This window comes from Novosphingobium sp. 18050 (assembly GCF_902706195.1).
Classification (GTDB): domain Bacteria; phylum Pseudomonadota; class Alphaproteobacteria; order Sphingomonadales; family Sphingomonadaceae; genus Novosphingobium.
Genome location: NZ_CACSJO010000003.1, coordinates 111552 through 169222 on the forward strand (window position 1 = coordinate 111552; position 57671 = coordinate 169222).

The window sequence follows — 57671 nt, forward strand, 5'->3', positions numbered from 1 at the left end:
ATCGCGATGATGTTGATGCCGCGGTCGGCCAACGTCTTGAACATCGTGCTGGCAACGCCTGCATGGCTGCGCATGCCGACACCGACGACGCTGATCTTCGCGACGTTGCCGTCGGCGATCAGGCGGTAGTAACCGATCGAATCCTTGCGCTCTTCCAGCATCGCCTGCGCGCGGGCCAGGTCGGACTGCGGCACCGTGAAGGTGACGTCGGTCTCGCCCTTATCCTTGGCGACATTCTGGATAATCATGTCGACGTTGATGTTCGATTCCGCAAGCGGAGCGAAGATCGAAGCCACCGCGCCGGGACGATCCGGCACGCGGGTAAGAGTGAGCTTCGCCTCGTTCTTGTCGGCGGCGATACCGGTGATCAGCTGGCGTTCCATGTCGCTTCCTTCAAGTTCCTCGTCGCTGACGATCAGGGTGCCGGGGATGGTGTCGGCGGCAGGAGCACTCTCGTCGATGAACGAGGACAGCACCTGAACGCGCACGTTTTCCTTCATGGCAAGGCTGACCGAGCGGGTCTGCAATACCTTCGAGCCGACCGATGCCAGTTCGAGCATTTCCTCATACGTCACCAGTGGCAGCTTGCGTGCCTTGGCGACGATGCGCGGGTCGGTGGTGTAGACGCCGTCGACATCGGTGTAGATGTCGCAGCGGTCGGCCTTGACCGCCGCTGCCACCGCCACTGCCGACGTGTCGGAGCCGCCGCGGCCCAGCGTGGTCACGCGGCCTTCGGGCGACACGCCCTGGAAGCCGGGGATCACGGCGATCTCGCCCGCTACCATCGAGGCGATCAGGGCGTCCGCATCGATATCCTCAATGCGGGCCTTGGCATGGGCGTCGTCGGTCTTGATCGGCACCTGCCAGCCCTGCCACGAGCGCGCCTTGCAGCCGATTGCCTGCAGCGTAAGCGCCAACAGGCCGGACGTGACCTGCTCGCCCGAGGCGACGACAACGTCGTATTCGGCGGGATCGTAGAGGGCATTCGCCTCGCGGCAGAAGTTGACGAGGCGGTCGGTCTCGCCAGACATGGCCGAAACCACGACGGCAACCTCGTGCCCTGCTTCCTGCTGGCGTTTGACGATACCCGCCACGCGCCGGATGCGCTCGGATCCGGCCATCGAAGTGCCGCCGAATTTCATCACGATACGTGCCAAGGCGCCAGTGCCTCCCTATTGTGAGTGGTTGCGATTATGTCCGCATGACGCGGACAATGTGGATAACAGTCGGGCGCGCTGTTAGGAGGGACTCATGGACAATGCAACTGCAACAAGCACCCTCCCGCACGCAACAATCGATCCGAAGGAAGCCGCGCACTTCGGTGCACTGGCGGCCGAGTGGTGGGATCCGAAGGGTTCCTCGGCCATGCTTCACCGGCTGAACCCGGTGCGACTGGCCTTCGTGCGTGAGGCCATCGACGCACATTTCCGCGGCGATTCGCGCAGCGTTCGCCCGCTTTCCGGCAAGCGCGCGCTCGATGCCGGCTGCGGCGCTGGCCTGCTGTGCGAGCCGCTGGCCCGCATGGGCGCATCCGTTACCGGCGTGGATGCTGCGCCTGAAAACATCGCCGCCGCCAGCGCTCATGCCGAAGCCATGGGTCTCGCCATCGACTACCGCGCGGGAGAGCTGGGCTCGCTGGGACTGACCGGCTTCGACCTCATCTGTTCGCTGGAAGTGATCGAGCATGTCACCGACAAAGCCCTGTTCCTGGGCCAACTCGCCTCGGCGCTCGCACCTGACGGGCTGATGATCCTCTCCTGCCCCAACCGCACCGTGCCCTCGCGCCTGCTGCTGGTCGAAGCGGCAGAGCGCCTCGGGCAAGTCCCGCGCGGCACCCATGACTGGAGCCAGTTCCCCACACCCGAGGAACTACGTGATCTGGCGCAAGGTGCCGGTCTGGTGCTGGGCGAACCACGCGGGATCGCATGGTCGCCGCTCAAAGGCCTTCACTTGTCGGAAGACCTCTCGCTCAACTATATCGTGACGGCACGGCTGGCCTAACCCGCAGCCGCTAGTTCCTCGATGGCCTGCTTCGCCAGCAGCACGCGCTCTTCCCAGGAACCGGAAATGCGCTTGTAGGGGACGCCGGTGCGCACCAGCAGCTCCTCGGCCAGTCCGGCGAAGCGGGCCCGCGCATCGTCCTCGCCGAAGAAGCGGGTGCCGTCTTCGCGCCAGGGCACGTCGGGCTCGAACAGCAGGTAGAGGTCCGCCTTGGGGTAGGCGAGCAGCTGCTCGGGCACTTCGTCGAAAAGCATCTGGGCCCAGGCGGCGGTCATCAGCTGGTCGGTGTCGAACAACAGCACCGGCGGCGCGGCTTCCAGCGCATGGCGGTTCATCCGCGCCTGCCCCTGGGCGATGACCAGCAGGTCCGCCATGGTCAGGTCGATACCGTGTTCCTCGCAGTAGAGGCGGCCATATTCGGGCACGTAGGGCCAGCCGCGGGTAACCAGAAGCCGTTCGCACAGCACCGACTTGCCGGTGCTTTCCGCACCGTGAAAGCACACCGTCTTGGTGGAGGTTACCGGCGTCATGCCTGCTTCCTGTACGCGGCGATCCATTCACGAAGACCCAGGACCGACATCGCGAGGAACACTACGTAAAGCCCGGCCGTGGGCCACAGGCCCTTGGTCACGTAGACCGCGACGGAGGCGACATCGATCGCGATCCACAGCACCCAATTCTCTATCCGGCGGAACGCCAGCAGAATCTGCGCGGCGATGCTGGCACCCGCAATCGCGGCGTCGGCATAGGGCAGCGAGGCGTCGGTGAAGCGGTGCATGACCCAGCCCAGGTTCAGCGCCAGCGCCGCCGTGGCAGTGAGCCAGATCACGCGGCTGAAATTGCCCAGCCAGCGCACCGGCACCTGGCTATCGCCGTGGCCGGCGCGGACCCAGAGCACCCAGCCCCAGGCCTGAGCGAAAAAGAAGAACAGCTGCAGGCCCGATTCGCCGTAGAGCCGCGCCTCGAAGAAGACGACGGCGTAAAGCGCCACCATCGCCATGCCGAACGGGTAGTTCCACACGCTGCGCCGCACCAGCAGCGCGATATTCGCAAGGCCAAGCGCGGCTGCGGTCCATTCAACCGGGTTCATGGCTTTCGCTCAGCCGAACGCCGCCGCCCATTCCGGCTCCTTGAAGCCGACGAGAATGCCGCCCGGATGGGTAACCACGGGGCGCTTGATCGTGCTGGGATTTGCAGCCATCAGCGCGATAGCCTTTGCTGCATCGAGGTCTGCCTTGTCCGCATCGGGCAGCTTGCGGAAGGTGGTGCCGGCGCGGTTAAGCACTTTGTCCAGCCCGGCCGCATCTATCCACGCCGCCAGTTTCTCAGGGTCAGCGCCTTCCTTCTTGTAGTCGTGGAAGGTGAAGGCGATGCCCTTTGCATCGAGCCAGGTGCGCGCTTTTTTGACTGTGTCGCAGTTGGGGATACCGTAGAACTCGATCGACATGAGGTGGCGTGCCTTTTCGCGTATCGTGCTGGTTTGCGAGCACAATTCACGAAGCGCCCGCCTGATCGGATACGGCGATACACCAAGGATGCGCGGTTGGGTATGGTGAAGAGCGGGCAACCCTTCGCCCACGCTCAGGGCTGCTGCACCCCGTCGATTGCGAAGCGGTGCACGCGCGGCGAGGGGCAGGCATAGAGGGTATACCGCTCATAATATTCATCGCGGCCGCGCAGCTGGACGATCATATGCTCGGCATTGTGGGACCATGCCCTCGCGGAGGCCTCATCCTCCCACTCCGACATCGAAAGCACTTCGCCGTCGTCCCCCGTGTAGCTTTTGAACATAAGAAAGCCCGGTTGCTCCCGGGCCAGTGCCTCCATGGCGAAAGAGTCGTTGATATAAGCGTCGGCATCGATATCGGCGCGCTTGTGATTGCGGAAAACGACCAAGAACATGGTTCTCTTCTGCAAAGATGCAAAGCGCTTAACAAGAGGGTAATACGTTCAATCCGAGCGCAAAGTGCCCCTTAATGGGAACGGTTACATCCATAGCGAGAGGAACTACGCTCCCCGGCCCGCGATGTGTGTACCAGGCACGTTTCAAACATACTTCCGGCAGCGCTCCACTGGACAAACCGCACATTTGCCGACAAGGCCCAACGCCATGAGCGTGAACAGCTTCGGCCGCCTTTTCCGTTTCACCACCTGGGGCGAAAGCCACGGGCCTGCCATCGGCGCCGTCGTCGACGGGTGCCCGCCGGGCCTCGCCATCGACGAGAGTGTGATCCAGCCCTTCCTCGACGCACGCCGTCCGGGGCAGTCGAAGTATACCACCCAGCGCCAGGAACCCGACCAGGTGCGCATCCTCTCGGGTGTATTCGAGGGCCGGACCACCGGCACTCCGATCAGCCTGATGATCGACAACGTGGATCAGCGCTCCAAGGACTATTCCGAGGTCGCGCAGGCCTATCGCCCCGGCCATGCCGACTACGCCTACGACGCCAAGTACGGTTTCCGCGATTATCGCGGCGGCGGACGTTCCTCGGCGCGCGAGACTGCAAGCCGGGTGGCGGCAGGCGCGGTGGCACGGTTGGTGATCCCCGAGGTCAAGATCCTCGCCTACGTCTCCGAGATCGGCGGCGACATGATCGATCCGGGCAATTTCGACGAGCACGAGATCACCGAAAACCCCTTCTTCTGCCCCGATGCGGCAGCGGCGAAGCGCTGGGAAGCAATCGTCGACGATGCCCGCAAAAGCGGTTCGTCCGTGGGCGCGGTGGTAGAATGCTATGCCAGCGGCGTGCCCGCCGGGTGGGGCGCACCGCTCTACGGCAAGCTCGACGCGGACCTTGCGGCGGCGATGATGGGCATCAATGCGGTCAAGGGCTTCGAGATTGGTGACGGCTTTGCCGCCGCCCGCCTCTCAGGCGAGCAGAACGCCGATCCGATGCGCCCGAACCCAACCGGCCCCGACGGCGCGCCTGAATTCTTGGCGAATCACGCTGGCGGCATTGCCGGCGGCATCTCCACCGGCCAGCCGGTGACCTGCCGCGTCGCCTTCAAGCCCACCAGTTCGATCCTGACCCCGCAGCAGACCATCACCCGCGGCGGTGAGGCGACGGAAATGTTCACGAAGGGCCGCCACGACCCGTGCGTCGGCATTCGCGGAGTGCCCGTCGTCGAGGCGATGATGGCGCTGGTGCTGGCCGACCACAAGCTGCTCCACCGGGGCCAGTGCGGCTGAGCTGACCGCTTACTCCTGTCACCCAAAAGCTGGCAGGTTTAGGGACGCATGCGCCCTCTCCGACCTGGAGAGTGTCACCTTACGGCTTCATTAGCGATGCCGCGGCAGATAGGCGCGCGAAAGCGGAGGCGGCGAAGCAATGCCAACGCCCAACCCGCTCGCCTTTTCCTCCCGGGCGAACGGTGGAACTATTGCACCCGAGGCACATCTTCGTGCGGCGATTCTTCGACATCTCCACGATGGGGTGTATGGGAAACGCAAACCTCCCTTCCTCACGTGAGACCTCATGATCCGCATCCTGATCGACGCCGACGCCTGCCCGGTCAAGGACGAGACTTACAAGGTCGCCGCTCGCCACAAGGTGCCGGTAGTGGTCGTCAGCAACAGCCCGATCCGGGTGCCGCAAAGCACACTGATCTCGCGCAAGGTGGTGAGCGACGCTTTCGATGCCGCCGACGACTGGATCGTCGAAACGCTGGAGGCGTCCGGAGAGGCCCGCAACGTCGTCATCACCGCCGACATCCTGCTGGCCGACCGCTGCCTGAAGCTGGGCGCGAGCGTGGTGGCGCCCAACGGCAAACCTTTCACCAGTTCCTCTATCGGCGGCGCCATCGCCACGCGCGCGATCATGGCGGACCTGCGCGCGGGCGGCGACGTGGTCGGCGGGCCGCCACCGTTCTCAAAGCAGGACAGATCGCGGTTCCTCTCCGCCCTGGACGAAGTGCTGGTGCGGTTGCTTCGGTCCGGGAAGTACTGAACGAGCAGGAGCGCGGCGGGGCCGGAGCTTCGCCTCGCCTCGCGCTTCATCGGCGCAGGCGCACAATCTCCCATTCACTCATCGCCTTAAGCGATGAAGCCAATCGGATCATCACGTTACAAATCGTGATGATCCCGGCCTATCTCACACTCGTCAGTTTCAACCACCCCACGAAGGAATATACATCCATGGGTATCGTCGGCAGCACCATCAAGCCGTTCAACAACACCGCCTTCCAGTCCGGTAAGGGCTTCTTCGACGTCACCGAAGGCGACATCGCCGGCAAGTGGGCCGTCTTCTTCTTCTATCCCGCAGACTTCACCTTCGTGTGCCCGACCGAGCTGGAAGACCTGGGCGAGCAGTACGCCACCCTGCAGGGCATGGGCGTGGAAGTGTTCGGCGTTTCGACCGACACGCACTTCAGCCACAAGGCATGGCACGACACCTCGGAAAAGATCGGCAAGATCACCTACGCGTTCCTTGGTGACCAGAACCACAACCTGACCAACAACTTCGGCGTTCTGCGCGAAGGCGTTGGCCTGGCCGACCGCGCTACCTTCGTCGTCGATCCCGATGGCGTGATCCAGCTGGTCGAAATCACCCCCGAGGGCGTGGGCCGCAACGCGGTTGAACTGGTCCGCAAGATCAAGGCCGCCAAGTACTGGCGCGAGAACCCCGGCCAGGTCTGCCCCGCCAAGTGGGAAGAAGGCAGCGAGACCCTCGCTCCCTCGCTCGACCTCGTCGGCAAGCTCTAAGACCAACGCGACACCTTAGGGTCGCGTGCTGAAGGTGCGCGGCCCGGGGTCCCCCTCCCCCGAGCCGCGCCCTGATGCCCCGCGCATCGACGCGGCCGGGCGGACCGGTGCCCCGGACCGCCCCTTTTCTCCGAACGCAAATTCCAAAGGACCCAAGACCATGCTCGACCCCGCCCTGAAGCAACAGCTCTCGCAATATCTCGCCATGCTGCGCGAGCCGATCGAGCTGGTCGCCTCGCTGGGCGACGATGCAAAGTCGACCGAGACGCGCGAGCTGCTGACCACCATCGCCTCCCTCTCGGACAAGGTCACCGCCACTTTCGACGGCGACGATGCGCGCCGTCCCAGCTTCATCATCCGCCGCGCTTCCGACGCCAGCGCCTGGGTGCGCTTCGCCGGCCTGCCGCTCGGCCATGAATTCACCTCGCTGGTCCTCGCATTGCTGTGGACCGGCGGCCATCCGCCCAAGGTTTCCGACGAAGTCCTCGAACAGATCCGCCTGCTGGAAGGCAGCACCGATTTCGAGATGTACTTCTCGCTCTCGTGCCACAACTGCCCCGACGTTGTGCAGGCGCTGACGCTGATCTCGCTGAACAACCCCCACGTGAATGCCACCCTGATCGAGGGCGGCTCGTTCCAGGCGGAAGTCGAGGAGCGCGGCGTCATGGCCGTCCCCGCCGTCTTCCTGAACGGCAAGATGTGGGGTTCGGGCAAGATGAGCGTGGAGGAAATCCTCACCAAGCTCGACTCCGGCGCCGACGCCAAGGCGGCCGCGAAGCTGGCCGAGAAGAAGCCTTTCGAAGTTCTCGTCGTCGGCGGCGGGCCTGCCGGCGCCGCAGCATCGGTCTACACCGCACGCAAGGGCTTCTCGACCGGTATCGCCGCCGAACGCTTTGGCGGGCAGGTGCAGGACACCATGGGTATCGAGAATTTCATCTCGGTTCCCTACACCGAAGGCCCGAAACTGGCCGCCGCTCTGGAAGCCCACGTCGCGGAATACGACATCGACGTTATGAACCTCCAGCGGGCCGAGAAGCTGATCCCGGCCACCGAGGTAGGCGGCTATCACGAGGTAGTCTTCGCCAACGGCGCTTCGCTGAAGGCCCGCAGCCTCGTACTGACCACCGGCGCGCGCTGGAGGAACCTCGGCGTTCCCGGTGAGGAGCAGTACAAGAACAAGGGCGTGGCCTATTGCCCGCACTGCGACGGCCCGCTGTTCAAGGGCAAGCGCGTGGCGGTTATCGGCGGCGGTAATTCCGGCGTCGAGGCGGCGATCGACCTCGCCAACATCGTCGGTCATGTCACGCTGATCGAATTCGACGCCAAGCTGCGCGCCGACCAGGTCCTGGTCGACAAGCTGGCCTCGATGAAGAATGTCGACATCTTCACCTCCGCCCAGACCACCGAGGTCGAAGGCGACGGCGAGAAAGTCAACGCGCTGGTCTACAAGAACCGCGAAACGGGCGCGGAGCACAAGGTCGCGCTGGAAGGCGTTTTCGTCCAGATCGGACTGGTGCCCAATACCGAGTGGCTCAAGGACAGCGGCGTGGAACTCACGGCGCGCGGCGAGATCGTCATCGACGAAAAGGCCGCGACCAACCTGCCCGGCATCTTCGCGGCAGGCGACGTGACCACTGTGCCTTACAAGCAGATCATCATCGCCATGGGCGAAGGCTCGAAGGCAGCGCTCTCTGCATTCGACTACCTGATCCGCAACGAGGCACCCGAGGAAATCGCTCAGGCCGCCCTGCAGGCCGCCTGAACCTTAAGATCCCAACGAGAGGCGGGCGGGGGTCGAAAGACTCCCGCCCGTTTCGTTAGTGCTTCTCCTCCCCGCATAGGGGAGGGGTAGACTCAAAAAGCCACGCTGAGCGACGCCCGCAAAGACTTGTCGTTGCTGGTGCTGGTCTTCTCCATCCTGGCCCCGATCTTCCACGTGAAGTCGTAGCCGCCCGCAAGCATGCTCACCTCCCCGACCCATGCGCCCTTGAGACTGTCGCCGGTGATCGAGAAGGCCTCGCCCGCGTCATAGCTGTCGCCGCCGTTGAAGTAAGCGGTGGTGGTGCCCAGCTTGCCGGACAGCACCTCGCGGCGGCCCGCCTCGACCGCGAAGGTCAACGGGCGCCAGTCGGGCGAAATCGTGCCGAGCGAATAGGCGGCGGTCACCGTCGGCGTCGCCGTCAGAGCCCTGCTGGTACGGCTGGCCACCGAGAGGGCAACGGCGTCGCTGTCGGCGGTTTCATCGTAGCCGCTTTCCTTCAGCCACATCTGTTCCAGCTCCAGCTTCGGTTTGAGGCTGAAGCGGCGCGACATGTCGAACTTGTACGAAGCGCCCAGCAGGCCGGAGAACAGCCATCCCTTCCAGCTGCCATCCGCGTCATAGGTGAAGTCGGTATCGTCTATGGTGCCGGTGTAGGTGCGGGTCGAATCAATCGAAATGCGCGACGCGCCCAGGCGAGCCCAGGCCATCAGCGGGCCCTTGGCGGTGCGCCAGAACGCGCCGAAATCGTGCTGGCCGATATCGAGGTCGCCGGTGCCGCCGTTGTCCTTCACACTCGACTTGAGCCACGCATAGGAGACGCCGAAGTACCCCAGATCGGTGTGCCGCTCTAAGCCCGCCGAGAGACCCCAGCCGCTGGCCTTGTAGCTGGCGGTGCCGGTGGCCTCCTTGCTGGCGCGCCAGTAGACCGGCTCAAGCCAGCCGCCCACGTCCGATATCTCGAACATCGAGGTTTCATCGCTGATGTGGCGCGCGGCCAAACGGTCGCCCATCGTCACCGCCTTGAACACGCCGCCGGCATGGTCTGGCAGCAGCGAAGCGGTCTGGGTGCGCAGGGTCGCCGAATCCTCGACCTGGAGCAGGCTCTCGGTGATGTAGTCGTCGTTCTGCGCGGTGGAATAGATCGCGTCCCAGCCGGCTGCCTGCGACTTGGTCAGACCCAGTTCGCCGGCCGTCTTGCGATCCAGCGTAAGGTAGATGTTGCTGTCGTCGCTGCTAACGCTGCCGTTGTAGAGGAACGGCGTATCGACCGATGCGTTGAGCGCGCCGTTGACGGTGAGGCTGTCCGAGGACAGAACCGTGTAAGTGCCCTCGGCCGTCGCCAGGCTGTTCACCGTAGCAACGACGCTGGCGCCGTCTTCCAGCACCGCGCTGTCCACGACGATGGTCGAGCTTTCCGCTCCATCGACATAGACGCCGATCGTGCCAGCCGAAGCGACATGAAGGCTGCCGAAGTTGATCGTCACCGCCTCGTCCGGGATCAGCGTACCGCCGTTCACGGTAACCGCCACATTAGCCGCATTGGCGAACTGCCCGGAATAGGTCGCCGTGTCATTGATAGTAACGGTGCCCGCCTCGCCCGCAAAATCCATCGTGCCTGCGAACGTCGAGGCGCCCGAAAGGCTGGCCGCGCCGGTGCCGGTGTCGAAGTAGACGTCGCCGGTATAGGCGGCATCGTCCGAGAGCGTGAGGGTATCGTCGCCGGCCCCGAACCGGGTGTCGCCAACGATCTGGCCGGTCGAGGCGGTGATCGTGTCATTGCCCGAACCCGTCAGGATATCGCCATAGATACGGGCGTAGACGGTGGGGTCGGCCTCGTCGTTGTCCTCCACGTATTCGGCGCGGGTCTCGGCGTCGGCATCGTTGAGGTACTGGGTGATGGTGACGCCGGAGGTGTTGGCCGAAAGGTCGATCGCAGTACGGCTGTCGGTGCTGGAGCCGTTGGCGCTGATGTAGCCGGTGTTGACCAGCGAAGTGAGGCTGCCGGACAGGTCCTGGATGCCCACCGTCGTGCCCTCTCCGGCAGAGGTGAGCGAGGCCGTGATGTTGCCGCTGTTGTAGAGGCTGGTGACCGTGCTGCCCTCGTTGATGAGGAGCGCGGTGGCGGCAGTGTCGTAGGAAGTCGCCGAGAGCGTGCCGGAAACGCCGATGCCATCGGTCAGCGTTACATCGCCGCCCTGCCCGCCTATGACGACGCCGTAAGCTGCGGTATTACTGTAATAGGAATTCGCGGTGATCGAACCTTCGAGCGCCAGCGAATACGTGCCGACATTCGCGGCCACCGATCCGATGGTGATATCGCTGCTGCCGCCGATCTGCAGCGCTGCGCCATTGCCGTAAGCGGTGATGACGCCGGTGCCCTCGTCGCTGTCGTCCACCCCATCGCCGTCGATGTCGTCGGAACCCGAATCGTCATCGACTGGCGGCGCGGCGATGTAGATTCCGCCCGCGACATTGCCGGTGACCGAGACCGCCGCCGTGCCCGTGCGCAGCGCGGCGCGGGACAGGACCATCGTGTCGCCATCGTCGTTGGTATAGGAATAGCCTTTCGTCACCGTGCCCTGGATGGTGAGCGCCCCGGTGACGTCGCCATTGATAGCCACCGCGCTCGAGCCATAGCCTACCGCCGACACAACACCTTCGACGGTGACGTTGCCATCCACGCCCTGAGTCGAGAGGCCAAACGAATTGTCCCCGATGACGCTGATCGTCCCGGTATTGGTGACATTGCCAGTCCAGTCCCCGCCCAGCACGATGCCGCCCGAGTTCTGGCCCTCTACCTTGATCGCGCCGTCGTTGAGGATCGTGCCTGCCGCATCGCCCGCGGAATGGATGCCGTAGCGATTGCTGGCCGAGGCGATACCCCTGGTGACGATGCCGTCCGAATCGTCATCATCAAGGACGTAATCCTCCAGAACCGAAATGGTCGCATCGTCACCTACGGTAACGGTAGAGGTGGTCCCGGAGACGATGCTGATACCCGAGGTATTGCTGCTCCCGCCCATCTCGATCGTGCCGTTCATCGCCGCGGTCGAATTGCTGTCCAGGGTTATGCCGCTGCCGCTCGCCAGCGCGATCGAACCGGCGGTCTTGACCGTGATATTGCCCGCGCTCGAGGTCGAGAGCGGGGTGACCGTGTCGCCCGACACCGTGGTATCGGCCAGCGCCGGCGCGGAGACGAGAGCGAGCACGAGCGCGCCCAGGCTGGAGGTGGTGTGCAGCGAAGCCATGTTTTTTTGCGTCCCGGAAGGGTTGGTGGCGGAGATTTCAGGTGAGATGCGCGGCGAGCGCCCGGATCGGGCGCTCGCGTCCGACGCTTTGGTCAGATGCGCGGATCAGATGGACCGGATCAGGTAGCGATGCCGATCAGGGCGCTGCCGGTGTATCCGGCCGACACGCTGCCGCTGAGCGTCGGTGTCATCTGCGCCAGCTGGGCCGAGGTATTGTCGCCGAAGACATTGTCCGACGAAAGCGAGATCGCGTTGTAGTTGGCGATGCTGGCCGTGTAGGTAGAATTGCCCGTGAAGACGGCCGTATTGGTCGCCGCCGGCATCGCCAGCTGCGAGATCAGCGCGGCAGTGCGTCCAGTGCTGGCGGAGGTCAGCCCCCCTGTGAAAATCTCGAAGTGGATGTGCGGCCAGCGGCCCGAATAGCAGGCAGGGTAGATCGTGGTGAAAGTCACCTTGCCCTCGGCATCGGTCACCTGCACGCCGCGCAGATAGCTTTCTGTCGTTACCCCGCTCGAATAAAGCGAGTAGCGGCCATAGGCATCGCAGTGCCAGACATAGATCGCCGCGCCCGAAATCGCCGCGCAGCCGTTGCTGACGTCGACCAGTTGCAGTTCGAGTTCGAGGGGAACCCCGGTCGCCGTAGTGGTCGAGCCGATGAAGCTGGAGCGGATGTCCGACCGCACGATGCCGCTCTGGGTCAGAACGTTCGATGTCGCGCCGCTGGCGGTATTGGTGCCGTCCGCAGGGTAAGGCCCGTTGGTTTCAGTCGGATCGGCAACGCATGAAGCACCCGAAGTCCCGCCGGAAGTCGACGACGAGGTCGAGGTCGACGAGGACGAACTGGAGGTCGAGCTGGAACTGGAGGTCGAGGACGACGACGTCGCAGTGTCGGAACCAGAGGAGGAAGAACTGCTGTCGTCTCCGCCGCAGGCTGCCAGTGCGGCCGTAGCGCCTGTGCCCGCCAGGAAGGCCAGTGCCCGGCGCCGGGCGAACATCTCGCGCCCTATCGCGGCCAGATCTTCTGCCAGACCGTGGCCGTGGCGCGGTTCGCCTTGTCCTTCATGCTCCCGATTACCCATCTCGTCCTCCTTGCGCCCGGCCCCTCTGCCGGCCGAGCCTCGCGAAGGACTGTGCGCCGGGGGTTGCCGACAGATTTCAGGAGAATTGCGTCACGTTTGCGCTACTTTTCGCCCGGGCTGAGCACGGAAGGCACGAAGAGATAGCCTTCGTTGCGCACGGTACGGATGATGTCGCTGCCGCCCTGGCCTTCGGACAGCTTGCGGCGCAGGCGCGAAAGCTGGACGTCGATGGCGCGGTCGTAATGATCCGAATCCTCGCCGCGCGACCAGTCCAGCAGCTGGTCCCGGGTCAGTACCCGGCGCGGATGCTGGGCGAAGGCCCGCAGCAGGCGAAACTCCCCGTCCGAAAGCGATATCACCGCATTGGTGGGGTCGAACAGCAGGCGCAGGCCCAGGTCCATGCGCCATCCCGCGAAGTTCAGGCAGTCTCCCGAATCGATCTCTGCGGCGCGGGGACGCGGCGTTTCCGCGCCGGACACAGGCGGAGCCACCGCACGGCGGCGCAGAACGGTGCGGATGCGCGCCAGCAGTTCGCGCGGGTTGCAGGGCTTGGCCAGATAATCGTCGGCGCCCATCTCAAGGCCGACGATGCGGTCCACGTCGCTGCCTACGGCCGAAAGCATGATGACCGGCGGCGCGTCCGCGCCCAGCGCCCTGAGTGCCGTGAGCCCGTCTTCACGTGGCATCATCACATCCAGAACGATGAGGTCGAAATTCTCTGCCGCCAGCATGACGCGCATTTCCAGCGGATCGGCAGCTGTCGCCGTCTCATAGCCGTGCTTGGCAAGAAACTCGCCGATCAGCGAGCGGATGCCCTCGTCGTCGTCGACGATGAGAATGCGGGTCTGGAGGTCCATTGCACGTGGTTCTAGGATCATTCGCCCGTCATGGATAGTATCTGTTCCGCGCGGATTTCAGCTGCCGTCGCAGGTTGCAGACCGTCTGAAATGTCCCTGCAAAGCGGTGAAATCCGGCGGCAACCTGAGCCTCCCAGAAAACCGGTCATGGACAGTCGAGCCAGCCACGACACGTTTCGGGCAGCCGGCTTCACGAGCCTGACAGCGCCCCCCGCGCCCATTCTCGTGAAGCCGGCCCCGGCCGTGTCAATGGCCACCGTCCCGGGCCACCCCGCCAGGATGCCCGGCGGTGCCGGGATCGTCGTCCGAGCAGGTTCTGTAGTCGCACCCGTCCTGCTCGGCGACGGTCCCGGAACACCTTTCGCGATGGGACGCGATTGTTCAGTAACGGGCAAAACGCAGAGTCCACAAACTGACACAGGTGTGGGCTACCTGCCGCCCAGCCGGTCCCACCGGGGCAACGACGGCGCAAGAGTTTTCACCCGGATGCCCGTCGCCAGCGGCGCTGCATCCGGCTCGGTCCGAGGTGACTGTTCCCTCCATCGGCCTTTCAGGCCACCGGAGGGAACGCGGAGCGGGGACAGGAGGGACGTGTCCCTCTCTCCTGTCCCTGCTTCGCATATCGCGCGCTTCGCACCTTGCCGTCATCAACCTCCTCGAATTCGCCGCAGCGTCGTGGCAAAGCAGCATCCATGAACGTTCCCAGCCTTCCGCGCCGGCTCGGCATGCCGCTCGCCATGCAAATGGTCGCCATCCTGGTGTGCGTACTGCTGGCCGCGCAGGCAGTGACGCTTGCGCTCACCGTGCTGCTGCCGCCGCGCCCCACCGCGCGCTGGAACATGGACGAAGTCGCCGCCGCGCTGACCGGCGCCGCCCCGCCGGAACGGCTCGAACGCAAGGCGATGAGCGGCCCGCCCGACGTGCGCGGCCAGGGCTGGCTGGTCTCCGAATCCTCGCGTGAGGCTCTGGCGCAGCGGCTTGGCCGGTCCTCGCGCGATATCGTCCTCGCATTCTACACCCAGCTGCCGGTGGGCGGCGTCGCCGTCCCCAGCGAAGCGCGCTCGCCGCTCGCGGTCGAAGTGAAGAAGAGCAGCGGCGGGCTCGGCTCGCTATTGGTCGAGGAAGCCCATGCCCAGGCGATCCCCGGTGGCCCACCCGCAGGCGGCAGTCCCGGCTCCGGCGGCATGCCCTCCGGAGGCTTCCCCGGCGGCCGCATGCCCGGAGGCGGCTTCCCTGGCGGCAGTTCCGGCCCCGGAGGCCGTCCCGGCGGCGGCTTCCCCGGATCGTCGACACCCCGCCCCGGCCTCCCCCAGGGCGGCGTCGGCAGACCCACGAGCGGCCAGCCCGGCGGCGGCCCGCACAGGCCCGGCTCCCCCACTAACGGCGCCTCCACAACCGGCAATCCGGCTACCGGCAACCCCGCGCAGACCCAGCCCGGAGGCGCCGGTGGCAACGCCGGCACGGGCATCCAGCCCGGCACCGGAGTTGGTGGCCGCGGCGAATTCGGCGGTATCGGCGGCGCAAATCCCGGCATGATCGGCCCCGGCGGCGCCATGGGGCCCGGCATGAACGCAGGCCCATCGGTGCCGGTGATGACCGCACCTGTCCAGATCGTCCCGCCCCGTACCGCTCAGCCTGCCGAACCTGCACGCGCGCCTTCCAGGACAGTTCGAATTCTCGCCCCAACGGTGCAGCCGCAGGCAGTTGCCGCACCGCTGGTCCAGTCTTCCGCCCCGGCGACGCAGACACGGACGGTTTCCCCCGAGCCCGCCCGCGCCGCCGAAGTCACCGCCAAGCCCCAGCCGATCCCGTTCCGCAGAACCCGCGATTCGCTATTCGACATGGCATCGCCCCCGTTCATCGAAGGCGACTTCGTGGCCGCAGCGCGTCAGAGCGACGGCACCTGGATCGCCGTCGCTCCGCGCGCCGAGCCATTCCCCAACGCCTGGCAGAGCCGCGTGATGCTGTGGTTCGCGCTCTCGCTGGCGATCGTCAGCCCGCTTGCCTGGCTGTTCGTGCGGCGCATTGTCCTGCCCTTGCGCGATTTCGCCGCGGCCGCCGAGCAGCTCGGCCGCGATCCTTCGGCGACCATCCTCCCCCTCTCCGGCCCCGCCGAGATCGGGCGTGCCGCCAATGCCTTCAACCAGATGCGCAACCGCCTGCGCGCTTTCGTCGACGACCGCACGGCGATGGTCGGCGCGATCAGCCATGACCTGCGCACTCCTCTCACCCGCCTGCGCTTCCGCATCGAGGACGTACCCGACGACCAGCGCGAGGGCCTGCTTCGCGAAGTGACCGAGATGGAAGCGATGATCAGCCAGGTTATCGCCTTCATCCGCGACGCCTCCACCCCCGGCCCTCGCGAGCGCGTGGACTTCGCCGAACTGATCGCCGGCAGCGTCGCGGATGCACAGATGGTCGGCGGCAAGGTCGAGATCGAACGCAATGCCAATATCCCGGTCGACGTAGACCCCGTCGGTATTCGCCGCCTGCTCGGCAATCTGCTCGAAAACGCAGTGAAGTACGGCGATACGGTGCGCGTGCGTGTCTCGCTGTCCGGCGGCGAGGCCGTGGCCGAGATCGTCGACGCCGGCCCCGGCATCCCGGAGGACGAGTTCGACCGCGCCTTCGAACCCTTCTACCGCACCGACGAGGCGCGCAAGTCGGGTCGCAAGGGCAGCGGCCTGGGCCTTGCCGTATGCCGCTCGATCGCCCGCGCCCATGGCGGCGACGTGTCGTTCGCCCACGCGCAGGATGGCTTCATCGCCCGCGTTGCCGTGCCGGCCGCGTTCGACCCGACCCTGCGCAAGGTAGCCTGACAGGCATGAGGGTTCACGCCTGGGTTCTTGCCCTGCTCGCCCTGACGCCCGGTCATGCGAAAGCGCAGGAGAGCGCCGACACGATCACCCCTGTCGCGGCCGAGACTCCGGCCGCCGAAGCACCATCGGCAACCGCCGCACCGATTGAGGTCCAGCCACTCTGGACTGCGGCCGCCTCCGCCGGGATCAGCAACCGCGACGGCGGCCCGGACGGCAGTTGGCAATCGCTCAGCCTCACCCGCCGCTTGGGCCGCGGTTATGTGCGCGGCAGCCTGATGCGCTACAGCGGCACCTTGCTGCAGGCCGATGTTGCCCTTCCCTCCGACTATTACGTCGGCACGATCGGCGCGGGCGGCAATTTCGACAACTGGGTGGTGGACGGCTGGGCCAGTTACGGCCGGCAGGACTACGGCCGCATCAGCACGGCAGCAGGTAGCCGATCCAGCACCGGCGCCAAGGGCAGCGACTACTACGCGGTCGGCGGCGATTTCGGCCGCGTGGTGCCGCTGGGGTCCAATTTCTACATGACACCCACCGTGGCCGCCTCCTTCGCCAACGGCCGCCTGCTGCGCCCCGCCCCGACCGGCTCCGGCCTGACTGACCTGGAGACCGGGGAACCCACCTGGTCCGCCAATGCCGCCGTGCGTCTGGACCACGCCTTCGGCCCCTCGGGTATCCACTATGCCGGCCTGTCGATCTCGCGCAACTGGACCAGCAACGGCATCTCGGCCCTGCGCCTGCGCCGTTCCGAAGAGGTGAACCAAGACGGCAGCCAACGCTTCACCCTTGACAGCAAGCATTACGCGGACAGCTGGTTCGAAGCGGGCGCCACCGCCAGCATGAAGCTGGGCCACGGCCTCTACCTCGACCTCTTCGCGACGCGCAGCTTCGGGGTGGAGGCCGGCAACGTCACCTCGGCAGGGGCGACCTTGCGCAAGTCTTTCTGAAATATCGCTTCCCCAGCACCTTGAAGAACCGCCGCGCGCGGATCGGTTATCATCTGGTCCATCTTTTTGCGTTAGGGCTGCGCCGTAACGATGATGAAATGTGAAAGCGGCAAGGCGAGCGACATGAAGGAAACGACGGTACTGGTAACAGGCGCAGCCGGCTTCATCGGCGCGGCCGTGGCCGAGGCGCTGATGGCACGCGGGCAGACGGTGGTCGGCATCGACAACCTCAACAATTATTACGCCGTCTCGCTCAAGCAGGCCCGCCTGGGCAGGTTGGCCGCAAACCACGCCAGCCGCTTCCATTTCCATGCCCTCGATTTTTCCGACATGGCGGCGCTGACCGCCACTCTGGCCCCCTACCGGTTCGACAGAATCGTACACCTGGGCGCTCAGGCCGGCGTGCGTTACTCGCTTGAAAATCCGCAGGCCTACGTCGCCTCGAATCTCGCCGGTCACGTTAACATGCTCGAACTGGCCCGCGCGCGGCAGGTCGCGCACATGGTCTATGCCAGCTCCAGTTCGGTCTACGGCGGCAATACCAAGATGCCTTTCGCGGTGGAGGACCGCACCGACCACCCGGTATCGCTCTACGCCGCCACCAAGAAGGCGGACGAACTGATGAGCGAAACTTACGCCCATCTGTTCCGCCTGCCCCTGACGGGCCTGCGCTTCTTCACCGTCTATGGCCCCTGGGGCCGTCCGGACATGGCGATGTGGAAGTTTGCCGAGCGCATCCTCACGGATCGCCCTATCGACGTCTACAACCAGGGCGAGATGCACCGCGATTTCACGTATATCGATGATATCGTCGGCGGCGTGCTCGCCTGCCTGGACCGCCCCCCTGCTGACGATGATACACCCAAGGCCGGCGGCAGCGTCAAGCCGCATGCGCTCTACAACATCGGCAACAACTGTTCCGAACACCTGCTGCGCCTGATCGAAGTGCTGGAGGACGCCCTTGGCCGCAAGGCACAGCGCAACCTCCTGCCAATGCAGCCCGGCGACGTTCCTGCGACCTATGCCGACATCACCGCCCTCACCCGCGACACCGGCTACGCGCCCAGCACACCGATCGAAATCGGCGTACCGCGCTTCGCAGACTGGTTCCGCGACTATACCAGGCTTTAGGTGGCTCTGCGGGAGCGAAAGCTCCCATCAGCACAAACAAAAAGAGCGGCCTCGCGGCCGCTCTTTTTGTTTGCTTTCCCCTGCCATGCAAAGGAAAATGGTGCCCAGAAGAGGACTCGAACCTCCACGCCCTTGCGAGCGCCAGCACCTGAAGCTGGTGCGTCTACCAATTCCGCCATCTGGGCACTTTTTAGCAGGTCCGGATCACCGTTCCTGCCGGGTAGGAGGGCGCCTCTACGCAGCACTCGCAGGCTTGTCAACACCGGGAAGTGCAACAATTTTCATTCGTGCGGATTGCCGTGGTTCAAGGGGCCGGACCAACTGCCCGGTTGCCCCTGTCCCGGCCTTGTGGCAGGGGCGCTTGGATATGCTGCGGCGCGGGAAAGTGGCCCCGCGCGGCGATGGAAGGACCCTACCTGACCATGAGCCTCACAGATTCCCTTTCCGGCAAGATCATCACCGTCCTCGGCGGCAGTGGCTTCGTCGGCCATCACCTCGCACAGGAACTGCTTGCACGCGGGGCTCGCCTGCGCATTGCCAGCCGCCACCCCAAGAAAGCCTTCGCGATCAAGCCGCTCGGCAACCTGGGCCAGGTCCAGTTCGCCGGCGTCGACGTAACCAAGCCCGCATCGCTTGCCGCCGTGCTGGCAGGTTCGGACGCGGTCGTTAACCTCGTGGGCGCGTTTGGCGGCAATCTCGATGCGCTTCAAGGCAAGGGCGCGGGCGCCATCGCCGCCGCCGCCAAGGCCGCAGGCGTCGCCGCCTTCGTTCATGTCTCGGCGATCGGCGCGGATGCCAGCTCGGACGTCGGCTATGCGCGCACCAAGGGCGAAGGCGAAGCGGCCGTTCGCACCGCCTTTGCAGAGGCGACCATCGTGCGCCCCTCGCTGATGTTCGGTCCCGACGACAAGTTCGTGATGATGTTCGGCGAACTGATTTCGCGCCTGCCCGCCCTGCCCGTGTTCGCTCCCGAGGCGAAGCTGCAGCCGGTCTTCGTGGACGACGTGGCCGAGGCGATCGCCAACATCCTCGCCGATCCGGCAGCGCATGGCGGCAAGACTTTCGAACTCGCCGGACCAGAGGTCATCACCATGCTGGACTTCAACCAGCGCCTCGCCGCCGCGCAGGCCCGCTCGCGCACCTTCATCGAGCTTCCCGACGGCCTCTCCGGCCTGATCGCCAGCGCCACCGGCTGGCTACCCGGCGCGCCGATCAGTTCCGACCAGTTCAAGCTGCTCAAGGCCGGCAGCGTCGCCAGCGGCTCCGAGCCGGGCATCGCCGACCTTGGCGTGACCCCGCGCCCGCTCGGCCTGTTCCTCGACCGCTGGATGACCCAGTTCCGCAAGCACGGGCGCTTCGGCGCCAAGCACGCGGCCTGAAGCGGCCCCGCCTCACGGCGGGAACGGCTCACACTCACGATGGCGCGGCGCGGGTAGCCGGCAGGACGAAAGTCACCACCCGCGCCGTCACCTCGCCATCGTTGCGCCAGCCATGGACGACGCCGCGGCAGATGCCCGAATCGCCAGCGCGCAAAACCACCTCCCCGGCCTCCAGCACCAGCACGACTTCGCCTTCCACCACATGAAAATGATCGGCAGTATCGGTGAAGTGCATACCCGGATCATCGCGCCCCAGGCCCGGTGCATATTCCGCGACCATGAAGGCATAAACAGGCTGCGCAAGCTGTTCGAAGCGGAACGGCCCGGTCGATTGCTCTAAAGATGCAGCGCTGTCCACGCGGGCATCGAGCGCGCCGCTCCACATCTGCGTAATCGCAATGTTTCCCAGCGACAGTGGCTGCGCTGCCGTATCCGAGATTACTGCACTGCGCCCGTCCACGCCGATCCCCGCCACCACGCGGCGAAACTCCCTGGATGCCATCGTTCCCTACCTCCCCATGATCCCCGCCCTTATGCCGCAGCGGCAGGAACCGCGCGGGTCGGCAGAGCATTGTCTCCACGCAAGGGGCCTGCCTGCGAGGCCCGCAGAAAGTGGAGTATTCCCGTGACCGACCCGTCCACGCAATCGTCAGATCACGAAACCGCCTGGGCGACAGCCTCCGGTACGATCCGCAAGGGCATGAAAGTCCTGAGCGCGGACGGCGCGCTGCTCGGCACCGTGGAAAAGCTGCTCGGCGAGGAAGTGATGCTGGCCGAACATGGGCCTGGAGAGCGTACCAGCTTCATCGCCGTAACCCAGATCGACGGCATCAGCGACGATGCCGTGCTGCTCTCCGATCGGGGCGATGCGACCTTCGGGCTCGGTGCGGAACCCTGAGAACGGCGCTCCCAGTCAGGCAACCCCACGAGCCGTTGCCCGCCAGCGATGAACGCCGGAACGATAGCATCGGCCCGCCCGTTTCGTTCTCATACCCCCCGAGACAATGGAGAAGACCCGATGTTCGAGAAACTCCGCATCCGTGAGCACATGGAAGTCACCACCAGCACCGGCCAGCACGTCGGCACCGTCGACGAAGTGAAGGACGACCAGATCAAGCTGACCCGCACCGACAGTTCCGACGGTGCGCACCACTTCATCGCGTTCGAAAATGTCGACAAGATCGAAGACAACCGCGTGTACCTGAAGCAGGGCACGCCGATCCCGATGGGCGTCGGCGCTAACTGACGAACGAGCCACCGAAGGCGAAAGAGACGGCCTTCCCCCTACGGGTCGTCTCATTCGTGAAAGCCCCGGCTTCCCCTCGCGGGAAGTCGGGGCTTTTCCTGTCGCCGCCGTTTAACGGCGATATGGCTACTCTACTTGACCGTGACCGCATCCCCGCCGCGATGCATCGGTCGATATGATACACTGTAGACAGCATCTCTTTCCAAGCTGATCCTCGCCTGATAGTCCCAAGGCCAAGAAAAGACAGGACGAGGGGAGACGGGCGTGATCGCGGATTTCGCAAAAGGGGTGCTGCGTGTCCCTCTCACGGCGCTAATGGCGGCGCTGGCACCGCTGGCTCTTTCAGCCTGCAATCGCCCGGCCCAACCGATCGAGCAGGCCATGGTCGCCGATCCCGACGAGTGGCCCAGTTGGGGTCGCACCGGAGGAGAAACGCACTACTCTCCATTGGACGAGATCGACACCGGCAACGTCTCCGGCCTCAAGCTGGCCTGGCATTACGATCTGGAGCCCGGCTACAGCGCATCGACCCCGCTGATGGCAGAGGGCAAGGTCTTTCTGACCAGTGGCCACTCGCACATCCGCGCGCTCGACGCGGTAACAGGCAAACAGCTCTGGGAATATGACGGCGGCACGCGCGAACGCGCTACATCCTCGCTGCAATTGACCTGGGGCAACAAGGGCATCGCCTATGATGCCGGCCACGTCTTTCTCGTCACGACCGATGGCTACGTCGTTTCGCTCGATGCGAAGACCGGCAGGGAGGCATGGAAGACCTACGATTTTCCCGACAAGTCCCCGCGCAACTCCAACGGCGCCCCGCGCGTGTTCGGCGGCAAGGTGATCGTCGGCTTCGGCGGCGCGGACATCAGCCCGGCGCGCGGCTTCGTCACCGCCTACGATGCGAAGACCGGCAAACTGGCCTGGCGCTTCTACACCACCCCCGGCGAGGAGGTGACCCCGGCCAACAAGAAGGCCGAAGCCATCATGCGGGCGACCTGGCCAAGCGGGTGGACCAACCCCGACGGCACCAGACGCGGCGGCGGCGGCACCGCGTGGAACGCCTTCAGCTACGATCCCGAACTGCACCTGGTGTACCTCGGCATCGGCAATGGCTTTCCCTACAACCGCGATCGCCGCAGTCCCGGCGGCGGCGACAACCTGTTCCTGGCCTCTATCGTGGCGGTGAACGTCGATACCGGCGCCTACAAGTGGCACTATCAGGTCTGCCCCGGCGAACAGTGGGACTGCACCGCCACTACTGACATGACGCTCGCCACGCTGAAGATCGACGGCAAGGACCGCCGCGTGCTGATGCAGGCGCCCAAGAACGGCTTCTTCTACGTGCTGGACCGCGAGACCGGCCAGTTCATCTCGGCGGAGAAGATCGCCAAGGTGACATGGGCATCTAAGATCGATCCGAAAACCGGTCGCCCGGTCGAGAACCCCGGCATCCGCTACAACGGCAAGCCCGGCCTGTTCGAACTGTGGCCCGGCCCGACCGGCGCCCATTCGTGGATGCCGCAGGCCTACAGCCCTCTGACCGGCCTGGTCTATATCCCGGTGCTCGACAATGGCGCGCTGATCGGTGACGGCCAGAAGGGCGGCGGCGAGATCACCGCCGGCATGGGCGTAACCCTGCTTCCCGAAGCCGACCTGCCCGGCAGTCACAAGAGCTACCTCAAAGCCTGGAACCCGGCCACCCAGACGGAGGCATGGCGGGTGGACCTGCCCGGAAACTGGCCCGGCGGCGTCATGGCAAGCGGCGGTGGTCTGGTCTTCCAGGGGCAGGTCGATGGCCTGTTCGTCGCCCGCGATGCGGCCGGTGGCAAGCAGCTGTGGTCGTTCAAGACCGAAAGCCCGATCGTCGGCGCACCGATCACCTACCGCGTGAAAGGACGCCAGTACGTCACCGTCATCACCGGCAATGGCGGCAATGGCGCGGGGATCAACTCACCCGGCCTCGCCGCCTTCCGCACCGATTACCGCCTGCCGCGCCGGGTCCTGACGTTCACGCTGGACGGCAAGGACAGCATCCCGCCCTTCGCCATGCCCGCCCTGGTGCCTCCGGCCGACCCGGACTTCAAGCCGGACCTCGCCCGCGCGCAGGCAGGCGCCATGCTGTTCGGCACCCGTGCCTGTCTGGTCTGCCACGGCTGGAATGCCATCGGCGGCGGCGCGGCTCCGGACCTGCGCTATTCGCCGACGATCACCGACGCGGCGACCTTCAAGGCGATCGTCAGGGATGGCGGGCTCAAGCTGAACGGCATGCCGCCTTTTCCCGCCTTCACCGACGAGGAACTGGAGACCACTCGCTTCTACCTGCGCGCCCGCGCCCAGGCCGCCCCGGCGGAACATCAGGCGCTGCTCGACAAGGCCAAGGCCGCCAAAGCCAGCAATGCTCGGCCGCAGGACTTTGCGGGGCGCTGGAACATCACCATCCAGTCGCCGGTGGGCGCGCAGAAGGCGGTGATGGAGCTGAAGGTGCAGGGCAACGTGATAACCGGCAAGGTCATCGCCGATCAGGGCAGCGTCGATGTCGCCGGAGCGGTGAAGGACGGCCGGGCGAAGTTCGAGGGCAAGGCCTCCATGCCCATGCCGATCACCGTCAGCTACGACGTGACCGTGCGTGACGGGCAGCTGACGGGTGAGAACGCCAATGGCCCCTTCGGGACATTCCCGGTGACGGGTATGCGCTGATCCGGCGTGTACCTCTTCTCCTTCCCCTCGAACAACCGCGCTTCGGGGCCTTTGGAAGCGGATTTGCGGGGCACTTCGCGCTGCGATCAGTAGTGATCGCCGGGAACCTAGTTTGGAATCGTCTGTTCACCCTGATGGAAGCACAGCTGAACCTAATCGCATTGTCGGATCGTCAAGGCTCGGCTTGGTCCGTTACGGTTTGTTGCCAATAAGGAGAATTCCATGTCGCTTTCACTCACGAAACTCGCCCCCGCCGCCATAATTCTGGTCGGTTCGATGGGCCTCGGCGGCTGCGCAACGAAGGGCTTCGTGCGCGAGGAAATCGCTACCGTGAACCAGCGTATCGATGGCCTCGACGCCAGGCTGCAGACGACCGACGGCACCGCGAAGCAGGCTCTGGCCGAAGCGCAGGCAGCATCGGGCCAGGCACAGCAGAACGGTCAGCGCCTCGACCAGCTCAACAGCCGCGTCGACGGCGTCGAGCAGCGGATGGCAGAGAGCCAGCGCAAGCGTCCCCGCAACTAAGCCTGCGACGCCCGCCAATACCATCTGAACCATGATTTCCCGCGTCGGCGCATCATCGCGCCGACGACGGCTTTCATCTGCCCCATCTTCACCCGAGTGCACCAGAACCGATGATTACCATTACGCTGGCGCTTGCCGGCCTCGCACTGACCGGCCCGGCGCCGGCCCGGTCGATGCAGTACCTTCAAGCGGCAGAGCAGGCACCCACGCAGGCTTTAACCAAGGCTGCGGCCAAAGCTGGGTCCAAGACTACCGGGGCCAAGGCAAGGGCCAAAGCGGCCCACAAAACAGCCCCGCAGGCAACAGGTGCACAGGAAGAAGCCGCCGCGACACGATCGGAAGACGCTACCCGCGTCGCCGATTGGATCGCGGCGTCCGGGGATAATCACGCCCTCCCCTACATCATCGTCGACAAGAAGGCCGCGGCCCTCCTGCTCTTCGATGCTACGGGGAAACCCTTGGGACAGGTTCCGGTCCTGCTCGGTATCGCTTTAGGCGACGAAGCCTCGCCGGGCATCGGAACCAAGAACTTGTCCGAGATCGGTCCTGCGGAAAAAACGACGCCGGCCGGACGCTTCCTCGCCAAATTCGGAGCGGCGGCCGGAAACCAGCGCGTGCTGTGGGTCGATTACGCCACTTCGGTGGCGCTCCACCCGATCCCCACTCCGGGAAAGCCCAAGGAACGGCGCCGTCAGCGAATGCTGTCCACCACGATCGAGGACAATCGCATCACCTTCGGATGCATCAATGTTCCCACCGCCTTCTACAACAAGAGCATTCGCCCGCTGTTCCAGGCAAAGGGCGGCTACGTCTACGTGACGCCCGACAGCAAGCCGCTGGAGGATGTCTTCCCTCGGCTGCGGGTTCAGGCCGCCATGCAGGCAGGCGGGTACTAAGCCCCGCCGTTGCGCATCGGCCGAACCGTAGCCGCGCGCCACTCCGGTGTAATTGGGCCGAGGTGGACCGACCCGGCCCCTACTTCCGCTTGCGGCAGGGCCACTCCTTGCGCGTCGCCGCGAACACCAGGTCGGCTGCGGATTCCTTGCGGCTCTTCGGGTTGTCCTGAAGATAATCGACCGTCGCGGCTCTGAGCTGGCTGATGGTCACATCGCCGGGAATGCAGCTGTTCAGCTTGTTGCTCTTGCGCGTGGTATTGAAAGCATCGATCGCGCCCGTGACATAGGCGATGCATTCATAGGTCTTCTCGACATATTCCTTGCTGCCCCGTTCCGCCGAGCACGCCTTGTAGAGGTCGTCGCCGGTGTAGAAACTGGCATCGGCAGCCACAGGAAGAAATCCCAGCGGAGCGATCAGGGCCAGGCAGGCCAGCTTTCTCGATTTCATCTTCGGGAAACTCTCTTTCAACCAACACGCGGACGTTTGCGTCAAATCCGGTGCCCGTCAACAGCCGCCCGCACCGGAAGCGGCCGCGCACGGCAAAACGAAAACGGCCCCCCGATTACCCGGAAGGCCGCTCTCGGTGGAACTCTGGGTCCGTCAGATCACTGACAGGCAAGGCACTCGTCGTAATCGGTGGTGGCCGCGAGTTCGAACTTGGCCAGTTCGCTGGTGTTGTCCGCTTCCACGCCGCCCACGAAGCCCGCGCGCTGCACCGACTTCGAGCGCAGGTAGTAGAGCGACTTGATACCCCGCTCCCATGCCTGGAAGTGCAGCATCATCAGGTCCCACTTGTCGACGTCGGCCGGGATGAACAGGTTCAGCGACTGCGCCTGGTCGATGTAAGGCGTGCGGTCGGCGGCGAATTCGAGCAGCCAGCGCTGGTCGATCTCGAAGCTGGTCTTGTAGACCGCCTTCTCGTCGGCCGTCAGGAAGTCGAGGTGCTGGACCGAACCGCCATGCTCGAGGATCGAATTCCACACGTTGTTGGAATCCTTGCTCTTCAAGGCGAGCAGCTTCTCAAGGTAGGGGTTCTTCACCACGAAGCTGCCCGAGAGCGTCTTGTGGGTATAGATGTTGGCCGGGATCGGCTCGATGCAGGCCGAAGTGCCGCCGCAGATGATCGAGATCGACGCGGTGGGCGCGATCGCCATCTTGCAGCTGAAACGCTCCATCACGCCCATGTCGGCGGCGTCGGGGCACGGTCCGCGCTCCTTGGCCAGCATCATCGAGGCCTCGTTGGCCTTCTGGTTGATGTACTGGAACATCTGCAGGTTCAGCGCCTTGGCCATCGCGCTTTCGAAGCCGATGCCGCGCTTCTGCAGATAGGAGTGGAAGCCCATCACGCCCATGCCGACCGAACGCTCACGCTCGGCGGAGTACTTGGCGCGGGCCATCTCGTTCGGTGCGCGGTCGATATAGTCCTGCAGGACGTTGTCGAGGAAGCGCAGCACGTCTTCGACGAAGCGCTTCTCGCCCTTCCACTCTTCCCAGGTCTCCAGGTTGAGCGAGGACAGGCAGCACACCGCGGTACGGTCGTTGCCGAGGTGGTCGCGGCCCGTGGGCAGGGTGATTTCCGAGCACAGGTTCGAGGTCGAGACCTTGAGGCCGAGGTCGCGGTGATGCTTAGGCATCATGCGGTTCACGGTGTCGGAGAAGACGATGTATGGCTCACCGGTGGCGAGGCGCACTTCGACCAGCTTCTGGAACAGCGAGCGCGCGTCGACCTTGCCGCGCACGGAACCGTCCTTGGGGCTGCGCAGCTTGAATTCGGCGCCGTCACGAACGGCTTCCATGAATTCGTCGGTCAGCAGCACGCCGTGGTGCAGGTTGAGCGCCTTGCGGTTGAAGTCGCCCGACGGTTTGCGGATTTCGAGGAACTCTTCGATCTCGGGGTGCGAGACGTCGAGGTAGCAGGCCGCCGAACCACGGCGCAGCGAACCCTGGCTGATCGCGAGGGTCAGCGAATCCATCACGCGCACGAAAGGAATGATGCCGCTGGTCTTGCCGTTGAGGCCGACCGGCTCGCCAATGCCGCGCACGTTGCCCCAGTAGGTGCCGATGCCGCCGCCGCGCGAGGCGAGCCAGACGTTCTCGTTCCAGGTGGCGACGATGCCCTCAAGGCTGTCGTCGACCGAGTTCAGGTAGCACGAGATCGGCAGGCCGCGTCCGGTGCCACCGTTCGAGAGAACGGGGGTGGCGGGCATGAACCACAGCCTCGAGATGTAGTCGTAGACGCGCTGGGCGTGGTCCTGATCGTCACAGTACGCATCCGCGACGCGGGCGAACAGGTCCTGGTACTTCTCACCGGGGAGCAGGTAGCGGTCGTCCAGCGTTTCCTTGCCGAAATCGGTCAGCAGGGCGTCGCGCGCATGATCGGTAACGATAGTGAAGCGGCGCGCATTGATCGTCTTGGAATCGCGCGGCGCGAGGTTTTCCGGCTTCATCGCCGCCGCAATCGTCTCGGCGACCAGTTCGGCCGTTGCGGTATCGGTCTTGTCCATGGCGACTGCCGGGCGCTTGCCCGTCTCCTTTTGCTGCCGGGGGCGGGCGGGATCCAAAGCGGGGCTCGATGTATACAGCCCCTCCATCTCGACCTGCGCCGAGCCGGCGTGCGTCACGCCTGAGTTATCCGAATCAGACACCTGACCGTCGCTTCCGTTCCTGAAATCCACTGGTGCCCCCGAGCTTCTAAATCACGTCATCGAACCGCCATCAGGCGAGTTCACTACTATTCTCGAACAGTCCGGCTGACTGGAAGCGAGTCGGCGAGCGTCAGGCGCTCGGTCCACCATTTCCAGTACGAATAAAGAACAGAAAAGTCCCTGCCAGGCGGTTCGCGCGCCTTGGTACAAGGGGTATGCCCCAAACCTTCTGGATATCCGGTGCGGGCTTTGCGGCCCAGCATGACATCCCTAGGTATTGAGGCCCCTCGACCGGCGCGACACCACCTATAGTGCCCTTTCCACCGAAAGGTTCAAGAGGGCGTGCGACGACCAGAGCACCGCGACATGGCCGCATTCGCTGCCGGGCACCGGCCGCGACGCGTGGGAAGTCCTCGTGCGGGCATCAACGCAAGAGGCTAAATCACGCTCCGGGCGGGAAAATTTTTCCACATAAATTGCCGACAGGACGAATCCCCCTTGCGACGAACCGAATCAGGGAAACTGGCTGGCTGCCGTCGCCCGGTCAGCACCTTGTCAGGCGTGGGTCACGACGGCGTCATGGGGCTCCGCCGGCCAGTCAACTGCACCGCTAGCAAGCAGGGCGTGCAACCTGACCGTCACTAGGTCATTGTAGGCGCTGGTTGCGAACGCGCTATCGCGGCGCAAGGGGAGTATCAGCCAATCATGTTGAACATCATCGGTGCCATTATCAGCGGTCTCATCGTCGGCTGGCTCGCGCGATTTATCTATTGGGGCCCTGTGCCCATGAGCTGGATCTCGACGATCCTGCTAGGCATCGGCGGCTCGCTGCTCGCCGGCCTCGTCACTAGCCGGGGCAGCAAAGAATTCAGCCGTGGTGGCTGCCTCGCCTCGATACTGGGTGCGATGGCGCTGATTTTCCTGGGCCGCGTGCTCCACATCGGCTTCTGACAACTCGCCGGAGAGCAGGCAGGTCGCCGCAAATCCGGCTATGCCGGATTTGCAACCCGCCGCTCAGGGCACCAGCACGGTGTCCAGCGGTTCGGCATCGATGCCGGGATAGTCGAGGGTATAGTGCAGCCCCCGGCTCTCATGCCGCCTGAGAGCGGAATCGACGATCAGTTCGGCGCTCTGCAGCAGGTTGCGCAGTTCGATCAGGTCGGTCGAGACGCGGAAGTGGCGGTAGTATTCCTCGATCTCGCCGTTCAGCATCTGGATGCGGTGCATGGCCCGCTCCAGTCGCTTGGTCGTGCGCACGATGCCCACGTAGTTCCACATGAAGCGGCGGATTTCGGTCCAGTTCTGCTTGATGACCACTTCCTCGTCGGAATCGGTAACCCGGCTCGCATCCCATGAGCGCACCGCTGGCGGCTCGTCGAAGCTGCCCCACTGCGCCAGGATATCGGCAGCGGCCGCCTCGCCGAAGACGAAGCATTCCAGCAGCGAGTTCGAGGCGAGACGATTGGCGCCGTGCAGTCCGCTTTCGGTGCATTCCCCGGCGGCATAGAGCCCCGGCAGATCGGTACGCCCATCGAGGTCGACCAGCACGCCGCCGCAGGTGTAGTGCTGCGCCGGCACGACCGGGATCGGCTCCTTCGTCATGTTGATGCCCAGTTCCAGCAGCTTCTCGTAGATGTTCGGGAAGTGCTCCTTCACGAACGCCTCGGGCTGGTGGCTGATATCGAGGTGGACATAGTCGAGGCCGAAGCGCTTGATTTCCGAATCGATCGCGCGGGCGACGATGTCGCGCGGGGCCAGTTCCAGCCGCTCGGGATCGTAGAAGGTCATGAAACGCTTGCCGGTGCGCGGGTTGATGAGGTGCCCGCCCTCGCCGCGCACGGCCTCCGTAATCAGGAAGTTCTTGACCTCCAGATTATAAAGGCAGGTCGGGTGAAACTGCATCATCTCCATGTTGGAGACGCGCGCACCCGCACGCCAGGCCATGGCGATGCCGTCACCCGTGGCCCCGCGCGGTGCGGTGCTGAACTGGTAGACGCGGCCCGCTCCGCCCGTCGCCAGCACGGTGGCGCGCGCGGTGAAGGCCTCGACCTGACCGGTCTGCTCGTCGAGGGCATAGACGCCCCAAATCCGGCCCGAGCCCGAATAGCGCATCTCATGCCGTCCGGTGATCAGATCGATGCACGAGCGGCCTGGGAACAGGGTGATGTTGGGATGGGCCTCCGCCGCCTTGAGCAGAGCCTGCTGCACCGCCCAGCCGGTCGCGTCGGCGACGTGGACGATGCGGCGATGCGAATGGCCGCCCTCGCGGGTGAGGTGCAGGCCGTTACCCTCGGTATTGAACGGCACCCCCAACTCGATCAGGCGTTCGATCGCATGGGGCGCCCGCTCGATCACGAACTCCACCGTCTCGCGCCGGTTGAGGCCCGCGCCTGCGATCATGGTGTCGCGCACATGCTCCTCGAACGTATCAGCAGCATCGAGGACGGCAGCGATCCCCCCTTGCGCCCAGGCGGTCGACCCGGTGGCAAGTCCGCCCTTGGCAAGAACCGCGACCTTGACCTTGTCAGCCAGGGCAAGAGCGGCCGTGAGACCTGCGGCGCCGGAACCGATCACGAGCGCGTCGAATGCGTGGGGGGGGAACCCAGATTGCGTTTCCATGACGCCTCCTAGCCCCGCACCAGCCGAAACCGCAACTGTTAGAGCCCCTCCGGGAACCAGGTGAAAACAGGTTTTCCGCGCCATGCTGCGTCTGCGTCATGAAGCACCTGTGCCGAGTTCCGCCCCGGCGCGGCTTTTTCGAAATGGTTACCGCCGGTTGCAACCTATTTTCAATCGAACTCTTGAAGCGGAAATCTATGTGCCATGTTGCGGCGCGCCATATTATTCTGTATCAAATCAAAACTATGACAAGACTCGTAATCGGCAACGATTACTACCCTTGACGACCGTTAAAATTAGTTCAGTCAGCTGTCGCAGCGCACCAAAGGTCCTATAAACGTGGCAATCATGATTCCGTTATGCTTTGCCAATAGGCACGAACCAACGCGTTCCGACGTTAAATGGGATGGTATTGGTTACGTTGGAACTTGTAGAAGTTGCGGAAAAACTATCCGCCGCAAGAAAAAGGGCGTGTGGAAACTTGATGACGCAAAGACTAGCGGCGGCTAAGTGATTTTACATAGCTTTACACTTCTGCCATTTCCTATGGCAAATAGTGGACACAATCCAGCAACAGCAGAATCTCTGCTTCAAGCCTCAATCGCACATCATGAACAAATTTTAATCGCGTTTTGCAATCGAGCTTCTGTTTGAAAACCCGCGTCAAACGGTAACCTGAAACGGAAGCTCCCAGTTCGGGTTCGCCGCGAATCAGGCGTCCGCGCGCGCCTCGCTCGTCAGGCTGACGAACACATCCTCAAGATCCGCCTCGCGCGTCGTCACGTCGACGATCGCAAAGCCCTGCGCCTGCATCGCCGAGAGGATTTCGCCCGCATTGCTGCGGTCCTTGTCGTATGTGATCTCCAGCACGCGCTCCCCCGTCTTCACGCACTTCACGAAGCCGGGATGCGCCGGCAGAGCACCGACGTCGCGATCCATCGTCAACACGATGATCTTCTCACGCGCCATGCCCACCAGTTCGCGGGTGGGCTTGTTGGTGATCAGTTCGCCGTGGTTGATGATGGCGATGCGATCGCATAGCTCCTCGGCCTCCTCGAGGTAGTGCGTGGTCAACACCACCGTGGCGCCTTCGCGGTTGAGTTCGGTGACAAGTTCCCACAACTGGCGGCGCAGTTCCACGTCGACACCGGCCGTCGGCTCGTCGAGGATCAGCACCGGCGGCTGGTGAACCAGCGCCTTGGCAATCAGCAGGCGGCGCTTCATGCCGCCCGACAGCGTGCGCGCATAGGCGTCGCGTTTATCCGCCAGATGCACCGCACGCAGCAGTTCTTCCGAGCGGCGCAGCGCCTTGGTGATGCCGTAGAGGCCCGCCTGGATCTCCAGCACCTCGAAAGGCGTGAAGAAGGGATCAAAGACGATCTCCTGCGGCACGATCCCGATCGAGCGCTTGGCGTTGCGGCTGTCGCGGTCGATGTCGAAGCCCCATATCTCGGCCGAACCTGAGGTCTTCATCACCATGCCCGCGAGGATGTTGATGAGCGTCGACTTACCTGCGCCGTTGGGGCCCAGCAGGCCGAAAATGCCGCCCTCGGGCACGTCGAACGACACCCCCTTGAGCGCCAGCTTGCCCTCTCCGCTGCCGGCGGGGGCGTAGCGCTTGACGAGGTCACGGATGGCGATTGCGGGGGAGGACGTGCTCATAACGCTGCATTTGGGCCCAGAACGCCTCCGCGTAAAGAGCGCGCGAAGCGCCTGGAGTACGTTGACCTGTGTTCCCTATGAGGATATGATACACACTATATCACTAAGTGCAGGTCAAACATGGCCGCACCTCGGGAGAGAACCATGGCCAGCCCAGTTTCCGTAAAAACGCCGCCCGTCGCCGAGAAGGACTATTTCACCGATCGCTCGGTCCTGCTAGACCCTTACGACTATTTCGAGACGATCCGCGTCCACGGCCCAGTCTACCAGATAGGCAGCCGCGAGGACGTGGTGATCGTCACCGGCTTCGCCGAGGCGCTGGAAGTGCTCCTCAACACCCGCGATTTCTCCTCGTGGCTGAACCCCGACCCGCTGACGCCCCTGCCTTTCGCGGTGGAGAGCGATGATATCTCCGCCCTGCTCGCGGCCACGCCCAGCGGCGAGATGGAGCTGATGGTCGCCTATGACGGCGACAAGCATGCTGCCGCGCGCTCGCTGCTCAACCCATTGTTCACACCCTCGCGCCTCAAGGCCAACGAGGCCTTCATGCGCACCTACGCAGACGATCTGGTGCGCGGTGCGGTCACGGCGGGCGGGTGCGAATTGGTGGCCGAGGTGGCGACGCCCTTCGTCACCATGGTCATCGCCGACCTTCTGGGCGTTCCGGCGGACGACCGCGAGGCTTTCCGCCAGCTCATCGATGACGCCCCGCCCCCGGGCAACATGGACGCGCCCGAAAGCCAGAGCATCCACCCTCTGATGGTCATGGCCGGCTACTTCGCCCGCTACATCGCCGAGCGCCGCGCCCTGCCGCAGGACGATGTGATGACCGAGATGGCGAACGCGAAACTCCCCGACGGCTCGACGCCCGACGCGATGGAAGTGGTGAAATCGGCGATGTTTCTCTTCGCCGCCGGGCAGGACACCAGCGCCAAGCTGATCGGCAACGCCCTGCGCCGCCTCTGCGAGGATCAGGCCCTTCAACAGACACTGCGCGAAGATCGCAAGCTGATCGGCCCGTTCCTGGAGGAAGTGCTGCGCATCGAGGGCTCGACCAAAGCGACCTTCCGCATCGCCCGTCGCGCCACCAGCATCGGCGATACGGCGATCCCGGCAGGCAAGCGCGTGGTGATCTCGCTATCGGCTGCCAACCGCGACCCGAGGCGCTGGGAAGCACCCGAGGAATTCCGCCTGGGTCGCCCGCGGATCAGGGAGCATGTGGCCTTCGGACGCGGCGCCCATACCTGCGCCGGAGCCCCGCTCGCCCGGGCCGAAGTGGCGGTCATCCTCGACCGCTTTCTTGAACATACCAGCGCAATCACGCTCGACGAGGCGCACCATGGCCCGGCGGACGCGCGGCGCATTGCCTATGAGCCGAGCTACATCATTCGCGGCCTGGCCGACCTGCATGTAAAGTTCGCGCCCGCCTGAAATCCTCCGTCGCCGCGGATCAGGCCCGGGGCGATGAAATCTCAACCGTCGTGCGCACCGTCGTAGATCTTCCGGCTTCCCTCGATCGTCGTGCCGTTTTCGACGGCCCAGGTGCTCAGCTCCTTCACCGGACCCGACAGCGAACGCCCCAGATCGCTGAGCGCGTATTCGACCCGCACCGGCACGCCCACGTGAACGGTGCGCGCCACCAGTCCGTCGCGCTCCAGGGCGCGCACGGTGCGCGACAGCATCTGCTGCGACACACCCCGGATCGCCCGCTTCAACTCGTTGAAATGCAGGGGCCCGTCGAGCAGCGTCATCACGACCAGCATCGACCACTTGTCCCCCACCCGGCTGAGAATGTCGCCAACGAGGCGGCAGTCCTTGCTGGCAGGGTCGTGCCTGGGCGCAGAGCCAGAAGAAATGGGGCCAGGAGAAACGGTGAGAGGAGAGACGACCGGGGCCTGATCAGCTTCGTCGAGGGTGGTCAGCTTCATGGTACCAGGTCCCCAAAATATGCGCTCTTGGCGCCGCTACCCTGGCAACATAGCTAGACCTGGTCATTTTTCCAGACTGAAGGTTCCTTCATCATGAAGCTTCTCCATCTCGACTCCAGCATCCTCGGCGACAATTCGGCCACCCGCGCCATTTCCGCCGCGATCGTCGGCGCCCTGACCAACGCCGACGCGTCGATCGAAGTCACTTACCGCGACCTCGCGGCCGCGCCGCTGCCCCATCTCACGCTCGACGTGCTGGGCGCGCCCGAGAGCAACGCCGAACTGGCCGAATTCCTCGATACCGACATTCTCGTGATCGGCGCCGGCATGTACAACTTCACGATCCCCACTCAGCTCAAGGCCTGGATCGACCGCGTGGCAATCGCGGGCAAGACCTTCCGCTACACTGCTGAAGGCCCCGAGGGTCTGGCCGGCGACAAGAAGGTCTTCGTCGCCCTCGCCCGCGGCGGCTACTACGGCGAAGGCCAGCCCGCCGCCGCCGTCGAGCACGCTGAAAGCTACCTGCGCGCCGTCCTGGGCTTCATGGGCATCACCAACCCCACCTTCGTGCTGGCAGAGGGCCTCGCCATCGACGCCGACACGCGCGAAAAGGCGGTTGCCGCAGCACTGGCAGAAGCCAGCGCTCTCGCCGTCCCGGCCTGACGGTTCATGCGCCCGGCCGTTCATGCTGACGGTCGGGCGCAATTGCCGTCTGGAAATTCCTTTGAAGCCTTGGTAATCGGCCATTCCATGAACTCGCCCGAAACCGTCTTCACCGATTCCCACCGCGTCTCCTGCGATGGGGCCACCGACATCCCTGGCGGCGCAGCCCTTGGCCATCCGCGCGTGTGGCTGGAAATCGATGAGAAGGGCTATGTCGAATGCGGCTACTGCGACCGCCGCTTCGTGCTCAAGGGCGGCCCCTCGGACCAGCAGGCCGCCTGATCAACTTTTGCTTTGGCGCATTTTCAAAGCCGGCCGGTATTTCCGCCTGACCTGAAAATGCTCTAGCCTTCCCTGCGAGCGACATGCCTCCTATATCGGAGGCATGACCATGACTGATCCGCGCTCGCTCCTCTACGCCCAGCTTTCGCCCGAAGAGGCACAGGCGCTTGCCGCCGAGACGCTGAAGTCCTGCGAGGACGGCGAACTGTTCATGCAGTTCGTCGCCAGCGAGGCCTTCGGCTTCGACGACGGACGGCTCAAGACCGCCGATTATTCGCGTGATGCGGGCTTTGGCCTGCGCGGCGTATCGGGCGAGATGACCGGGTTCGCCCATGCCAACGAGATTTCTCCCGCCGCCATCCGCCGCGCCGGGGAGACGCTCCGGTTGCTGGACCCCGCCAAGGGTCCGCGCGCCCTGCCGCCGGTGCGCACCAACGCCAAGCTCTATACCGATGCCTCCCCGCTCGACCTCGTGGGCTTTGCCGAGAAGGTGCGCCTGCTGGAGGCCATCGACGCAGCGGCGCGCGCACGCGATCCGCGCGTCTCGCAGGTCAGCGCCAGCCTTTCCGGTTCGTGGTCGGTGGTCGAGATCGTCCGGCCCGACGGCTACATCGCCACCGACGTACGCCCGCTGGTGCGCCTCAACGTCTCGATCGTCGCGGAAAGCAACGGACGGCGCGAAACCGGCTCGTTCGGCATGGGCGGCCGCTTCCTCTACGACGACCTGTTCAAGCCCGAGACCTGGAACGAAGGCATCGACATCGCGCTCGCGCAGGCGCTCGTGAACCTTGAAAGCATCGACGCACCCGCCGGTGAATTCCCCGTTCTGTGCGGCCCCGGCTGGCCCGGCGTGCTGCTGCACGAGGCGATCGGCCACGGCCTCGAAGGCGATTTCAACCGCAAGGGCACCTCGGCGTTCTCTGGCCGCATCGGCGAGCGCGTGGCCGCCAGCGGCGTCACCATCGTCGACGATGGCTCGATCCCCGGACGGCGCGGGTCACTAACCATCGACGACGAGGGCACGCCCACGCGCGAAACCGTGCTGATCGAGGACGGCATCCTCAAGGGCTACATGCAGGACCGCCTCAACGCCCGCCTGATGGGCGCCGAGCCCACCGGCAACGGCCGCCGCGAAAACTATGCCCACGCCCCGCAGGTGCGCATGACCAACACCTTCATGAAAAGCGGAAACGACGATCCCGCCGAAATGCTCGCAGGCATGAAGAAGGGTATTTTCGCCAAGAGCTTCGGCGGCGGACAGGTCGACATCGTCTCGGGCAAGTTCGTGTTCTCGTGCACCGAGGCCTACATGGTCGAGAACGGCAAGCTGGGCGCTCCGATCAAGGGCGCGACGCTGATCGGCGACGGACCTTCGGTGCTAACCCGGGTCAAGGCGATTGGCAACGACCTCGAACTGGACCGGGGCGTCGGCGTCTGCGGCAAAGGCGGGCAGAGCGTGCCGGCCGGCGTAGGCCAGCCCTCGCTGCTGATCGACGGATTGACTGTGGGCGGCACCGCCTGAGGCGCTTTTTCCGGTCAGCAACAGTTCAGCCGAATCGTGCCATATATGAGACGACACGGGGTGCGTTGGAAAGGAACAAGGCCATGAAGAAGCTTGCGATCGCCGCGACATTCGCTGTCGGCGCCGCCATGCTTGCCGCTCCTGCCGTCGATGCCCGTACCAAGCTGACCGGGGAGCAACAGCTCGCCAAGATGCTGGATGGGCGCGAAGCCGGCAAGCCGGTGAACTGCATCCCCTACTCGCAGACCCAGAACACGACCGTGATCGACAAGACCGCGATCGTCTACCGGGTCGGCGGCACCCTCTACGTCAACCGGCCGACCAATGCCGACCGGCTCGACAACGACGATATCATGGTGACGAAGCTCTATACGTCGCAGTTGTGCAGACTCGATACCGTGCAACTGCACGATCGCAGCGTCGGCAACATGTGGAACGGCTTCGTCGGCCTTCAGGACTTCGTGCCCTACCGCAAGGCTCCTGCCGCGAACTGACCTTATAGCAGTTTCCTCAAGATGAGGGTCGGAAGCCTGGCTTCCGGCCCTCTTCTTTTGCGCGCGAGACAAGATCGCAGCGGCGATCCCACCTCGCCTCCAGGCATTTAGCACCCGTTTTCGCTGAAATACTCTGCCCCTGAGGGCAACTGGAACCGCCGTTCCAGTAGGCTGCGGCGTACTTGACGGGTGTACAGCCGCCGATAATGTGCAAGATTGAAACGGATGGAGTGCCAAACGGAAGCCCAGCTTCCGATGCGCACATGAAGTCTGAATGGCGACCCGGAAAAATAATATTGCGGCGCCCTGGAGGAGGAAAAGAACACGATGGCATATCGCCCCGAACGTCTGCGGCTGCATGCATGGCTCGCCGCTGCATCGACAAGCACGCTGGCCCTTTCTACCCCGGTCTTCGCGCAGGCTACGCCGCCTGCGGAGGTGCAGGCCGGCGCGCTTGAGGAAATCGTCGTTACCGCCCAGCGCCGCGCAGAAAACCTTCAGGCAGTGCCGATCGCCATCGCCGCCGTCACCGCCGATGCGCTCAGCCGCGCAGGCGTGAACGACACCAACAGCCTGAGCCAGGTCGTGCCTTCCGTGAACTTCCAGCGCTCGGGCGCGAGCGGGCTGTTCTTCGTGCGCGGCGTGGGCACCACCAATGCCTCGGTCGGTGACGAGGGTTCCAACGCATTCTACGTCGACGGCGTCTACATCCCCGACCTTTCGGGCACCGTCACCCAGTTCAACAACATCTCCCGGATCGAGGTGCTGAAAGGCCCGCAAGGCACGCTGTTCGGCCGCAACGCCTTTGGCGGCCTCATCCACATCATCACCAAGGAACCCGGCGACGTCTTCGAAACGCAGGGCGAGGCCGGCTACAGCAACTACCAGACCGTTCAGGGCAAGCTCTACGTCGGCGGCCCGGTAACCGAGAACGTCTCGATGGATCTGGCGCTGACCGGCTACGATCAGAGCAAGGGCTGGGGCCGCAACATCACCCTGAATCGCGACACAAAGAAGATGCGGTATTGGGGCGCCCGCTCCAAGCTGGTCTGGCGCGCCAGCGACGCGGTTAAGGTCACGCTGGCCGGCGACTATTACAAGAATGACGACAACACCGCGATCGCCTGGTCGGTGGATCAGGACTTTCCTGTGCGCGGCCTCACCGGCCCAATCTATTCGGTGGGCAGCTTGGACACCGCAGCGGACCAGTATTCGCTCACCAAACTGAAATCCTGGGGCGTAAGCGCCACTATCGAGGCCGACCTCGGCTTCGCGAACCTGACCAGCATCTCGTCTTTGCGCGACAGCAAGAACAATTCCGACTTCGACGTCGACGCCACGCAGATCCCGTGGCTGCGCATCACCTTCGAATCGGGCTCGCGCGCCTACCAGCAGGAATTGCGCCTCGCTTCGGCCGATACCGACCCACTGAGCTGGCAGATCGGCGCGTTCTACTTGCGCTCGGAAGTCGACAACGCCTCGCGCTTCCGGGGCCTGGCGGCCGGCGGGGTGAACGGCGGCACCTTCATCGACGCGACCCTGAATACCGACAGCTACGCCGCCTTCGGCGAACTCAGCTACAAGCTGACCCCCACCACGCAGGTCATCGGCGGCGTCCGCTACACCAAGGACAAGCGCGTACTGGGCGGCGGGGTCTATCTCGTGGCCAACAACACGCTGGGCGCATTCACTCCGACCAACGACAGCATCGACTACGGCAAGTTCACCTATCGCCTTGCCGTCCGGCAGGAACTGACCGACGATATCAGCCTCTATGCATCTTACAACCGAGGCTTCAAGGCAGGCACCTACTCGCTGCAAAGCCCGACCAATCCACCCGTGCAGCCCCAGTATATCAATGCCTACGAAGCAGGCGTGAAGTCGGAACTGTTCGGCCGCCGCCTACGCCTCAACGCATCGGCCTTCCATTATGACATCTCGAACTACCAGATCCGATCGGCAGCAGCCGGAGCGATCGGTGCGGCGGTGCTGCTCAATGCCGCCTCGGTGAAAGTCGACGGTGTCGATGTCGAGTTCGACGCCGCGCCGATGAAGAACCTGCGCATTTTCGGCGGCTTCACCTGGCTCGATTCGCGCTTCAGTAACTTCGGCAAGCCGGGATCGACCTACCAGGCGCCGTTCATCTACCCCAACCCGGCGGTCTGCAACGCGACCGGCACCGCCGATCCCGGTACTACGACAGGCCCCTACTCGGGCGGCCTCACGACCTGCTTCGGCAATGCCTCGGGCTTTCAGACCCCCGGCGCGCCGGACTTCACGGCAAGCGTGGGCACCAGCCTGACCGTTCCCGTCAACGAAACCGGAGAACTGCGTTTCAGTCTGCTGGGAAGCTACAACAGCGGCTTCCCGTTCGAATCGGACGGTCTGCTGCGCCAGAAGAAGTACGCGCTGCTCAATGGCTCGGTCGCCTACTGGCTCACCGAGAACTGGGGCGTCGAGGTGTGGGGCAAGAACATCACCGGCACCAAATACTTCCAGCAGAAGATCTCGACCGGCCTCGGCGCCACCACCAACCGCGCCGCGCCGGCTACTTACGGGGTGACGATCAAGTTCGACTACTGATCCTCGCGGATCGCAATTCGAAAACCCACCATCGTGCGGCTTCGCGGCCGCACGTTTCTGGAGCATGGTGCGCGCGATGAACCGCCGTACCCCCTCCCGCGCCGTGCTGGCCGTGCTCTATGCGGCCGCCGGCGTGCTCCACCTCGCCCTGCCGGCGCCGTTCGTCGGCATAGTGCCCTCGTGGGTGCCCCTGCCAACACTGGTGGTCGCGCTGACCGGCCTTGCGGAAATCGCGGGAGCGGCCGGACTGCTCCAGCCTCTGTCACCCGCCCTGCGCAGGGCAGCCGGCTGGGGCCTTGCCGCCTATGCGCTATGCGTCTGGCCCGCCAACGTCCAACACATGCTGATCGACATGGCTAAGCCCGCCCATGGTCTGGGACTTGGCTACCACGTCCCGCGCCTGGCGCTGCAGCCGGTGCTGATCTGGTGGCCGCTGTGGTCCGCCGGGATCACCGACTGGCCGTGGCGGCGGCGACCGGCCTGAGATGCTTTACGGCGCCGGGACCGTCTCCGCCGCCGGGGGCAGAGCAGGCGTTCCCGATACCGGCGCCTCCGGCGCGGGCGCGGCCGGGGCCATGCCCGTGGAACTGGGGATGGAAACGGTCGGCCGCGCGGCGTCGCTGCCCTTGGGGGCATTGTCGTTCACATGCGGCGGGATCGTCGGCAGGACCGGATCGGGGATACCCTTTCGCGCCCGGTATTCGGCGCTGTGCAGCGCGTTGACCTCGGCCTGGCGTCGCTTCAGGTAAAAGTCGCGCGTTGCCACGTAAGGATCGGCTGCAGCGCGGCTGGCGGTGATCTGTTCGTCGAACTCGACCCGGTCGTTCAGCGACTTCACCGTGCCCGTGCCGATGGCGTAGACCGGCTTGTTGAATGGGCTGCCGAAGATGGTCGGTACGATGGAAAGGTCCAGCACGCGGCCCACCAGATCGCGCGCCGTCGTCGGGCCCAGCACCGGCAGGAACAGGTAAGGCCCGTTGCCGATGCCGTGATAGCCGAAGGTATTGGCGAACCCGTTCTGGCGATAGGGCAGATGGAAGGGCTTGCGCTTGGCCATATCGAACAGGCCGGCAACGCCGATGGTGCTGTTGATGCCGAAGCGGCCGAGCGTTTCCATTGCCTTGCCCGGCTTGAACTGGAGCAGGTAGTTCACGAAGACGATCGGCTCGGCCAGATTGATGAGCACGTTGCGCAGGCCGTTGCGGACCGGCTTCGGCACAATCTTCTCATAGTTCCCGGCGACCGGCGCAACCACCGCCTTGTCGACGGCAGTAACCGCCTCGAACGTCGCCACGTTGATGGCCGACAGCGGATCGGCGCGGATATGACGGGGACTGGCGTTGACGATGATGACGTTGTCGCCTTCCGCCGGCGCGGAAGCCTCAGCGGGAGTGTCGGCAGGAGCGCCGGCCGGGGGCGGCACGGTTTCTCCGGGCACTTCGGGCGGCGCGGCGGCGGGTTCTTCCTCCGCCTGCGCTCCGACTTCGGACGGCGGCGCGGAAACGAGCACCGGCTGCTCGGCCAGGGCAAGCATCGGCGCATCGCGCACCGCCATATCGCGCACCACCCTGGTGTCACCGTCGTCCTGGGAAGTCGGCCCCGCACTCGCCAGCATGATAGCCAGCGTAATAGTCGACACGCCCAATCCGTACTTTCCTTTTCGTATCCACCCGCTTGCCGCGGCGAATAACCGCGACTTTTGATGCGAGTGCTGTCCCGCGACCCAGGATATCGGGAGTCTCGCCGCCATCCACTGCCCTTGATGACAGCACGGCAAGCGGAATCCCACACCTCAGTTCTGCCATTCGTCGCACGCGGAAACGATAAAGCTCAAGGATAATGTTGAAAGGGCGTGTTCTACCGCCCAGCGCCCGTGGATCACCCGGGCGCAGAGAGCGCGACTACGCGTTGCCGTCGAGCCTGCGCCCGATCGTCACGACGTCCTGAAGGTCATATCCGAGTGCGGCATAAAAGCCGCGCGCATCGGCATTGCCTGTGCGCACCATAAGCTGGATCTTGGGGCAGCCGCGCTGGTCCAGCCAGCGCTCGCTCGCCTGCATCAGCATGCGGCCCAATCCCTCGCCCCGCTGCGAAAGCGATACCGCGAGGTAGTAAACCCAGCCGCGATGGCCGTCGAAACCGACCATCACGCTGCCCGCCAGCCGGCCATCCACTTTCGCCGCCAGCACGGCGGAGGCAGGAGCGGCCAGCGCCAGGTCGAAATCGGCCACGGGATCGTTCCATGGCCGCGTCAGCCCCGCCTCGCGCCACAGGGCCACGACATCGTCGCGGTCCGCAGGCGAAGCAGGGGTAACGGTTACTCCCACTCGATCGTGCCGGGGGGCTTGCTGGTGTAGTCGTAGACCACGCGGTTGATGCCCTTGACCTCGTTGATGATGCGGGTCGCAACCCGGCTCAGGAACGAGGCGTCGAAGGGATAGATGTCGGCGGTCATGCCGTCGGTCGAGGTGACGGCGCGCAGCCCGCAGACATTGTCGTACGTGCGGCTGTCACCCATGACGCCCACGGTCTTGACCGGCAGCAGCACCGCAAATGCCTGCCAGATCGCATCGTAGAGACCCGCATTGCGGATTTCCTCGAGGTAGATCGCATCAGCCTTGCGCAGGATGTCGCAGCGATCGCGGCTGACTTCGCCGGGGATGCGGATGGCAAGGCCCGGTCCCGGGAACGGGTGGCGGCCGACGAAGACGTCCGGCAGGCCCAGTTCACGGCCCAGTGCGCGCACTTCATCCTTGAACAGTTCGCGCAGCGGCTCGACCAGCTTCATGTCCATGCGCTCGGGCAGACCGCCGACGTTGTGGTGGCTCTTGATCGTCACCGAAGGGCCGCCGGTGAAGCTGACCGATTCGATCACGTCGGGGTAGAGCGTGCCCTGTGCCAGGAACTGCGCGCCGCCGATCTTCTTCGCCTCGTCCTCGAAGACGTCGATGAAGGTCTTGCCGATGAACTTGCGCTTGGCTTCCGGGTCGGTGACGCCTTCCAGGCCCTTGAGGAACAAGGTGGAGGCATCAACGTGGACGAGCGGGATGTGGTAGTGGCCGCGGAACAGCGAAACCACCTGCTCGGCTTCACCCATGCGCATCAGGCCATGGTCGACGAAAACGCAGGTGAGCTGGTCGCCGATCGCCTCGTGGATCAGCACCGCCGCAACCGCCGAATCGACGCCGCCGGAAAGGCCGCAGATCACGCGATTGTCGCCAACCTGAGCGCGGATTTCGGCGATCTTGGTCTTGCGGAATTCCGCCATCGTCCAGTCGCCGGACATGCCGCATACGTGGCGCACGAAATTCTTCAGCAGCTTGCCGCCGTCCGGGGTGTGGACCACCTCGGGGTGGAACTGCATGGCGTAGATGCGCTTCTCGTCGTTCGCGATCACCGCGTAAGGCGCGCCGGGGCTGGAAGCGACCGGGCGGAAGCCGGGAGCAAGGGTGGTCACCTTGTCGCCGTGGCTCATCCACACCTGATGCGTCTCGCCGACGTTCCACAATCCGTTGAACAGCGCGCATTCATCGGCGATCTCGATGAACGCACGGCCGAATTCGCCGCCGTCGCCGCCGGTCACTTCGCCGCCGAGCTGATGCATCAGCGACTGCTGGCCGTAGCAGATGCCCAGGATCGGGCGGCCGCTTTCGAGGATCACCTCAGGAATGCGCGGACCGGCCTCGTCGAGGACGGACGCCGGCGAACCTGACAGGATAATACCCGTCGGGTTCATACGCGCGAAGGCTTCTTCGGCGGCGTTGAAGGGGGCGATTTCGGAGTAGACGCCTGCTTCACGCACGCGGCGCGCGATGAGCTGGGTCACCTGGCTGCCGAAGTCGACGATCAGGACGGATTCGGAGGACTGGCTATTCATGGCGGGCCACTAGTCGCGCGCGCGTTTTCTGTCCAGCCCCGGCGATGATCCGCCTCGTTCAACCACACGATTCCCAAGGCAGACGGACGGCATCCCACGGCAGGCGCCCTGCTGCCGATCAGGATGTATTTCGCAAGATGCTTAAAGCCGCCCCGGCCGGGTGTGCCTAAAAATTAGGCATGTCGCCACTCAACCAGCCTCTTTACATTTCGGACAGACGTCATGAACGTGCGAACAAAACTGAGTTGCAGACTTTGCCACTGTATTAAATGTCCTGCAAAATGGCGATTTTGGCGATATCACGATTGAACTCCTTGCAAGCATTCACTGTCATAATTGTGAAATATGCAATCGGACTTGCTGCTTTTGAATTTGCGCAATTTTTGCGCAACCCTATTTGCCGCACTGCAACATGAGCGACCAAAAGCGCCGTGCATGCGATAAAACGATAAAAGTGTTTGCAGGAGCATACCAATGACCATCGTCCACCGGACGTTCGGTTTTGCCGCAGCCCTGGGCGCCAGCGCCCTGGCCTTCGCGCTTACCTTGGCCTGATTTCAGGCACCTGAATTGAAAGCCCTGTGCCGGGCCAGAGATTCAGGTAGGAAACCGATACCCACGAGAAGGGCGGCCTTGCGGCCGCCCTTTTGCGTTTCAGGCCAGGCACGTCAGGCCAATTCAATCAAGCGCCCAGACAGCCCGGTGCATGCGCGGCGCGAAGATATCCTTGCGGTGACCAGCCTCCCAGGCTGCGCGGGACTCCGGATTTCGGTAGGGATTGCTGGAAATCGGCAGCCCTTCCTGGGCCGCCTTGATGCCCCATAGGTGGGCCTGCTGCACTGTCACGGAATGTCGTCTCGCGCTCTCTTCTGGTGGGATTACGTAATCGAAACGCATGCCCCGGCCAAAAGCATCCCTCTCCCCGGCCCATTCGGGACAACCGGCGCCCCAGACGCGGCGGACCGATCCGCGCCCTCCCCCAGACCAAGCGCCCGCAACAGAGCGCAACGAAGCCCGCGCCCACGACCCGACTGGCGATGGCACACATGCCCTCGCACGGCGCCCACGGCGTCCGGCGCAGGCCCTCGCACGCACCCTTGTGGAAAAGACCCGTGCCAGCGCCGGTTTCGCTTGGGTTACGCGGGCGCAAACCCTATATGCTCGGCATGGCTAGCACTGATGATACCCGGCCCGAAAACGGCAAGAACCAGAACGCGTACGGCGCTGACTCGATCAAGGTGCTCAAGGGGCTCGATGCGGTCCGCAAGCGCCCCGGCATGTACATTGGCGATACCGACGACGGTTCGGGCCTGCACCACATGGTGTTCGAGGTTTCCGATAACGCCATCGACGAAGCACTCGCAGGCCACTGCGATCTCGTCCTGATCGAACTCAACGCCGATGGCTCCGTCTCGGTGGAAGACAACGGCCGCGGCATCCCCACCGGCATTCACGCCGAGGAAGGCGTCTCCGCCGCCGAAGTCATCATGACCCAGCTCCACGCGGGCGGTAAGTTCGAGAACACCTCGGATGACAATGCCTATAAGGTGTCGGGCGGCCTGCACGGCGTCGGCGTCTCGGTGGTCAACGCCCTGTCCGAATGGCTGGAACTGAAGATCTGGCGCGACGGTGAGGAACACTGGATGAAGTTCGCGCACGGCGATGCCGTAGCGCCGCTCATCGTGACCGGCCCTGCTCCCAAGGTCGAACAGAACCCTGACGCCCGGGGCTTCAAGAAGGGCACCCGCGTGACCTTCCTCGCCTCGACGGATACGTTCAAGAACGTCCTCGACTTCGATTTCGACAAGCTGGAGCATCGCTACCGCGAACTCGCTTTCCTGAATTCGGGCGTGCGCATTCTCCTGCGCGACAACCGCCATGAGGAAACCAAGGAACACGACCTGTTCTATGAAGGCGGCATCGGCGCCTTCGTGAAGTACCTGGACCGCAACAAGACGCCGCTGCTGGCGGAACCGATCGCGATCTCGTCCGAGCGCGACGGCATCGGCATCGACGTCGCGCTGGAATGGAACGATTCGTACTACGAGAACGTCCTGTGTTTCACCAACAACATCCCGCAGCGTGACGGCGGCACCCACCTCGCCGCTTTCCGCGCCGCGCTGACCCGCACGCTCAACAATTATTCCGAGAAGACCGGCCTCCTCAAGAAGGAGAAGGTCACGCTGACCGGCGACGACATGCGCGAAGGCCTGACCGCGATCGTCTCGGTCAAACTGCCCGATCCCAAGTTCTCGTCGCAGACCAAGGACAAGCTGGTCAGCTCCGAAGTGCGCCAGCCGCTGGAAAGCCTGATGGCCGACCGCATGAACGAGTGGCTTGAGGAAAACCCCGGCCACGCCAAGTCGATCGTTCAGAAGATCATCGACGCCGCAGCGGCCCGCGAAGCCGCAAAGCGCGCCCGCGAACTGACCCGCCGCAAGGGCGCGATGGACATCGCGAGCCTGCCCGGCAAGCTCGCCGACTGCCAGGAGCGCGATCCCAGCAAGTGCGAACTGTTCCTGGTCGAGGGCGATTCCGCAGGCGGCTCCGCCAAGCAGGGCCGTGACCGCAAGACGCAGGCGATCCTGCCGCTCAAGGGCAAGATCCTCAACGTCGAGCGTGCGCGTTTCGATCGGATCATCTCGTCCAAGGAAGTCGGCACGCTGATCCAGGCCATGGGCACGGGCATCCGCGACGATTTCAACCTGGGCAAGCTGCGCTACCACAAGATCGTCATCATGACCGACGCAGACGTCGACGGTGCGCACATCCGCACCCTGCTGCTGACGTTCTTCCATCGCCAGATGCCCGAGATCATCCGCTCGGGGCACTTGTTCATCGCCCAGCCGCCACTGTTCAAGGTCGCCAAGGGCCGCTCGGAAGTCTACCTCAAGGACGCCGCCGCGCTCGATCGCTATCTGGTTGAAGCGGGCACCAATGGCCGTGTACTCGAAACCTCTGGCGGTGCCCGTCTGGGGCGTGACCTCGAAGGACTGGTCGAGCACGCGATCCGCATGCGCAACCTGATGGCCTTCGTCCCGCGCCGCTACGATTCGGTGCTGATCGAGGCGCTGGCCCTTTCGGGTGCCCTCGAAACCGACCTTGGCGCCGAAGAGCGCCGCACCGCCCTGACGGAAACCGCCGCCTGGCTGCAGCGCGGCGACACCGAAGCCCGTTGGAGCGCCGCCCTCACCGAAGACGGCAACGTCGAGATCGAGCGCCTGTGGCGCGGCGTCACCGACCACCACAAGATCGAGGCCAGCTTCCTCACCAGCGCGGAAGGCCGCAAGCTCGCCCGTCTGGCTGCGGAAAATGCCGAGGTTTATTCCGGCAGCGCCCGCTTCGTGCGCGCCACCGCAGTTACGGAAGCCATCGAGCAGGAGGCCGAGACGGCATCCGATGACGAGGCGAACGAACCGGTCGCGATCCGTCTGACCAAGGGCGACGAGGTCATCACCCGTCCAAGCCAGCTCCTCGAACTGGTGCTGGCCACCGGCCGCAAGGGTCTGTCGATCGCCCGCTACAAGGGCCTTGGCGAAATGAACGCCGAGCAGCTTTGGGAAACCACGCTCGACCCTGACAACCGCATCCTGCTGCAGGTGAAGGTGGAAGACGCCGACGTCACCGACGAAATCTTCACCCGACTGATGGGCGACATCGTCGAACCGCGCCGTGACTTCATCCAGGAAAACGCGCTGAACGTCGCCAACCTCGACGTATAACACCACCTGAAATTCGCCGCTGCGTGCTCGCAGCGGCGATTGAGTGTTCGATATCCTCCATCCTCGGATTGCCTTTCGGTACATCTTGAGGATGGATCACGCCCTGAATGAGATCGGGCAGCTCTCCTTCCGCCAGGCAGAATTTTCCGAATGATCGGAAGAAGTTGGTCGCTGCCGACCGCCTCCAGCGCCAGATATGCCGCAGTGTTTTTGGCAACGCTGCGTTCACATCATTGCATTTGCTGGATTTGGCGTGAGCGCCTATCCGGCCTCACGCCAAAATATAGCTGATCTCAGGGGTATTCATGAATTCTGCTCGCTTGCGCCGGTTTACGGCAGTGTCGGTCCTTGCCGTAACGGCGGCCTGTGCCGTTCCCGCCATTGCGCAGGACGCCGCACCCGCCGGCGCATCCGTGGACGAAGGCGTCACTGGCGGTGCCATCGTCGTCACCGCGACCCGCCGTTCGGAACGCGCCGTCGATGTGCCGATCGCCGTATCGGCGCTCTCGGGCGAGAAGCTGGACGTGCTCAACTCCAGTGGCCAGGACATCCGCTTCCTGTCCTCCCGCGTACCCAGCCTCCAGATCGAATCCTCCTTCGGCCGTACTTTCCCGCGCTTCTACATCCGCGGCCTGGGCAATACCGACTTCAGCGCCGACGCCGCGCAGCCGGTTTCGGTGGTCTATGACAACGTCGCGCTGGAAAGCCCGATGCTCAAGGCCTTCCCCGCCTTCGACCTAGAGAACGTCGAAGTACTCAAGGGACCGCAGGGCACCCTGTTCGGCCGCAACACCCCGGCCGGCGTGGTCAAGCTGACTTCCAAGCGCCCGTCCGAGGAACTGGACGGCCACGTCAGCGCATCCTGGGCAACCTACAACACCGTGAACCTGGAAGCCGCCGTCGGCGCGCCGCTGACCGACAAGCTGCGCTTTCGCGTCGCAGGCCTCGTCCAGCGCCGCGACGACTGGGTGAAGAACGATTACGCCCAGACCATCAACGAGCGCAGTTTCGAGGGCTATCAGGACTACGCAGGACGCATTCAGTTCGAGTATGAGGACGGCCCGCTGGACATCCTCGTCAACGCCCATGCCCGCTCGCTGAAGGGCTCTGCGCGCCTGTTCCGCGCCAACGCGATCAAGCCGGGCACCAACGATCTGGTCGATGGCTACGACATCGAACATACCGCCCAGAACGGCTCCAACCCGCAGACGCTGGAAAGCTGGGGCGCCAACGTCCAGGCCAGCTACGAGTTCGACGGCCTGGGCTCGCTCTACTCGATCACCGCCTGGGAGCGCGCCAGCGTATTCTCGCGCGGGGACATCGACGGCGGCTACCCGGGCATCGTGCCGTTCCAGGTGCAGACCGGCGGCACCACGACGCCGAAGGAATTCTCGCAGGAACTGCGCTTCGCCTCGAAGAAGTTCGGCGACGTCAGCTTCCAGGCGGGCGCGTACTACTTCAACCAGAACCTCGAGAACGAGAGCGGCTCCTGGGCGGACAACAACTCCTACACGCCCACCAGCATCGCACACCTCGACAATGAGACTTACGCCTTCTTCGGTTCGGTGGAGTACACCCCGGTAGATTCGCTGATCCTGCGCGGCGGTGTGCGCTGGTCGCATGACAAGCGCTGGAGCGTCCTGGTCGACGGCGACGACATCAATGCCACCACCGGCATATCGACCGGCTCTGCCAAGGGTTCGAAGTGGTCGTGGGACGGCAGCGCGACCTACAAGCTGTCGAACTTCACCAGCGTCTATGCCCGCGTGGCCTCGGGCTACCTCGGTGCGGCCCTGAAGAACGACACCGCCGCCGGCGTCGCGACGATGGCCAAGCCGCAGACGACGACCTCCTACGAAATCGGCTTCAAGGGCGAACAGCCGGGCCTGTTCAGCTTCGCGCTCGACGGATACTACTTCGACACGAAGAACATCCAGCTCACCGCCGTCGGCGGCAGCACGAACGTGACGCAGCTGATGAATGCCCGCAAGGCGATCGGCTACGGCGTCGAGGCGGAGTTCTCGGCCACCCCGCTCGAGAACCTCGTGCTGACGCTGGGCGGCAGCTACAACCACACCGAACTGAAGGACCGTGACCTCTACGTCGCGCCTTGCGGCGGTGGCTGCACCGTCACCGATCCGCTGATCACCGTCGGCGGGACCACGCTAGCCTCGATCAATGGCAACCGCCTGCCGCAGGCCCCGCGCTGGATCGGCAACGCGACGCTGCGCTATGCCGTGCCGCTGGGCAACGACAACGAGATCTTCGCCTATACGGACTGGTCGTACCGCAGCAAGATCAACCTCTTCTTGTACGATTCGGTCGAGTTCACCGGCAAGGCGTTCCTCGAAGGCGGCCTGCGCGCAGGCTACCGCGACAACAAGCGGGGCTACGAGGTTGCCGCATTCGCCCGCAACATCACCAACCAGATCCGCGTCGTCGGCGCGATCGACTTCAACAACCTGACCGCGATGCTCAACGAACCGCGCATCATCGGCGGAGAAGTCCGCTTCAACTTCTGACGAAGTGGAGGGCGCCGGTTATCCGGCGCCCTTTTCTTCATGGGCCCTGCCACAAGGGCCCTCCTCTCCGGAGCGATAGATGCGCAGGCAACTGCGCTATGCGTTCGCGCAACAAGGACAATAGATGAACTCCAGGCACTCCCTGATCCGCGCGGTTTCCTCGCTCCTGCTGGCTGCGGCCGTGCTGGTGGGCTCCCCCGCCCATGCGCAGGCCGAAAAGAGCCCGGCGCCCGAGAAGATCATCATCGACGATGAGGGCTTTTCCCTCATGCACGTGATGCTGCTCAATGCGCCCGGCGTCGAGGTTCTCGGCCTTACCAGCGTCTCGGGCAATTTCTGGGCGCCGCGCGGTGCGGCAATGCAGCTGCGCGGACTGGAAGTCATGGGCCGCACCGGCGTGCCTGTGGCGCAGGGTGCGGTCTATCCCCTCGTCAACACCGAGAAGGCAACCGAGCGCTGGGAAACGCTATACGGCAAGCTGACGTGGAAGGGCGCATGGATGAAGCAGTGGGCCGAGCCCACCCAGCAGTCCACCCCGCCCTACTACGCCCCGAACGACCTGACGAACCTGCCCTGGGGGGCGCCCACGTCCAAGGCCTCGCCCGAGATGGCGGCCCTGTTCATGATCCGCATGGTCCACCAGTATCCTGGCCAGGTCACCATTGTCGAAGGTGGCCCGATGACCAATCTGGCGCTGGCCCAGCGCCTCGACCCCGAATTCGCCAGCCTTGCCAAGGGGCTGGTCTACATGGGCGGCAGCTTCAACCCGCACCGCGTGCTGGATGACCGCTCCGCCGCCGAATTCGCCCGTGAATTCGCTAATTCGCCGCGCCGCGAATTCAACATCCGCTTCGACCCGGAAGCCGCCAGCATCGTCTCGCGCGCGCTGTGGAAGAAGATCACCGTGGTGCCGGCCGATCCCTCGACCGCGACCCAGCTGAGCCGCAAGCTGTTGGACCGTGCAGCCAAGGCGGCCAGCCCGGCACTGGGCAAGCTGATCGCCGGGCTTGAGCCGGGCTTCCCGCTGTGGGACGAGATCGCCGCCGCCGTCTTCCTCGACCCGGCCATCGTCACGGAAAAGGAAGACCTCTACGTCGACTATGACACCCAGTTCGGCGCCGCCTACGGTGACACCCTGTCCTGGCGCGAACACTATCAGCCCGGCCTGGGCGAGACCAAGGCGACCGTCGTGCTCTCGGTCAACCCGCGCATGCTGGAAGACCTCATCGTGCGGGTCGTTTCCGCAAAGTAAGGCTAACGCCGCCCGGTTCCTTCGCAAAGGAGGGCCGGGCGGCCTTCAGTTCTTGATCTGGCAGCTCATCCCGGCAGACTTCATCCCGCTGCACAGCGCGCGCGCTGCTGCGCCGTCCCCGGGGACGGCCTGAAGACGGTAGACGGTGCCGATGTCGGCCTTGCCCTCGACCACGCGGTGGCTGATGCCGCCGAGCGGTTCATACTGCGTCTTGAGCGTGGCCCAGCCGGCTTCCGCCTTCTCACGCGAGGCATAGGCGCCTACCTGCACCCCGACGCCGCCAACCGGCGCAGCCGAAGGAACAGCGGCCGTCGAAGGCTTGGCCGAAGGCGCTGCGGCAGTTTCAAAACCCGGTCCCGCGGTTTCGGCGCGGCCGTCGATCTGGGGAGCGCGCGATTTGCCCTCGGCGACTTCGAAGCTGGTATCGCCGGTGCCGGCCACCACTTCGCCGCCAGGATTCTCAGGGCGCGACTTGTAAGGTCCCTTGGGCGCGGCGATCACGCCGCCATCTGCGACCAGCGGCTGTTCCGGCCGGCTCTTCACCACCCAGAACACCGCGCCGCCGATCAGCACCAGTGCGGCAAGACCAAGCACGCCCAGTAGCACGCCCTGGCCGATACCGGCCTTTTCGTCTGCATATTCCTCGTCGTCGCCTTCGAGCCAGGGGAGGCGTACCTCCTCCTCGCCCAGGTCGAGCTGGCGGTCGATGGGGCGCGGCTGCTGTAAGGCCGAATCAAACGGCGCGGCTTCACCCACTTTCTCGAAGTAAGGCTCGGCCGGCGAACCGGTGCCGAAAACCGGGTTCTTCTTTTCCGGCCTGGGAATGTAGCCTTCGTCAGCGCCCGCCATAACCTACATTTCCTCCACCGCCTCGACGCCCAGAAGCGCCAGGCCATTCCGGACAACCTGCCCGATCTGCACCGCGAGGAAAAGCCTCGCCGCGGTCAGGTTAGCGTCGGCGGCGTTAACAAACCGCTTTTCCACCCGGTCGTTACCCAGGTTCCAGTACCCGTGGAAAGCCGCTGCCAGATCGCCGAGGAAGAAGGCGATGCGGTGCGCCTCGCGCGCGGCGGCGGCGGCTTCGACGATGCGGGGGAACTGCGCGGCCAGCTTGACCACTTCCAGTTCCTCCTCGCCCAGCAGTTCCACATGCTCGGGCGAGGGCGTGAAACCGCCTTCCGCCAGACCCTTGCGCAGCGTCGAGTGGACGCGGGCATTGGCGTACTGCACGTAGAACACCGGGTTGTCCTTCGAGGCTTCGACCACCTTGGCGAAGTCGAAGTCCATCTGGGCCTCGGGCTTGCGGGTCAGCATGGTGAAGCGCACCACGTCCTTGCCCACTTCCTGCACCACATCGGCCAGCGTGACGAAGTTGCCCGAACGCTTGGACATCTTCACCGGCTCGCCGTTGCGCAGTAGCTGCACCATCTGGACCAGCTTGATCTCGAACGGGGTGGGATCGCCTTCCGCCCCGGTCATTGCGGCAACGGCGGCCTTGATGCGCTTGACGGTGCCGCCGTGGTCGGCGCCCCAGATGTCGACCAGCGCGTCGGCGCTCTGGGCCTTCTGGAAGTGATAGGCGAGGTCGGCGCCGAAGTAGGTCCAGGTGCCGTCCGACTTCTTGATCGGGCGGTCCTGATCGTCGCCGAACTGGGTCGACCTGAACAGCGGCAGCTCCACCGGCTCCCAGTCCTCGATCGTCTTGCCCTTGGGCGCTTCCAGCACGCCGTCATAGACGAGGCCCTTGGAGCGCAGCCATGCCTCGGCCTCGTCGGGCTTGCCCGAGGCCTGAAGTTCTGCCTCGGAACTGAACAGGTCGTGGTGGATTCCCAGCAGCGCAAGGTCGCCGCGGATCATCACCAGCATGGCGGCCACCGTCTTGGCCTGGAACAGCGCCAGCCATTCCGATTCGGGCGCGGCGGCATATTTGTCGCCGAATTCTGCGGCCAGTTCCTGCCCGACCGGGATCAGGTATTCGCCGGGGTACAGGCCTTCCGGGATCGCGCCGACGTCTTCGCCAAGCGCTTCCCGGTAACGGATGTGCGCGGAGCGGGCGAGTACCTGCACCTGCCCGCCGGCATCGTTGACGTAATATTCCTTGATGACCTCGTGCCCGGCATATTCGAGCAGCGTGGCCAGCGCATCGCCCACCACCGCGCCCCGGCAGTGGCCCATGTGCATCGGCCCGGTCGGGTTGGCCGAGACGTATTCGACGTTGACAGTGGTGCCGCCGCCCATGGTGGAACGACCGTAATCCGCGCCCAGTTCGCCGATGGCGCGTAGTTCGGCCAGCCAGGCGGCGGGCGACAGGCGCAAGTTGATGAAGCCGGGACCGGCGATCTCGGCCGAGGTCACCGATTCAAGCTTGGTCAGCTCTGCCACCAGCGCATCGGCAAGATCGCGGGGCTTCATGCCGGCGGGCTTGGACAACACCATCGCAGCATTGGTCGACAGGTCGCCGTGCGAGGAATCGCGCGGCGGTTCGACCGTGATCGCCCCTCGCTTCAGGCCGGCCGGCAGCGAGCCGGATGCTTCCAGCGCATCGAGCGCGGCGTGAAGGTGGCCCGTGAAGGCGGCGTAAAGGGTCTGCGTCTTGCTCATGATGCGCGCGATTAGCGGATGTACGGCGAAAGGGGAACAGGCTGGCGCACAAGGCTGAAACAGCCTTGGAAGAAAACGGCGCTTCAAGTGCCACCTTCCTCCCCCTTCCCGTTTCGGCGAGAAACCGAGCCCCCTGTCAAATCCCGCGATTTTCCGCTAACGGGCCGCTCCATGCTTACCTCACCTCCGAAGACCTACCGCGTCAAAAGCTTCGGCTGCCAGATGAACGTCTACGACGGCGACCGCATGGCCGAACTTCTGGCCGAGCAGGGCATCGCCCCCGCCCCGGAAGGCGAGGACGCCGATCTCGTCGTGCTCAACACCTGCCACATCCGCGAACGGGCCGCCGAAAAGGTCTATTCCGACATCGGCCGGCTCAAGCGCGATGACGGCACCAGCCCATTGATCGCCGTCGCCGGCTGCGTCGCCCAGGCCGAGGGTGACGAGATCATGGCCCGCGCCCCCACGGTAAAGATGGTGGTCGGCCCGCAGGCCTATCACCGCCTGCCCGAGATGGTCCGCGCCGCCAGCGCAGGCGAGCGCGTCACCGATACCGACATGCCCGCCGAGACGAAGTTCGCCTCGCTGCCCCGCCGCCGCCGCTCCGGCCCCACCGCGTTCCTCACGGTGCAGGAAGGCTGCGACAAGTTCTGCACCTACTGCGTGGTGCCCTATACCCGCGGCGCCGAAGTCAGCCGCCCTTACGCGGCGCTGGTGGACGAAGCGCAGCGGCTGGTGGAAAGCGGCGCACGCGAGATCACCCTGCTGGGCCAGAACGTCAACGCCTGGACCGGCGAGAACGCCAAGGGCCAGCTGGTCGGCCTCGAAGGACTGGTGCGCGAACTGGCAGCGATTCCCGATCTGGCCCGTATCCGCTACACCACCAGCCACCCCAACGACATGACGCAGGCGCTGATCGACGCGCACGGCGACACGCCCAAGCTGATGCCGTTCCTCCACCTGCCGGTGCAGGCCGGGAACGACCGCGTGCTCAAAGCGATGAACCGCAGCCACACGGTGGAAAGCTACCTCGAAATCCTGGAGCGGGTACGCGCCGTGCGGCCCGACATCGCGCTCTCGGGCGACTTCATCGTCGGGTTCCCCGGCGAAACCGAGGCCGAGTTCGAGGATACCCTCAAGCTGGTCGACGCGGTGCGCTATTCGCAGTGCTTCAGCTTCAAGTACAGCCCGCGCCCCGGTACTCCGGCGGCGACGATGGACGGCCATGTGCCCGAAACCGTGATGCATGAGCGCCTGCTGCGCCTGCAGGCGGCGGTGGACCGCGACCAGCTTGCCTTCAACGCCGCCTCGGTGGGCCAGACCTGCGAGGTTCTGGTCGAACGGCGCGGCAAGCTGCCCGGCCAGTGGCTGGGCAAGTCGCCCTGGCTGCAGTCGATCCACTTCATCGGCGAGGCCGAGATCGGCCAGTTGGTTCAGGTGAAGATCACCAGCGCCGGTCCGAAGAGCCTCGCGGGCACACCCTTGGCCTTGCTGACGGCGTGAGCGCGCCGCAGCCGCTTGTCCTCGTCCCCGGCCTGACCTGCGACGCTGCATTGTGGCGCGCGCAAATCGAAGGGCTGGCGGACGTGGCCGGGATGACCGTGGCCGATACCCTGTCGGACGACAGCATCGGTGCCATGGCCCAGCGCCTGCTGGACGGCGCGCCCGAACGCTTCGCCCTCGCCGGGTTTTCGATGGGCGGCTATATCGCGCTGGAAGTCATGCGCCGCGCGCCCGGACGGGTCACGCGCCTCGCCCTGATCGACACCAGCGCGCGCGCCGACGATGCCGGCCATGCCGCCGTGCGCCGCGCCACGGTCCGTACGGCCCGGGCGCGCGGGTTCGAGACAGTGCTGCGAGGCAGCCTCGGCCTGCTCCTCCACCCCGAGGCGGCCCCGGCCATCGGCGAGGCGGTGGTCGCCATGGCGCTGCGGGTCGGGATCGAGGCGTTCGAGCGGCAGCAGACAGCCATCATCGGACGGCCCGATGCCCTGCCTGGCCTGACCGCAGTCAAAGTGCCCTCGCTGATCCTGGTCGGTGCGCAGGATCGCACCACACCGCCCTATATGGCCGATGACATGGCGGCCGCCCTCCCCCATGCCGTAGTGCACCGGATCGAGCGCTGCGGCCACATGGCGCCGATGGAGCAACCGCAGGTGGTCAATGCCGCCCTTCGCGATTGGCTCTGCGCCTGACATGCAAAGCGGCCCCGGAGCGAATGCTCCGGGGCCGCCTTTTAATTATTGGTAGGCCGCTGGGCTTACCAGAAGAAGCTGTTGTGCGAGGTCACCACGCGGCCGGTGCGCGTATTCACCATCACCACGTCGTTGCCATAACGGACCCAGCGGTGGCCGGCGCGCGGCGCGGGCAGGCGGTAATCCGAATAGTTACGCACCCAGTAGCGGTCGCCGTAATAGGCGCGATCGAAGCGGTGACCCACCGCGACCGGGCGATAGGCATAGCCGCGCGGGCCGACGTAGGCGGGGCGCTTGTAGTTGTTGCGATGGCTCTGGCGATAGTCGCGCCAGTCCTCGCGCAGTTCCTGCTTGGAATCGCGCACGTCGCGGCGGGCCTCGCGGACGTCGCGCTGGCTGCCGTTGCGCTGGGCCTGGCGCAGGTCCCGCTGGTCCTCGCGAACGTCGCGGCGGCTGTCGCGAACTTCGCGCGCGCTCTGCGCGGAAGCCATGGTGGGAACCGCCAGCGTGGGCAGCGCGACGCTCGCGGCAATCGCGGCGATGAAGAACTTGCGCATGAATAGTCTCCTTCTTTTTTCAGGACCGTGCCCTTGTCTTAGAGCGTTGCGGACCGGCCTTCTGTTTTCGAAACTGCCCGCCGCCCCCTGAACGGTCAGGGAACACGGCGTGCAGCGTGGGGACATAAGTGTCGCACCCCTGCGACAGTTGCAGAGCGGAATGCCAATTTGTCGCCAAAGCGCATGTTTATCCCCGACGAACCGAAAAAAAACGTGATCCCGGCACCTTGTGTGGGGCGCCGTGTGGAGCCATCTTCACGGTAGAACGAAAAGCATCCTCAATCGAAAATCGAAAGGAGCGCATGGCCCGCAAAGCAGCACGCGTCGTTGATCCGGCGCAGTTCCGCCCCGAGACTCACCGTCGGGCACGAGTCGAGGTTGAATTCGACGAACCCACGCTGCTGGGAGCCGTGTTCGGCCAATTCGATTCAAACCTGGTACAGGTGGAAAACCGACTTGGCGTCTACATCGCCGCGCGCGGCAACAAGATCCAGATCGAAGGGCCGGAAGACTCCGTCGCCCGCGCAAGGGACACGCTCAAGGGCATGTACCACCGGCTGGAGATGGGCCAGAACCTGGATGCCGGCGCCATCGAATCGCTGATCGCGATGTCCTCCGAACCTACCCTCGAAGGCATCATCAGCGGCGACACCGGCGAAGCGCCGATCATGATCCGCACGCGCAAGAAAACGATCGTGCCGCGTTCTGCGGCGCAGATCGAATATATGCGCGCGCTTGCCCGCACCGACGTGATTTTCGCACTGGGTCCGGCAGGCACCGGCAAAACCTATGTCGCGGTGGCGCAGGCGGTCAGCCAGTTGATGACCGGCTCGGTCCAGCGCCTGATCCTCTCGCGTCCAGCCGTGGAAGCGGGCGAGAAACTGGGCTTCCTGCCCGGCGACATGAAGGACAAGGTCGATCCATACCTGCGCCCGCTCTACGACGCGCTCTACGACTGCATGCCGCCCGAACAGGTGGAACGCCGCCTCGCCAATGGCGAGATCGAGATTGCACCGATCGCCTTCATGCGCGGCCGCACGCTGGCGGACGCCTTCATCATCCTCGACGAAGCGCAGAACACCACGCGCGAGCAGATGAAGATGTTCCTCACCCGCTTCGGCCAGAACAGCCGCATGGTGGTCTGCGGCGATCCCAGGCAGATCGACATTCCCGGTGGTGAGCGCATGTCCGGCCTTGCCGACGCCGTGACCCGGCTTGAAGGGGTGGAAGGCATCGCCGTCAGCCGCTTCACCG

At 64.7% G+C, this 57671-nt stretch carries 48 protein-coding genes and 1 tRNA gene (2 of these 49 cut by a window edge); 28 read left to right on the plus strand and 21 right to left on the minus strand.

Annotation, left to right across the window (positions count from 1 at the left end):
* On the minus strand, positions 1 to 1142 hold the 5' portion of the coding sequence (locus GVL61_RS04810) for an aspartate kinase (RefSeq protein WP_200844679.1). The gene continues 103 nt to the left of window position 1, outside the view; the window shows 1142 of its 1245 coding nt (coding positions 1-1142); it begins with the start codon at positions 1140 to 1142; its stop codon lies beyond the left edge, outside the window.
* A 109-nt stretch (positions 1143 to 1251) separates the two neighbouring features.
* Here GVL61_RS04810 and ubiG point away from each other — a divergent pair, with 109 nt between their 5' ends.
* Positions 1252 to 2001, plus strand: coding sequence for a bifunctional 2-polyprenyl-6-hydroxyphenol methylase/3-demethylubiquinol 3-O-methyltransferase UbiG (gene ubiG / locus GVL61_RS04815; RefSeq protein WP_159977557.1), 750 nt, complete (start codon positions 1252 to 1254; stop codon positions 1999 to 2001).
* On the opposite strand, the gene GVL61_RS04820 is transcribed toward ubiG, so the two are convergent.
* From GVL61_RS04820 to GVL61_RS04835, 4 genes are all read right to left on the minus strand, one after another.
* A complete protein-coding gene (locus tag GVL61_RS04820) occupies positions 1998 to 2531 on the minus strand; it encodes an AAA family ATPase (protein ID WP_159977559.1) in 534 nt (177 codons plus the stop codon). The two genes, ubiG and GVL61_RS04820, sit on opposite strands and share 4 nt — an antisense overlap.
* A complete protein-coding gene (gene pnuC, locus GVL61_RS04825) occupies positions 2528 to 3091 on the minus strand; it encodes a nicotinamide riboside transporter PnuC (RefSeq protein WP_159977561.1) in 564 nt (187 codons plus the stop codon). Before pnuC ends, GVL61_RS04820 begins: the two co-directional genes overlap by 4 nt.
* 9 nt (positions 3092 to 3100) lie before the next feature.
* Positions 3101 to 3448, minus strand: coding sequence for a Spx/MgsR family RNA polymerase-binding regulatory protein (locus GVL61_RS04830; protein ID WP_159977563.1), 348 nt, complete (start codon positions 3446 to 3448; stop codon positions 3101 to 3103).
* Positions 3449 to 3582: 134 nt separating this feature from the next.
* Positions 3583 to 3903: an antibiotic biosynthesis monooxygenase gene (locus tag GVL61_RS04835; protein WP_159977565.1), complete on the minus strand. Its 321-nt coding sequence runs from the start codon at positions 3901 to 3903 to the stop codon at positions 3583 to 3585.
* A 208-nt stretch (positions 3904 to 4111) separates the two neighbouring features.
* Between GVL61_RS04835 and aroC the strand changes: the two genes are divergently transcribed.
* The 4 genes from aroC (at position 4112) to ahpF (ending at position 8465) form a co-directional block, all read left to right on the plus strand.
* The gene (gene aroC / locus GVL61_RS04840; protein ID WP_159977567.1) at positions 4112 to 5191 is read left to right on the plus strand and encodes a chorismate synthase; all 1080 of its coding nucleotides are present in this window, start codon (positions 4112 to 4114) and stop codon (positions 5189 to 5191) included.
* Between the two features lie 286 nt (positions 5192 to 5477).
* Positions 5478 to 5948 carry a YaiI/YqxD family protein gene (locus GVL61_RS04845; RefSeq protein ID WP_159977569.1) on the plus strand — a complete coding sequence of 157 codons (471 nt, stop codon included), beginning with the start codon at positions 5478 to 5480 and terminating at the stop codon, positions 5946 to 5948.
* Between the two features lie 188 nt (positions 5949 to 6136).
* On the plus strand, positions 6137 to 6703 hold the full coding sequence (gene ahpC, locus GVL61_RS04850; protein ID WP_159977571.1) for an alkyl hydroperoxide reductase subunit C: 567 nt from the start codon (positions 6137 to 6139) through the stop codon (positions 6701 to 6703).
* Between the two features lie 160 nt (positions 6704 to 6863).
* Positions 6864 to 8465: an alkyl hydroperoxide reductase subunit F gene (gene ahpF, locus GVL61_RS04855; protein WP_159977573.1), complete on the plus strand. Its 1602-nt coding sequence runs from the start codon at positions 6864 to 6866 to the stop codon at positions 8463 to 8465.
* Positions 8466 to 8557: 92 nt separating this feature from the next.
* Here ahpF and GVL61_RS04860 read toward each other — a convergent pair whose 3' ends face one another.
* The 3 genes from GVL61_RS04860 to GVL61_RS04870 all read right to left on the minus strand — a co-directional run bounded on the left by GVL61_RS04860 (position 8558) and on the right by GVL61_RS04870 (position 13670).
* Positions 8558 to 11713, minus strand: coding sequence for an autotransporter domain-containing protein (locus tag GVL61_RS04860; RefSeq protein WP_159977575.1), 3156 nt, complete (start codon positions 11711 to 11713; stop codon positions 8558 to 8560).
* 119 nt (positions 11714 to 11832) lie between these two features.
* Positions 11833 to 12792 (minus strand): intradiol ring-cleavage dioxygenase, encoded by a 960-nt coding sequence (locus GVL61_RS04865; RefSeq protein WP_159977577.1) that lies wholly within the window; start codon positions 12790 to 12792, stop codon positions 11833 to 11835.
* Positions 12793 to 12893: 101 nt separating this feature from the next.
* Positions 12894 to 13670, minus strand: coding sequence for a response regulator (locus GVL61_RS04870; RefSeq protein ID WP_200844668.1), 777 nt, complete (start codon positions 13668 to 13670; stop codon positions 12894 to 12896).
* Positions 13671 to 14341: 671 nt separating this feature from the next.
* Here GVL61_RS04870 and GVL61_RS04875 point away from each other — a divergent pair.
* The 3 genes from GVL61_RS04875 (at position 14342) to GVL61_RS04885 (ending at position 18546) form a co-directional block, all read left to right on the plus strand.
* Entirely contained in the window at positions 14342 to 16468 is a 2127-nt protein-coding gene (locus tag GVL61_RS04875; RefSeq protein WP_159977579.1) for an ATP-binding protein, read from the plus strand.
* Between the two features lie 5 nt (positions 16469 to 16473).
* On the plus strand, positions 16474 to 17415 hold the full coding sequence (locus GVL61_RS04880) for an autotransporter domain-containing protein (protein WP_159977581.1): 942 nt from the start codon (positions 16474 to 16476) through the stop codon (positions 17413 to 17415).
* Positions 17416 to 17538: 123 nt separating this feature from the next.
* Positions 17539 to 18546, plus strand: a complete 1008-nt coding sequence (locus GVL61_RS04885; RefSeq protein WP_159977583.1) for an SDR family NAD(P)-dependent oxidoreductase — start codon at positions 17539 to 17541, stop codon at positions 18544 to 18546.
* Positions 18547 to 18644: 98 nt separating this feature from the next.
* Here the strand turns inward: GVL61_RS04885 and GVL61_RS04890 are convergent.
* Positions 18645 to 18731, minus strand: a tRNA-Leu gene (locus GVL61_RS04890).
* Between the two features lie 237 nt (positions 18732 to 18968).
* On the opposite strand from GVL61_RS04890, the gene GVL61_RS04895 reads away from it, so the two are divergent.
* A complete protein-coding gene (locus tag GVL61_RS04895) occupies positions 18969 to 19925 on the plus strand; it encodes a complex I NDUFA9 subunit family protein (protein WP_159977585.1) in 957 nt (318 codons plus the stop codon).
* 34 nt (positions 19926 to 19959) lie between these two features.
* On the opposite strand, the gene GVL61_RS04900 is transcribed toward GVL61_RS04895, so the two are convergent.
* Complete coding sequence (locus tag GVL61_RS04900) at positions 19960 to 20427, minus strand: cupin domain-containing protein (protein ID WP_159977587.1); 468 nt, start codon at positions 20425 to 20427, stop codon at positions 19960 to 19962.
* A 123-nt stretch (positions 20428 to 20550) separates the two neighbouring features.
* On the opposite strand from GVL61_RS04900, the gene GVL61_RS04905 reads away from it, so the two are divergent.
* From GVL61_RS04905 to GVL61_RS04925, 5 genes are all read left to right on the plus strand, one after another.
* Positions 20551 to 20823, plus strand: coding sequence for a DUF2171 domain-containing protein (locus GVL61_RS04905; protein WP_235037528.1), 273 nt, complete (start codon positions 20551 to 20553; stop codon positions 20821 to 20823).
* 120 nt (positions 20824 to 20943) lie between these two features.
* A complete protein-coding gene (locus tag GVL61_RS04910; protein ID WP_159977589.1) occupies positions 20944 to 21171 on the plus strand; it encodes a DUF2171 domain-containing protein in 228 nt (75 codons plus the stop codon).
* Between the two features lie 264 nt (positions 21172 to 21435).
* Entirely contained in the window at positions 21436 to 23871 is a 2436-nt protein-coding gene (locus GVL61_RS04915; RefSeq protein WP_159977591.1) for a PQQ-binding-like beta-propeller repeat protein, read from the plus strand.
* A 222-nt stretch (positions 23872 to 24093) separates the two neighbouring features.
* The gene (locus GVL61_RS04920; protein WP_159977593.1) at positions 24094 to 24396 is read left to right on the plus strand and encodes a hypothetical protein; all 303 of its coding nucleotides are present in this window, start codon (positions 24094 to 24096) and stop codon (positions 24394 to 24396) included.
* 110 nt (positions 24397 to 24506) lie between these two features.
* Entirely contained in the window at positions 24507 to 25292 is a 786-nt protein-coding gene (locus GVL61_RS04925) for a hypothetical protein (RefSeq protein WP_159977595.1), read from the plus strand.
* Between the two features lie 79 nt (positions 25293 to 25371).
* Here GVL61_RS04925 and GVL61_RS04930 read toward each other — a convergent pair whose 3' ends face one another.
* Complete coding sequence (locus GVL61_RS04930) at positions 25372 to 25761, minus strand: Rap1a/Tai family immunity protein (protein ID WP_235037529.1); 390 nt, start codon at positions 25759 to 25761, stop codon at positions 25372 to 25374.
* Positions 25762 to 25898: 137 nt separating this feature from the next.
* Positions 25899 to 27797 (minus strand): ribonucleoside-diphosphate reductase subunit alpha, encoded by a 1899-nt coding sequence (locus tag GVL61_RS04935; RefSeq protein ID WP_235037538.1) that lies wholly within the window; start codon positions 27795 to 27797, stop codon positions 25899 to 25901.
* Between the two features lie 846 nt (positions 27798 to 28643).
* On the opposite strand from GVL61_RS04935, the gene GVL61_RS04940 reads away from it, so the two are divergent.
* Complete coding sequence (locus GVL61_RS04940) at positions 28644 to 28889, plus strand: GlsB/YeaQ/YmgE family stress response membrane protein (RefSeq protein ID WP_159977599.1); 246 nt, start codon at positions 28644 to 28646, stop codon at positions 28887 to 28889.
* Between the two features lie 63 nt (positions 28890 to 28952).
* Here GVL61_RS04940 and nadB read toward each other — a convergent pair whose 3' ends face one another.
* Positions 28953 to 30557, minus strand: coding sequence for an L-aspartate oxidase (gene nadB / locus GVL61_RS04945; RefSeq protein ID WP_159977601.1), 1605 nt, complete (start codon positions 30555 to 30557; stop codon positions 28953 to 28955).
* A 711-nt stretch (positions 30558 to 31268) separates the two neighbouring features.
* Entirely contained in the window at positions 31269 to 32219 is a 951-nt protein-coding gene (locus GVL61_RS04950; RefSeq protein ID WP_159977603.1) for an ABC transporter ATP-binding protein, read from the minus strand.
* A gap of 144 nt (positions 32220 to 32363) precedes the next feature.
* On the opposite strand from GVL61_RS04950, the gene GVL61_RS04955 reads away from it, so the two are divergent.
* Positions 32364 to 33650 (plus strand): cytochrome P450, encoded by a 1287-nt coding sequence (locus GVL61_RS04955; RefSeq protein ID WP_159977605.1) that lies wholly within the window; start codon positions 32364 to 32366, stop codon positions 33648 to 33650.
* A gap of 41 nt (positions 33651 to 33691) precedes the next feature.
* Here GVL61_RS04955 and GVL61_RS04960 read toward each other — a convergent pair whose 3' ends face one another.
* The gene (locus tag GVL61_RS04960; protein WP_159977607.1) at positions 33692 to 34147 is read right to left on the minus strand and encodes a helix-turn-helix domain-containing protein; all 456 of its coding nucleotides are present in this window, start codon (positions 34145 to 34147) and stop codon (positions 33692 to 33694) included.
* A gap of 93 nt (positions 34148 to 34240) precedes the next feature.
* Between GVL61_RS04960 and GVL61_RS04965 the strand changes: the two genes are divergently transcribed.
* The 6 genes from GVL61_RS04965 (at position 34241) to GVL61_RS04990 (ending at position 40175) form a co-directional block, all read left to right on the plus strand.
* Entirely contained in the window at positions 34241 to 34810 is a 570-nt protein-coding gene (locus tag GVL61_RS04965; RefSeq protein WP_159977609.1) for an FMN-dependent NADH-azoreductase, read from the plus strand.
* Positions 34811 to 34897: 87 nt separating this feature from the next.
* Positions 34898 to 35092, plus strand: a complete 195-nt coding sequence (locus GVL61_RS04970; RefSeq protein WP_043978924.1) for a zinc-finger domain-containing protein — start codon at positions 34898 to 34900, stop codon at positions 35090 to 35092.
* 103 nt (positions 35093 to 35195) lie between these two features.
* Positions 35196 to 36614 carry a metalloprotease TldD gene (tldD, locus tag GVL61_RS04975; protein ID WP_159977611.1) on the plus strand — a complete coding sequence of 473 codons (1419 nt, stop codon included), beginning with the start codon at positions 35196 to 35198 and terminating at the stop codon, positions 36612 to 36614.
* Between the two features lie 83 nt (positions 36615 to 36697).
* The gene (locus tag GVL61_RS04980; protein WP_159977613.1) at positions 36698 to 37108 is read left to right on the plus strand and encodes a hypothetical protein; all 411 of its coding nucleotides are present in this window, start codon (positions 36698 to 36700) and stop codon (positions 37106 to 37108) included.
* Between the two features lie 327 nt (positions 37109 to 37435).
* Positions 37436 to 39691, plus strand: a complete 2256-nt coding sequence (locus GVL61_RS04985; protein WP_159977615.1) for a TonB-dependent receptor — start codon at positions 37436 to 37438, stop codon at positions 39689 to 39691.
* Between the two features lie 76 nt (positions 39692 to 39767).
* Positions 39768 to 40175, plus strand: coding sequence for a DoxX family protein (locus GVL61_RS04990; RefSeq protein WP_159977617.1), 408 nt, complete (start codon positions 39768 to 39770; stop codon positions 40173 to 40175).
* 6 nt (positions 40176 to 40181) lie between these two features.
* On the opposite strand, the gene GVL61_RS04995 is transcribed toward GVL61_RS04990, so the two are convergent.
* From GVL61_RS04995 to guaA, 3 genes are all read right to left on the minus strand, one after another.
* Positions 40182 to 41330: a VacJ family lipoprotein gene (locus GVL61_RS04995; RefSeq protein WP_200844669.1), complete on the minus strand. Its 1149-nt coding sequence runs from the start codon at positions 41328 to 41330 to the stop codon at positions 40182 to 40184.
* Between the two features lie 262 nt (positions 41331 to 41592).
* Positions 41593 to 42018, minus strand: coding sequence for a GNAT family acetyltransferase (locus GVL61_RS05000; RefSeq protein ID WP_159977619.1), 426 nt, complete (start codon positions 42016 to 42018; stop codon positions 41593 to 41595).
* Positions 42009 to 43568 (minus strand): glutamine-hydrolyzing GMP synthase, encoded by a 1560-nt coding sequence (gene guaA, locus GVL61_RS05005; protein ID WP_159977621.1) that lies wholly within the window; start codon positions 43566 to 43568, stop codon positions 42009 to 42011. The genes GVL61_RS05000 and guaA overlap by 10 nt, the downstream gene beginning before the upstream one ends.
* Before the next feature lie 1166 nt (positions 43569 to 44734).
* Here guaA and gyrB point away from each other — a divergent pair.
* From gyrB to GVL61_RS05020, 3 genes are all read left to right on the plus strand, one after another.
* Positions 44735 to 47290, plus strand: coding sequence for a DNA topoisomerase (ATP-hydrolyzing) subunit B (gene gyrB / locus GVL61_RS05010; RefSeq protein ID WP_159977623.1), 2556 nt, complete (start codon positions 44735 to 44737; stop codon positions 47288 to 47290).
* 305 nt (positions 47291 to 47595) lie between these two features.
* Positions 47596 to 49812, plus strand: coding sequence for a TonB-dependent receptor (locus tag GVL61_RS05015; RefSeq protein WP_159977625.1), 2217 nt, complete (start codon positions 47596 to 47598; stop codon positions 49810 to 49812).
* Positions 49813 to 49936: 124 nt separating this feature from the next.
* Positions 49937 to 51064 carry a nucleoside hydrolase gene (locus GVL61_RS05020; protein ID WP_159977627.1) on the plus strand — a complete coding sequence of 376 codons (1128 nt, stop codon included), beginning with the start codon at positions 49937 to 49939 and terminating at the stop codon, positions 51062 to 51064.
* Positions 51065 to 51109: 45 nt separating this feature from the next.
* Here the strand turns inward: GVL61_RS05020 and GVL61_RS05025 are convergent, their stop codons facing one another.
* Together GVL61_RS05025 and argS are read right to left on the minus strand one after the other, a co-directional pair.
* Positions 51110 to 51913, minus strand: coding sequence for an SPOR domain-containing protein (locus tag GVL61_RS05025; RefSeq protein WP_159977629.1), 804 nt, complete (start codon positions 51911 to 51913; stop codon positions 51110 to 51112).
* A 3-nt stretch (positions 51914 to 51916) separates the two neighbouring features.
* On the minus strand, positions 51917 to 53665 hold the full coding sequence (gene argS, locus GVL61_RS05030) for an arginine--tRNA ligase (protein WP_159977631.1): 1749 nt from the start codon (positions 53663 to 53665) through the stop codon (positions 51917 to 51919).
* A 171-nt stretch (positions 53666 to 53836) separates the two neighbouring features.
* Here argS and miaB point away from each other — a divergent pair, with 171 nt between their 5' ends.
* Positions 53837 to 55168 (plus strand): tRNA (N6-isopentenyl adenosine(37)-C2)-methylthiotransferase MiaB, encoded by a 1332-nt coding sequence (gene miaB / locus GVL61_RS05035; RefSeq protein ID WP_159977633.1) that lies wholly within the window; start codon positions 53837 to 53839, stop codon positions 55166 to 55168.
* Positions 55165 to 55860, plus strand: a complete 696-nt coding sequence (locus GVL61_RS05040) for an alpha/beta fold hydrolase (RefSeq protein ID WP_159977635.1) — start codon at positions 55165 to 55167, stop codon at positions 55858 to 55860. The genes miaB and GVL61_RS05040 overlap by 4 nt, the downstream gene beginning before the upstream one ends.
* Before the next feature lie 65 nt (positions 55861 to 55925).
* Here the strand turns inward: GVL61_RS05040 and GVL61_RS05045 are convergent, their stop codons facing one another.
* The gene (locus GVL61_RS05045) at positions 55926 to 56417 is read right to left on the minus strand and encodes an RcnB family protein (protein WP_159977637.1); all 492 of its coding nucleotides are present in this window, start codon (positions 56415 to 56417) and stop codon (positions 55926 to 55928) included.
* 302 nt (positions 56418 to 56719) lie between these two features.
* Here GVL61_RS05045 and GVL61_RS05050 point away from each other — a divergent pair, with 302 nt between their 5' ends.
* Positions 56720 to 57671 carry the 5' portion of a PhoH family protein gene (locus GVL61_RS05050; protein ID WP_159977639.1) on the plus strand. It continues 68 nt past the right edge of the window, so the window shows 952 of its 1020 coding nt (coding positions 1-952); its start codon is at positions 56720 to 56722; its stop codon lies off the right edge, out of view.

Excerpts from the sequence above, each read along its gene's own strand:
- ubiG (WP_159977557.1), top strand. The coding sequence starts at position 1,252 with ATGGACAATGCAACTGCAACAAGCACCCTCCCGCACGCAACAATCGAT.
- GVL61_RS04820 (WP_159977559.1), bottom strand. The coding sequence starts at position 2,531 with ATGACGCCGGTAACCTCCACCAAGACGGTGTGCTTTCACGGTGCGGAA.
- pnuC (WP_159977561.1), bottom strand. The coding sequence starts at position 3,091 with ATGAACCCGGTTGAATGGACCGCAGCCGCGCTTGGCCTTGCGAATATC.
- GVL61_RS04830 (WP_159977563.1), bottom strand. The coding sequence starts at position 3,448 with ATGTCGATCGAGTTCTACGGTATCCCCAACTGCGACACAGTCAAAAAA.
- GVL61_RS04835 (WP_159977565.1), bottom strand. The coding sequence starts at position 3,903 with ATGTTCTTGGTCGTTTTCCGCAATCACAAGCGCGCCGATATCGATGCC.
- aroC (WP_159977567.1), top strand. The coding sequence starts at position 4,112 with ATGAGCGTGAACAGCTTCGGCCGCCTTTTCCGTTTCACCACCTGGGGC.
- GVL61_RS04845 (WP_159977569.1), top strand. The coding sequence starts at position 5,478 with ATGATCCGCATCCTGATCGACGCCGACGCCTGCCCGGTCAAGGACGAG.
- ahpC (WP_159977571.1), top strand. The coding sequence starts at position 6,137 with ATGGGTATCGTCGGCAGCACCATCAAGCCGTTCAACAACACCGCCTTC.
- ahpF (WP_159977573.1), top strand. The coding sequence starts at position 6,864 with ATGCTCGACCCCGCCCTGAAGCAACAGCTCTCGCAATATCTCGCCATG.
- GVL61_RS04860 (WP_159977575.1), bottom strand. The coding sequence starts at position 11,713 with ATGGCTTCGCTGCACACCACCTCCAGCCTGGGCGCGCTCGTGCTCGCT.
- GVL61_RS04865 (WP_159977577.1), bottom strand. The coding sequence starts at position 12,792 with ATGGGTAATCGGGAGCATGAAGGACAAGGCGAACCGCGCCACGGCCAC.
- GVL61_RS04870 (WP_200844668.1), bottom strand. The coding sequence starts at position 13,670 with ATGATCCTAGAACCACGTGCAATGGACCTCCAGACCCGCATTCTCATC.
- GVL61_RS04875 (WP_159977579.1), top strand. The coding sequence starts at position 14,342 with ATGAACGTTCCCAGCCTTCCGCGCCGGCTCGGCATGCCGCTCGCCATG.
- GVL61_RS04880 (WP_159977581.1), top strand. The coding sequence starts at position 16,474 with ATGAGGGTTCACGCCTGGGTTCTTGCCCTGCTCGCCCTGACGCCCGGT.
- GVL61_RS04885 (WP_159977583.1), top strand. The coding sequence starts at position 17,539 with ATGAAGGAAACGACGGTACTGGTAACAGGCGCAGCCGGCTTCATCGGC.
- GVL61_RS04895 (WP_159977585.1), top strand. The coding sequence starts at position 18,969 with ATGAGCCTCACAGATTCCCTTTCCGGCAAGATCATCACCGTCCTCGGC.
- GVL61_RS04900 (WP_159977587.1), bottom strand. The coding sequence starts at position 20,427 with ATGGCATCCAGGGAGTTTCGCCGCGTGGTGGCGGGGATCGGCGTGGAC.
- GVL61_RS04910 (WP_159977589.1), top strand. The coding sequence starts at position 20,944 with ATGTTCGAGAAACTCCGCATCCGTGAGCACATGGAAGTCACCACCAGC.
- GVL61_RS04920 (WP_159977593.1), top strand. The coding sequence starts at position 24,094 with ATGTCGCTTTCACTCACGAAACTCGCCCCCGCCGCCATAATTCTGGTC.
- GVL61_RS04925 (WP_159977595.1), top strand. The coding sequence starts at position 24,507 with ATGATTACCATTACGCTGGCGCTTGCCGGCCTCGCACTGACCGGCCCG.
- GVL61_RS04935 (WP_235037538.1), bottom strand. The coding sequence starts at position 27,797 with ATGGACAAGACCGATACCGCAACGGCCGAACTGGTCGCCGAGACGATT.
- GVL61_RS04940 (WP_159977599.1), top strand. The coding sequence starts at position 28,644 with ATGTTGAACATCATCGGTGCCATTATCAGCGGTCTCATCGTCGGCTGG.
- nadB (WP_159977601.1), bottom strand. The coding sequence starts at position 30,557 with ATGGAAACGCAATCTGGGTTCCCCCCCCACGCATTCGACGCGCTCGTG.
- GVL61_RS04950 (WP_159977603.1), bottom strand. The coding sequence starts at position 32,219 with ATGAGCACGTCCTCCCCCGCAATCGCCATCCGTGACCTCGTCAAGCGC.
- GVL61_RS04955 (WP_159977605.1), top strand. The coding sequence starts at position 32,364 with ATGGCCAGCCCAGTTTCCGTAAAAACGCCGCCCGTCGCCGAGAAGGAC.
- GVL61_RS04960 (WP_159977607.1), bottom strand. The coding sequence starts at position 34,147 with ATGAAGCTGACCACCCTCGACGAAGCTGATCAGGCCCCGGTCGTCTCT.
- GVL61_RS04965 (WP_159977609.1), top strand. The coding sequence starts at position 34,241 with ATGAAGCTTCTCCATCTCGACTCCAGCATCCTCGGCGACAATTCGGCC.
- GVL61_RS04970 (WP_043978924.1), top strand. The coding sequence starts at position 34,898 with ATGAACTCGCCCGAAACCGTCTTCACCGATTCCCACCGCGTCTCCTGC.
- tldD (WP_159977611.1), top strand. The coding sequence starts at position 35,196 with ATGACCATGACTGATCCGCGCTCGCTCCTCTACGCCCAGCTTTCGCCC.
- GVL61_RS04980 (WP_159977613.1), top strand. The coding sequence starts at position 36,698 with ATGAAGAAGCTTGCGATCGCCGCGACATTCGCTGTCGGCGCCGCCATG.
- GVL61_RS04985 (WP_159977615.1), top strand. The coding sequence starts at position 37,436 with ATGGCATATCGCCCCGAACGTCTGCGGCTGCATGCATGGCTCGCCGCT.
- GVL61_RS04990 (WP_159977617.1), top strand. The coding sequence starts at position 39,768 with ATGAACCGCCGTACCCCCTCCCGCGCCGTGCTGGCCGTGCTCTATGCG.
- guaA (WP_159977621.1), bottom strand. The coding sequence starts at position 43,568 with ATGAATAGCCAGTCCTCCGAATCCGTCCTGATCGTCGACTTCGGCAGC.
- gyrB (WP_159977623.1), top strand. The coding sequence starts at position 44,735 with ATGGCTAGCACTGATGATACCCGGCCCGAAAACGGCAAGAACCAGAAC.
- GVL61_RS05015 (WP_159977625.1), top strand. The coding sequence starts at position 47,596 with ATGAATTCTGCTCGCTTGCGCCGGTTTACGGCAGTGTCGGTCCTTGCC.
- GVL61_RS05020 (WP_159977627.1), top strand. The coding sequence starts at position 49,937 with ATGAACTCCAGGCACTCCCTGATCCGCGCGGTTTCCTCGCTCCTGCTG.
- GVL61_RS05025 (WP_159977629.1), bottom strand. The coding sequence starts at position 51,913 with ATGGCGGGCGCTGACGAAGGCTACATTCCCAGGCCGGAAAAGAAGAAC.
- argS (WP_159977631.1), bottom strand. The coding sequence starts at position 53,665 with ATGAGCAAGACGCAGACCCTTTACGCCGCCTTCACGGGCCACCTTCAC.
- miaB (WP_159977633.1), top strand. The coding sequence starts at position 53,837 with ATGCTTACCTCACCTCCGAAGACCTACCGCGTCAAAAGCTTCGGCTGC.
- GVL61_RS05045 (WP_159977637.1), bottom strand. The coding sequence starts at position 56,417 with ATGCGCAAGTTCTTCATCGCCGCGATTGCCGCGAGCGTCGCGCTGCCC.